Annotated in this window: 52 protein-coding genes, 2 pseudogenes and 3 riboswitches (1 of these 57 only partly in view); of the genes and pseudogenes, 11 read left to right on the top strand and 43 right to left on the bottom strand. The window is 61.6% G+C overall.

All coding sequences use genetic code 11. The features are described 5' to 3' along the window. A protein-coding gene (locus tag C7451_RS16400) for an alpha/beta fold hydrolase (RefSeq protein ID WP_110300007.1) crosses the window boundary here: on the top strand, positions 1 to 273 show its 3' portion. It extends 633 nt beyond the left edge of the window; 273 of the gene's 906 nt are visible here — the last part of the coding sequence; the start codon falls outside the window, past its left edge; the stop codon is at positions 271 to 273. Continuing rightward, entirely contained in the window at positions 270 to 764 is a 495-nt protein-coding gene (locus C7451_RS16395) for a hotdog fold thioesterase (protein WP_082745685.1), read from the top strand. Before C7451_RS16400 ends, C7451_RS16395 begins: the two co-directional genes overlap by 4 nt. Here the strand turns inward: C7451_RS16395 and C7451_RS16390 are convergent. The 3 genes from C7451_RS16390 to C7451_RS16380 are packed head-to-tail and all read right to left on the bottom strand — an operon-like array spanning position 694 to position 4860. Then, on the bottom strand, positions 694 to 2154 hold the full coding sequence (locus tag C7451_RS16390; RefSeq protein ID WP_082745686.1) for an efflux transporter outer membrane subunit: 1461 nt from the start codon (positions 2152 to 2154) through the stop codon (positions 694 to 696). The two genes, C7451_RS16395 and C7451_RS16390, sit on opposite strands and share 71 nt — an antisense overlap. Before the next feature lie 10 nt (positions 2155 to 2164). Continuing rightward, positions 2165 to 3736: an MDR family MFS transporter gene (locus C7451_RS16385; protein ID WP_066531950.1), complete on the bottom strand. Its 1572-nt coding sequence runs from the start codon at positions 3734 to 3736 to the stop codon at positions 2165 to 2167. Then, the gene (locus tag C7451_RS16380; RefSeq protein WP_061926347.1) at positions 3733 to 4860 is read right to left on the bottom strand and encodes an HlyD family secretion protein; all 1128 of its coding nucleotides are present in this window, start codon (positions 4858 to 4860) and stop codon (positions 3733 to 3735) included. Before C7451_RS16380 ends, C7451_RS16385 begins: the two co-directional genes overlap by 4 nt. Positions 4861 to 4985: 125 nt before the next feature. Between C7451_RS16380 and C7451_RS20505 the strand changes: the two genes are divergently transcribed. Both C7451_RS20505 and C7451_RS16370 read left to right on the top strand, forming a co-directional pair. Beyond that, positions 4986 to 5477 carry a MarR family winged helix-turn-helix transcriptional regulator gene (locus C7451_RS20505; protein WP_110300006.1) on the top strand — a complete coding sequence of 164 codons (492 nt, stop codon included), beginning with the start codon at positions 4986 to 4988 and terminating at the stop codon, positions 5475 to 5477. 4 nt (positions 5478 to 5481) lie between these two features. Then, positions 5482 to 7068 carry an ABC1 kinase family protein gene (locus C7451_RS16370; protein ID WP_110300005.1) on the top strand — a complete coding sequence of 529 codons (1587 nt, stop codon included), beginning with the start codon at positions 5482 to 5484 and terminating at the stop codon, positions 7066 to 7068. A gap of 371 nt (positions 7069 to 7439) precedes the next feature. Here the strand turns inward: C7451_RS16370 and C7451_RS16365 are convergent, their stop codons facing one another. The 9 genes from C7451_RS16365 to C7451_RS16325 all read right to left on the bottom strand — a co-directional run bounded on the left by C7451_RS16365 (position 7440) and on the right by C7451_RS16325 (position 18841). Further along, positions 7440 to 8072: a tyrosine-type recombinase/integrase gene (locus C7451_RS16365; RefSeq protein ID WP_066110513.1), complete on the bottom strand. Its 633-nt coding sequence runs from the start codon at positions 8070 to 8072 to the stop codon at positions 7440 to 7442. A gap of 162 nt (positions 8073 to 8234) precedes the next feature. Then, positions 8235 to 8537, bottom strand: a complete 303-nt coding sequence (locus C7451_RS16360; protein ID WP_066110516.1) for a HigA family addiction module antitoxin — start codon at positions 8535 to 8537, stop codon at positions 8235 to 8237. After that, positions 8537 to 8818: a type II toxin-antitoxin system RelE/ParE family toxin gene (locus C7451_RS16355; protein ID WP_066110518.1), complete on the bottom strand. Its 282-nt coding sequence runs from the start codon at positions 8816 to 8818 to the stop codon at positions 8537 to 8539. Before C7451_RS16355 ends, C7451_RS16360 begins: the two co-directional genes overlap by 1 nt. 99 nt (positions 8819 to 8917) lie before the next feature. After that, entirely contained in the window at positions 8918 to 13135 is a 4218-nt protein-coding gene (locus C7451_RS16350) for a strawberry notch family protein (protein ID WP_425266502.1), read from the bottom strand. A 113-nt stretch (positions 13136 to 13248) separates the two neighbouring features. Next, complete coding sequence (locus tag C7451_RS16345; protein WP_081095480.1) at positions 13249 to 13515, bottom strand: WGR domain-containing protein; 267 nt, start codon at positions 13513 to 13515, stop codon at positions 13249 to 13251. 639 nt (positions 13516 to 14154) lie between these two features. Then, entirely contained in the window at positions 14155 to 15384 is a 1230-nt protein-coding gene (locus C7451_RS16340; protein ID WP_066110815.1) for a replication initiator protein A, read from the bottom strand. Positions 15385 to 15472: 88 nt separating this feature from the next. Beyond that, complete coding sequence (locus C7451_RS16335; protein ID WP_066110817.1) at positions 15473 to 16528, bottom strand: ParB/RepB/Spo0J family partition protein; 1056 nt, start codon at positions 16526 to 16528, stop codon at positions 15473 to 15475. Positions 16529 to 16608: 80 nt separating this feature from the next. Then, positions 16609 to 17811, bottom strand: a complete 1203-nt coding sequence (locus tag C7451_RS16330) for an AAA family ATPase (RefSeq protein ID WP_066110819.1) — start codon at positions 17809 to 17811, stop codon at positions 16609 to 16611. Positions 17812 to 17881: 70 nt separating this feature from the next. Continuing rightward, positions 17882 to 18841, bottom strand: coding sequence for a hypothetical protein (locus tag C7451_RS16325; RefSeq protein ID WP_110300004.1), 960 nt, complete (start codon positions 18839 to 18841; stop codon positions 17882 to 17884). A gap of 193 nt (positions 18842 to 19034) precedes the next feature. On the opposite strand from C7451_RS16325, the gene C7451_RS16320 reads away from it, so the two are divergent. Continuing rightward, a complete protein-coding gene (locus tag C7451_RS16320; protein WP_230960947.1) occupies positions 19035 to 20045 on the top strand; it encodes a site-specific integrase in 1011 nt (336 codons plus the stop codon). A gap of 359 nt (positions 20046 to 20404) precedes the next feature. Here C7451_RS16320 and cobU read toward each other — a convergent pair whose 3' ends face one another. The 16 genes and pseudogenes from cobU to C7451_RS16240 form a co-directional block, all read right to left on the bottom strand. After that, positions 20405 to 20911 carry a bifunctional adenosylcobinamide kinase/adenosylcobinamide-phosphate guanylyltransferase gene (cobU, locus tag C7451_RS16315; protein WP_039330671.1) on the bottom strand — a complete coding sequence of 169 codons (507 nt, stop codon included), beginning with the start codon at positions 20909 to 20911 and terminating at the stop codon, positions 20405 to 20407. Beyond that, a complete protein-coding gene (locus tag C7451_RS16310; RefSeq protein WP_039330669.1) occupies positions 20904 to 22367 on the bottom strand; it encodes a cobyric acid synthase in 1464 nt (487 codons plus the stop codon). Before C7451_RS16310 ends, cobU begins: the two co-directional genes overlap by 8 nt. After that, entirely contained in the window at positions 22355 to 23308 is a 954-nt protein-coding gene (cbiB, locus tag C7451_RS16305) for an adenosylcobinamide-phosphate synthase CbiB (RefSeq protein WP_039330667.1), read from the bottom strand. The genes C7451_RS16310 and cbiB overlap by 13 nt, the downstream gene beginning before the upstream one ends. Beyond that, on the bottom strand, positions 23301 to 24290 hold the full coding sequence (locus tag C7451_RS16300; protein WP_039330665.1) for a threonine-phosphate decarboxylase: 990 nt from the start codon (positions 24288 to 24290) through the stop codon (positions 23301 to 23303). Before C7451_RS16300 ends, cbiB begins: the two co-directional genes overlap by 8 nt. Next, positions 24287 to 25003: an adenosylcobinamide-GDP ribazoletransferase gene (gene cobS, locus C7451_RS16295; RefSeq protein WP_039330663.1), complete on the bottom strand. Its 717-nt coding sequence runs from the start codon at positions 25001 to 25003 to the stop codon at positions 24287 to 24289. Before cobS ends, C7451_RS16300 begins: the two co-directional genes overlap by 4 nt. A gap of 13 nt (positions 25004 to 25016) precedes the next feature. Then, positions 25017 to 25586 (bottom strand): histidine phosphatase family protein, encoded by a 570-nt coding sequence (locus tag C7451_RS16290; RefSeq protein WP_039330661.1) that lies wholly within the window; start codon positions 25584 to 25586, stop codon positions 25017 to 25019. Further along, a complete protein-coding gene (gene cobT / locus C7451_RS16285) occupies positions 25583 to 26599 on the bottom strand; it encodes a nicotinate-nucleotide--dimethylbenzimidazole phosphoribosyltransferase (RefSeq protein ID WP_110300003.1) in 1017 nt (338 codons plus the stop codon). Before cobT ends, C7451_RS16290 begins: the two co-directional genes overlap by 4 nt. Beyond that, entirely contained in the window at positions 26596 to 27003 is a 408-nt protein-coding gene (locus C7451_RS16280) for a DUF1636 domain-containing protein (protein WP_039330657.1), read from the bottom strand. The genes cobT and C7451_RS16280 overlap by 4 nt, the downstream gene beginning before the upstream one ends. Positions 27004 to 27028: 25 nt before the next feature. After that, a pseudogene (gene bluB / locus C7451_RS16275) lies at positions 27029 to 27675 on the bottom strand (5,6-dimethylbenzimidazole synthase). Further along, entirely contained in the window at positions 27672 to 28298 is a 627-nt protein-coding gene (gene cobO / locus C7451_RS16270; RefSeq protein WP_039330652.1) for a cob(I)yrinic acid a,c-diamide adenosyltransferase, read from the bottom strand. Before cobO ends, bluB begins: the two are co-directional and overlap by 4 nt. Then, complete coding sequence (cobF, locus tag C7451_RS16265) at positions 28288 to 29052, bottom strand: precorrin-6A synthase (deacetylating) (RefSeq protein WP_039330650.1); 765 nt, start codon at positions 29050 to 29052, stop codon at positions 28288 to 28290. Before cobF ends, cobO begins: the two co-directional genes overlap by 11 nt. After that, positions 29049 to 29771 carry a uroporphyrinogen-III C-methyltransferase gene (gene cobA / locus C7451_RS16260; RefSeq protein ID WP_039330647.1) on the bottom strand — a complete coding sequence of 241 codons (723 nt, stop codon included), beginning with the start codon at positions 29769 to 29771 and terminating at the stop codon, positions 29049 to 29051. Before cobA ends, cobF begins: the two co-directional genes overlap by 4 nt. Beyond that, positions 29768 to 31081, bottom strand: coding sequence for a cobyrinic acid a,c-diamide synthase CobB (locus C7451_RS16255; RefSeq protein WP_039330645.1), 1314 nt, complete (start codon positions 31079 to 31081; stop codon positions 29768 to 29770). The genes cobA and C7451_RS16255 overlap by 4 nt, the downstream gene beginning before the upstream one ends. Further along, entirely contained in the window at positions 31078 to 31863 is a 786-nt protein-coding gene (gene cobM / locus C7451_RS16250; RefSeq protein ID WP_039330643.1) for a precorrin-4 C(11)-methyltransferase, read from the bottom strand. The genes C7451_RS16255 and cobM overlap by 4 nt, the downstream gene beginning before the upstream one ends. Continuing rightward, positions 31860 to 32225, bottom strand: a complete 366-nt coding sequence (locus C7451_RS16245; protein ID WP_039330641.1) for a cobalamin biosynthesis protein — start codon at positions 32223 to 32225, stop codon at positions 31860 to 31862. The genes cobM and C7451_RS16245 overlap by 4 nt, the downstream gene beginning before the upstream one ends. Continuing rightward, on the bottom strand, positions 32222 to 33430 hold the full coding sequence (locus C7451_RS16240) for a bifunctional cobalt-precorrin-7 (C(5))-methyltransferase/cobalt-precorrin-6B (C(15))-methyltransferase (RefSeq protein WP_039330640.1): 1209 nt from the start codon (positions 33428 to 33430) through the stop codon (positions 32222 to 32224). The genes C7451_RS16245 and C7451_RS16240 overlap by 4 nt, the downstream gene beginning before the upstream one ends. Between C7451_RS16240 and C7451_RS16235 the strand changes: the two genes are divergently transcribed. Continuing rightward, the gene (locus C7451_RS16235; protein WP_110300002.1) at positions 33429 to 34190 is read left to right on the top strand and encodes a cobalt-precorrin-6A reductase; all 762 of its coding nucleotides are present in this window, start codon (positions 33429 to 33431) and stop codon (positions 34188 to 34190) included. The two genes, C7451_RS16240 and C7451_RS16235, sit on opposite strands and share 2 nt — an antisense overlap. Here the strand turns inward: C7451_RS16235 and cobJ are convergent. The 12 genes from cobJ to C7451_RS16175 all read right to left on the bottom strand — a co-directional run bounded on the left by cobJ (position 34154) and on the right by C7451_RS16175 (position 48804). Continuing rightward, positions 34154 to 34930, bottom strand: a complete 777-nt coding sequence (gene cobJ / locus C7451_RS16230) for a precorrin-3B C(17)-methyltransferase (protein ID WP_039330635.1) — start codon at positions 34928 to 34930, stop codon at positions 34154 to 34156. The genes C7451_RS16235 and cobJ overlap by 37 nt on opposite strands. Beyond that, complete coding sequence (gene cobI / locus C7451_RS16225) at positions 34927 to 35664, bottom strand: precorrin-2 C(20)-methyltransferase (RefSeq protein WP_039330633.1); 738 nt, start codon at positions 35662 to 35664, stop codon at positions 34927 to 34929. Before cobI ends, cobJ begins: the two co-directional genes overlap by 4 nt. Next, a complete protein-coding gene (locus tag C7451_RS16220; RefSeq protein ID WP_039330631.1) occupies positions 35661 to 36290 on the bottom strand; it encodes a precorrin-8X methylmutase in 630 nt (209 codons plus the stop codon). The genes cobI and C7451_RS16220 overlap by 4 nt, the downstream gene beginning before the upstream one ends. Next, positions 36290 to 37417 (bottom strand): cobalamin biosynthesis protein CobG, encoded by a 1128-nt coding sequence (locus tag C7451_RS16215; RefSeq protein WP_110300001.1) that lies wholly within the window; start codon positions 37415 to 37417, stop codon positions 36290 to 36292. Before C7451_RS16215 ends, C7451_RS16220 begins: the two co-directional genes overlap by 1 nt. Next, positions 37414 to 40692, bottom strand: coding sequence for a cobaltochelatase subunit CobN (gene cobN / locus C7451_RS16210; RefSeq protein WP_039330627.1), 3279 nt, complete (start codon positions 40690 to 40692; stop codon positions 37414 to 37416). The genes C7451_RS16215 and cobN overlap by 4 nt, the downstream gene beginning before the upstream one ends. 8 nt (positions 40693 to 40700) lie before the next feature. Further along, the gene (cobW, locus tag C7451_RS16205; protein WP_039330625.1) at positions 40701 to 41738 is read right to left on the bottom strand and encodes a cobalamin biosynthesis protein CobW; all 1038 of its coding nucleotides are present in this window, start codon (positions 41736 to 41738) and stop codon (positions 40701 to 40703) included. A gap of 181 nt (positions 41739 to 41919) precedes the next feature. Beyond that, positions 41920 to 42150: riboswitch (cobalamin riboswitch) on the bottom strand. An 89-nt stretch (positions 42151 to 42239) separates the two neighbouring features. After that, positions 42240 to 43220, bottom strand: coding sequence for a DUF6925 family protein (locus tag C7451_RS16200; RefSeq protein ID WP_052241778.1), 981 nt, complete (start codon positions 43218 to 43220; stop codon positions 42240 to 42242). Continuing rightward, positions 43217 to 43999 (bottom strand): ABC transporter ATP-binding protein, encoded by a 783-nt coding sequence (locus C7451_RS16195; RefSeq protein ID WP_052241777.1) that lies wholly within the window; start codon positions 43997 to 43999, stop codon positions 43217 to 43219. Before C7451_RS16195 ends, C7451_RS16200 begins: the two co-directional genes overlap by 4 nt. Further along, positions 43996 to 44982 carry a FecCD family ABC transporter permease gene (locus C7451_RS16190; protein ID WP_039330624.1) on the bottom strand — a complete coding sequence of 329 codons (987 nt, stop codon included), beginning with the start codon at positions 44980 to 44982 and terminating at the stop codon, positions 43996 to 43998. Before C7451_RS16190 ends, C7451_RS16195 begins: the two co-directional genes overlap by 4 nt. Beyond that, positions 44979 to 45770 carry an ABC transporter substrate-binding protein gene (locus C7451_RS16185; RefSeq protein WP_160328032.1) on the bottom strand — a complete coding sequence of 264 codons (792 nt, stop codon included), beginning with the start codon at positions 45768 to 45770 and terminating at the stop codon, positions 44979 to 44981. Before C7451_RS16185 ends, C7451_RS16190 begins: the two co-directional genes overlap by 4 nt. 113 nt (positions 45771 to 45883) lie before the next feature. Then, positions 45884 to 47827, bottom strand: coding sequence for a TonB-dependent receptor plug domain-containing protein (locus C7451_RS16180; protein WP_039330622.1), 1944 nt, complete (start codon positions 47825 to 47827; stop codon positions 45884 to 45886). Positions 47828 to 48042: 215 nt separating this feature from the next. Continuing rightward, a riboswitch (cobalamin riboswitch) is annotated at positions 48043 to 48285 on the bottom strand. Between the two features lie 57 nt (positions 48286 to 48342). Continuing rightward, on the bottom strand, positions 48343 to 48804 hold the full coding sequence (locus C7451_RS16175) for a hypothetical protein (RefSeq protein ID WP_137776011.1): 462 nt from the start codon (positions 48802 to 48804) through the stop codon (positions 48343 to 48345). Between the two features lie 217 nt (positions 48805 to 49021). Next, a riboswitch (cobalamin riboswitch) is annotated at positions 49022 to 49264 on the bottom strand. 112 nt (positions 49265 to 49376) lie between these two features. Here C7451_RS16175 and C7451_RS20030 point away from each other — a divergent pair. Further along, on the top strand, positions 49377 to 49778 hold the full coding sequence (locus C7451_RS20030) for a hypothetical protein (protein ID WP_152998733.1): 402 nt from the start codon (positions 49377 to 49379) through the stop codon (positions 49776 to 49778). On the opposite strand, the gene C7451_RS20500 is transcribed toward C7451_RS20030, so the two are convergent. Beyond that, positions 49689 to 50444 (bottom strand): DUF7146 domain-containing protein, encoded by a 756-nt coding sequence (locus C7451_RS20500; protein ID WP_419470515.1) that lies wholly within the window; start codon positions 50442 to 50444, stop codon positions 49689 to 49691. The two genes, C7451_RS20030 and C7451_RS20500, sit on opposite strands and share 90 nt — an antisense overlap. 268 nt (positions 50445 to 50712) lie before the next feature. Here C7451_RS20500 and C7451_RS16160 point away from each other — a divergent pair, with 268 nt between their 5' ends. Beyond that, entirely contained in the window at positions 50713 to 51594 is an 882-nt protein-coding gene (locus C7451_RS16160; protein ID WP_052241776.1) for a lytic transglycosylase domain-containing protein, read from the top strand. On the opposite strand, the gene C7451_RS16155 is transcribed toward C7451_RS16160, so the two are convergent. Together C7451_RS16155 and C7451_RS16150 are read right to left on the bottom strand one after the other, a co-directional pair. Continuing rightward, positions 51574 to 51849, bottom strand: a complete 276-nt coding sequence (locus C7451_RS16155; protein WP_039330618.1) for a hypothetical protein — start codon at positions 51847 to 51849, stop codon at positions 51574 to 51576. The two genes, C7451_RS16160 and C7451_RS16155, sit on opposite strands and share 21 nt — an antisense overlap. A gap of 9 nt (positions 51850 to 51858) precedes the next feature. Beyond that, positions 51859 to 52314, bottom strand: a complete 456-nt coding sequence (locus tag C7451_RS16150) for a hypothetical protein (protein WP_110300000.1) — start codon at positions 52312 to 52314, stop codon at positions 51859 to 51861. Positions 52315 to 52555: 241 nt separating this feature from the next. Here C7451_RS16150 and C7451_RS16145 point away from each other — a divergent pair. The 3 genes and pseudogenes from C7451_RS16145 to C7451_RS16135 all read left to right on the top strand — a co-directional run. After that, positions 52556 to 52717, top strand: a pseudogene (locus C7451_RS16145) (DsbC family protein); the annotation flags it as partial. Beyond that, on the top strand, positions 52714 to 53436 hold the full coding sequence (locus tag C7451_RS16140) for a hypothetical protein (protein WP_110299999.1): 723 nt from the start codon (positions 52714 to 52716) through the stop codon (positions 53434 to 53436). The pseudogene C7451_RS16145 and the gene C7451_RS16140, both read left to right, overlap by 4 nt. Positions 53437 to 53442: 6 nt before the next feature. Further along, complete coding sequence (locus C7451_RS16135) at positions 53443 to 56295, top strand: TraC family protein (protein ID WP_110299998.1); 2853 nt, start codon at positions 53443 to 53445, stop codon at positions 56293 to 56295. The last annotated feature ends 312 nt before the right edge of the window (positions 56296 to 56607 follow it).

The following is a 56607-nucleotide window of genomic DNA, read 5'->3' as shown; positions in this document are numbered from 1 at the left end:
CAAGAACGTCAATCGGCAATGCTGAGCCAAGCTGCGGCGAATCTCACGCTTCCGCTTCACCTCATCCGAGGCGGCTCTAGCGATCTTGTTTCCGAAGAGGCCGTTTTGCATCTGCGACAACTCGCCCCCCATGCAGAATACACCGATATTGCCGATGCCACGCACATGGTCGTGGGCGATGCGAACGATGCCTTCTCCGCCGCTATCGTCGATTTCCTACGAACCCATCACTCTTGCGATACGGCTCAACCACAGGGGACGAGGGAGCTATGATCGATCGAGAGCGCTTGCAGGAAATGCTGAATATCGCGCCGTTTCATCGATGGCTTGGGCTGGAGATTGCAACATGCTCCGACCAGGGAATCGCGATCACCATGCCATGGCGCGAAGAGATCGTGTCGAACCCTATGATTGGGTCGGCGCATGGAGGGATCCTGGCTTCACTGGTCGACCTCACCGGGCTTTATACTCTGCTTGCCGGGGGCGTCGCGGCGAGAGCGACGGCCGATCTGCATGTCGATTACCACCGTCCTGCAACCTCAGGACCTCTCACTGCTCACGGACAGATCGTGAAGATCGGGCGACAGATTTCGGTGGCGGAAACCCGGGTTCTCGAGCCCGACGACAAGTTGGTCGCCAGCGGCAGGGGCGCCTACTTCTCGTCAACCGGATCACTTGATCAGCGCGGCGGGACTATTGATCTCGAACAGGCTCTTGCCACCCAAGGCCCAGCGACTTCTGCAGCGCGATCCACGCCAGCGTAAGGGCACCCTTTGCCCGGACGAGGTCTGCTGAGGCCTGCTGCTGTTCTCGCAGGGCCCGGTTGAGGTCAGCCTTCGAGATCGCTCCTGCGGCAAAACGTTGGCGGTTCAGGTCCGCCGCGCCGTCAGCCTGCTTCTTGATTTGCATACTGGCAGCGAGCGCCACACGCTGCTGGCCGAAGCGAGCCAAGGCACGTTCGGCGTCTTGCAGTGCCAGAAGCACCGTCTGCTGGTAATTGGCGACTGCTTCGTTGCGCGCCGCCCCGGCTTGGTCGATCGCAGCGTCTACCCTGCCGAAATCCAGAAAATTCCACTGGAGGCGTGGGATCGCGAGTGCGGAGAAATCGCCGACATCGACAACGTCGTCCAACGAGGATCCGCCGAGGCCCAGGATCCCCGTGAAGGACAATTTCGGGAACCGCGCCGCCTCGGCCACCCCGATCCGCGCCGTCGACGCGGCAAGAGACCGTTCGGCCGCCCTTATGTCAGGCCGACGCGCCACCAGGCTTGCCGGATCGCCGATCGCGACCTGCTCTGGCGGCATGGGAATGGAATGCGCAGTCGTGAGCGCTGCATCAACTGATCCCGGCACCTGTCCGGTCAGTATAGCGAGTGCATCAGACAGGACTGCGATATCCGCTTCAGCTTCGGCAAGTTGTGACTTGAGCATCTCCAGTTCGGCATTCGCGGTGCCTACCGGGAAAAGCGGCAATGCACCGCGCTGATAGCGTTGGTATGTCAGCGCCAGGATCTCTTCCTGCAACGAAATCTGCGCCTCAAATTGCTCTGCGCGGAATTGGGCCTCCCGCAAATTGACGTAGGTGCTGGCCACTTGGGCAGTCAACTGGACCTTTGCGTCCTCTGCATTGGCCACCGTTGCAGCAGCTTGGGCATTGCTGGCTTCAATGCGCCTGCGCGAGCCACCGGCGAACTCCAGCTCCCAGTTGGCGTTAAGGCCCACATTGAAAAAGCTGAGCGAGTCATCGGTTTCTGCGTCGGAATTGGTTTGCTCTGACGGGGGGGGCGCCCCGCCTTGAATGTCGAGACCCCGAAGCCGGCCCTGCACGGTGGTGGCCTGTGCCCCAAGCGATGGCATTCGACCCGCACGGTCTTGCCTGATGGATGCCCGTGCCTGGGCAATGCGCGCCTGCGCTGCGGCGAGCGAAGGGTTGCCGGACAGCGCAGCCTCCACCAGCCGCGTCAACTCGGGATCGCCGAGCAGCAGCCACCATTGAGCGACAACCGGATCAGATGCGCTCACATCACTGCCAGCGCGCACAAAGCGAGTGCCCGTGTCTGCTGACACAACTTCCTGGGGGCCTGCATAATCGGGCCCAGCCGTGCATCCAGCTAGCAAGGCGATAGTGATAATCGGAGGTAGCAAGTGGCGCATAATCTCGGGCTCAGTGCATCGAAAGGGAGACATTTTCCGGAAGCGGCTTGAGGAACAGAACAAGCGGGACTGTCGCGAGTGTGAGAAGTCCCATCACCAGAAAGACATCATTGTAGGTCATGATGAACGCTTCGCGCTGGAGAGTGCCGCCGAGTGCCGCCATCGCTCGTTCCATATCGCCCAAGCTTCGCGCCAGTCCGTCGAGATAGGTCTGCAGCGAAACGCTGTTCGCATTCAGCGTTTCTTCCATGCGCCTCGTATGGTGCCAAATTCGCTGGTCCTGGAACGAAGCGAGGGCCGAGAGGGCGAATGATCCGCCAAGATTGCGGGCCGCGTTGAAAATGCCCGAGGCATCGCCCGCGTCTTCCTTGGCCACCGACGCAACCGTTGCCTGATTCAGGAACATCATCGCAAGTATCATTCCGGCCCCGCGGATAAGCTGACTTTCAGTGAAGACAGCGCCGCCGGATTCGGCGGTCAGACTCGTGCTGACAAAGCAGCTGATCGCCATCAGCAGCATTCCGGTGCCGACGGCAATGCGGATGTCCACCTTGCGGATCATCAGGGGCAGAACCGGCATCAGGAGAAAGGCCGGGACACCCATCCAGAAGATGACCAGTCCCGTCTGAAAAGCATTATAGTCAGAGATGATCGCCAGAAACTGCGGAATGACATAGGTCGAACCATACATCACCATGCCCAGGGCGAGCGCCATGATCGCGACGCTGGCGAACTGTCGATTCAACAGGAGCTGCAACTTCAAGACTGGCTTGCGTGCCTTCACCTGTCCGTAAATCAAACAGGCAAAGCCGATAATGGTCACCACCGTTAGCCAGCGAATGAGTGAGGACTCGAACCATTCCTCACGGTGCCCTTCCTCGAGTACAACAGTCAGACCGCCCAGTCCGAGGATCAGCCCGAGAATGCCAGCCCAATCGGCGTCCGTGAGATATTCCCACTTGGGCTTCTCGTGAGGCAGCCCGATAAACAGCAAGAGCAGCAGGATTGCGCAGACTGGCACATTGACGAAAAAGGCATAGTGCCAGCTCAGGTTCTCGGTCAGCCAGCCGCCGATCAATGGCCCCATCACGGGGCCAAGAACCACAGTCATGCCGAACAGGGCCATTCCGATTGGCTGTTGGTGCGGCGGTAATCGTTTAGCCACAATAGTCATTGCGGTCGGAATGAGGACTCCGCCCGTGAATCCCTGACCCGTTCGGCCGATGATCATGGTCGTAAGGTCGGTTGCAATCCCGCATAGCACCGAAAATGCGGTGAACGCGCTAACCGCGATGATGAGGAGGGTTCGCAGACCGAACAGCCGTTCGAGCCAAGCGCTCAGCGGAATGACGACGATTTCAGCAACGAGAAATGACGTAGCAATCCAGGTGCCTTCGGCGCCTGTGGCACCGATCTCGCCCTGAATGACGGGGAGTGCGGAATTGACGATTGATATGTCCAGCGTCGCGAGCATGGCGCCAAGCGCGCCCGCGGCCACAGCGACCCAGGCAGTCACGTCTGCGTTCTTTCGGCCCCCGGCCGGCCCGATCGAAGTGTCCTGCGCTGCCAGTATCTCGGTCATTGAGTCCGACTCGAGATCTCTTCCAATTCGCCGGCAGCATTCCGGGTGTCGACCGTAGCCACTACCGACATGCCGGGAACGAGCAGACGCCGCACTTCAGGGGGAGCATCGATACCGATGCGGACGGGTATCCGTTGAACGATCTTGGTAAAGTTGCCGGTGGCATTTTCGGGGGGGAGGATGGAAAATTCCGCGCCCGTTCCCGGCGATATGCTGACCACTCGTCCCGCGATCTCAAGGTCGGGTAGGGCGTCAACTTCGAGCCTGACGCTTTGGCCGGCCCGGATCAGGCCGACCTGCGTTTCCTTGAAGTTTGCCGTCACGTAGATCGCCCTCACCGGAACCACCGTCATCAAACGTTGACCCGGTTGCACGAACTGGCCCACCCTCACCGAGAGATCGCCGACGCGGCCGGCCTTGCTGGCGCGCAGCAAGGTCGATTCAACCGTAAGGTCGGCTGTTTCCAGCTGAGCGCGAGCAGCGTCCGCCTGCGCCTGGGTCTGGTTGATCTGCTCGAACAGGGTCCCTCGGCGCGCGGTCGCGGCAGCCACCGCCGCCTGCGCGGCGACGAGTTCGGCCCGCGCTTGCCGCGCCTGCGCCTCATACTGGTCTAGCTTTTCCCGCGGTTCGGCTCCTGTCGCGGCAAGGGGCCGATATCGCGCCACCTGGTCGTTCGCGAGGTCCAGTGCTGCGCGCGCGGCGGCGAGTTGGCCCCGCGCCTGGCGAATGGCTGCATCCTGTTCGGCTACCTGAGAACGGATTGTGTCGGCACCGGCCAGGGTCGCAGCGATCTGTGCGCGCGCCTGTTGCGCTTGCGCCTGATAATCCCGCAGATCCAGTTGTACGAGGGCTCCGCCGCGAGCAACCTGCTCGTTCTCCCCCACGAAGACCTCTTCGACGTATCCCGCTACCTTGGAAGAGATAACGACGCTGTCGGCAGCGACATAGGCGTTATCGGTCGTCTGCATGTACTGTCCGTAGGTTACGTGCCGGTAGTACCACCAGATCCCGCCAAGCAGCACGGCAAGACCAACGATGATTAGCACGATGCGCAAGCCACGCCGCGATTGCGGTTTCGTTGGGGTTGTGCCCTCCTGCTCCGGTTGGTTGGAGTTATCGGTCATCTGACTCTTTCGGCAGCCTCAGTAAAAGGTGAACGCGTCTCGCGCCCTATGAGCCGTGAGTCAGATAGTAAAGGCATTTAGCAGTTTGCATTTGGGCATCCGAGGCTATCCGACTACACAGCGCTATGGATGAAAAACCAGATACCATGTCACGGTCTCAGCGTCGGCAGAAGGTCATCACCGATGATGACCGCATTCTCTATCTTATGGACGAGATCAGTCGCGGCGCGCGCAGAGTGTACGATGCGAGGGTCGCCAGGATCGGTCTCAATCAGACACAGTGGAGGATCATCGGACAACTTCTTCGCGATCCTGCCCTTACGCAGGCTGAAATCGCCAAGAAACTGGAACTGGAATCGGCGACCATCGGCCTGGCGGTTGCAGGTCTTTGCGCACGCGGGCTGATGAAAAGGCTTCGAGCTGAGACGGATCGGCGAGCGTGGCAGCTCATCCTCACGGAGCAGCTTGACGATCTGCTGCCCGAACTGAGAGGCTCCGCGGATAGGCTTCATGGTCTGCTTTGGCGCGACATTGCCGCCGACGAGAAGCAAACGTTGCAGCAGATTCTTGCAAGGGTATCGGAAAATCTGGACCAACTCCGGGCCGAGGCTGAGTAAAATCATGGCATCGCCCCCGGAAAAGCCTATCAGCAGCATCGCTCGCGCCGCGGAGATCGGCCAAATCCTAATGAGGCACGGCGCGAAAAATCTCGCCGGAGCCCTCGGATTTATTCCCTCTTCGAGCAATGTCATCGATCCTCGCGAATTTCGTCCGGCTGCAGTTGTCGCGTTCCTCCGTGACATCGGGCCAGTTGGTATAAAGCTGGGGCAGCTCCTCGCCACCCGAAGCGATCTGTTTACCGAACACTGGATCACGGCATTCTCAACCCTGCACGATCAGGTGTCGCCAGTGCGCTTCGCAGATATCGAGCCCGTACTTGCTTCAAGCTGGGGTGAGGACTGGCGGAACGACTTTGCGCAGTTCGACGAACAGCCTTTGGCGTCCGCCTCGATTGCACAGACCTATTCCGCCAAGCTACAGGACGGTAGCGAGGTCATCGTGAAGGTTCGCCGCCCGGGCACCGCCGCGCGCATGGAAGCCGATGTGCGCCTGCTTGTGCGTCTTGCCGAGATCGCAGAAGCACGCTCGCCTGACATCGCGCGTTACCGGCCAGTCGAGTTTCTGCGGACCTTCGGCCGCAATCTAGCCTGGGAGATGGACCTCGCTGCGGAATCCCGAGCCTGCGAGCGGATCGGCGCATATCTCGATACCATCGGCGTCAGGACCCCGGCCATCCATTGGGAACTGACCGGGCTGCGGGTGAACGTTCAGGAACGCCTGTACGGCAGGCCCGCGTCTTCGCTGGGCAGCCCATCCGGCGACCCGCCGGTGGCGGCTTTCGCTAAAAGCTATGCCAACGCTGTCCTGCGCATGATCATCCTGAACGGCGAATTCCACGGCGACCCTCATCCCGGCAATGTTTTCCTGATCGGCGAGCAGGATGTCGGCTTCATCGACTTCGGATCAGTCGGGACGCTCACCAAGACGAGGCGCGACGAGATCGTTCGGCTCGTGCTTGCGATCGCTGGCGAGGAAACGAGCGAAGTCGCGGATGTCCTGCTCGCATGGACGGGGGCGCCGAAGGTGGATCGCGATGCGCTCGCGGTGGCTCTCGATCATTTGATCGGAGAGTTCAGGGGGACCGTGCTTTCTGGAATCGAGTTCTCGCAAATTTTTTCCCGCGTTTTCGATCTTTTGCGGGATTATCAACTGGTCCTGCCACCCGATCTGGCCATCCTTCTGCGTACCTTGCTTACGGCAGAGGGTGTCGTCCGATCACTGGCACCCGACTATAACATTGCCGAGGACACCCGGCCGATCATGACGGAGCTTTTCGCCGAGCGGTTCTCGCTCGCTAGCGCTCGGTCGGGTTTGAAGAAACTTCGCGGTCAGCTGCTGGGGTTGTCGGCGTCCTTGCCCGACATACTTGCCACTGCGAACTCGATCGCAAAGTCAGGATATGTGCCGGTTCAGCTCGATCCGCTCAGTATCGAGCAACTCGCAGGACTTCGCAATGAGCGTCAGTCCTTGAAAGGCCCTCTAGCTGCCGCATTGATCATAGCTAGCGCGTTGCTTGTCGATCAATCCTGGCTTCTGGCTGGCGGCGCGCTTGTGATTGCTGGGATGGTGCTCATCCGAAAATCATAATGAAGGAGCAACTTAATTCGTGCACGGTCACGTTAGGGCGAGGGCGAAACTAATGAGGATTTGATGCGCCTCACTTCAGCGACCAAGACGCGTCGCGAAGAAAATTTTTCGACCTATTGCGATTGAAGGCTTATTTTCCTCAATCAGACGAAACTTTGGAACGGCAGCTTTCAGGCTTGTCCTCGCCTGACTTTATGGCCGCTATTGGGGCGCGTTGCTGCCGTCCTGCGCTGATCGGCTCAGTGTCTGCTACCCCGGCCTGGCCGCCTGAGAGCAGACCGGAAGCTATCCACCCACTTGTTGCCGGTTCGATGATTGCCGTACTTTGACAAAAGCGGCCATCGGAGCTCGCCCGACGACCGCAAACTTTGTCAGATCTCGATGCGCTCCGCCAGTACAAGAGCATCTTCCACGTCGACCCCAAGATACCGAACGGTATTCTCGATCTTCGAATGGCCCAGCAGGATTTGCACTGCACGCAGATTTCCGGTTGTCCGGTAGATCATGGCCGCCTTGGTGCGCCGCATGGAATGGGTGCCGTAGTCTTCCCGCCGCAACCCGACCGCGGTGACCCACTCATCGACGAGGCGAGCATACTGCCGCGTGCTCATTGGTTGGCCGGAATGGATCCTGCTTGGGAACACGAAATCATCGAGGGTTCCTCCCCGCCGCAGCAGCCATGTCGCCAGGCTCGAGCGGGCGTCTGCGGTGATTTCAAATTGCACGGGTCGCCCGGTCTTCCGCTGGATGACCATTGCGCGGTCGCGAACTTCAGATCCGGCCACGAGATCGCCGACCTTAAGCTTCACCAAATCGCAGCCCCGCAGCTTGCTGTCGATCGCCAGGTCGAACAGGGCGCGGTCACGGAGCCGCTCCTCGCGATCAAGGAAGAACCGGATCGCCCAAATCTGCTTCTGAGTGAGTGGCCGTTTGGTGCCGACGGTTCTGCCGGCATTCCACGAGACCCGGTTTTGCATTGCCGGATCGAGGTGAGAGTAGGTCATTTTCTTTCTCCAAGGCCATAATTGGCCGGAAAGAAAGAACGAGCATCAATCGTGTTTTTACCTTTAAGCGCGCCGAAGCATTGGGGCCCTGAAGTTATGCGGGGTATCTGATTGAGCAAGTAACACCGGGACCTTGGTCATCGTGAGCGCGCTTGAGACAAGCTAGGCAGGTTCGCGCACACGCGCGATGCTGATGGTCTCCGATCCGCTTTTGGCTTGCGCAAGATCATAGGCAGACTGCATCCGCAGCATGGTGGCGGCAGAAATACCGAACGCTTTCTCAAAGCGGATAGCCATCTCCGGCGTTAGCGCGGCCCTGCAATTGAGCAGACGGCTTAAGGCTGGCCGGGTGACCTTGAGATGATCTGCCGTGCTCGACACGTTCATGTTGTAAGGCTTCACGATCTCTTCGAGCAGCCAAGGGCCCGGATGGATCGCGAAGCTGTCATGGAGCTTGATGGCCATCAGTGATAGTCCTCCAGATCGAGATCGGCGACGGTCAGTTCGTCGATCAGTGTGAATGTCAGCCGCCAGTTTCGGGTTACCGTCATGGCAAAATATCCCTCTCTGTCTCCGGTGAGTGGATGAAACCCGAAATTGGGCGGCACTGCCAATTCATCCACACTCCCCGCCGACGCAATGAAAGCCAGCATGCGCCGAAGCCGGTCAGCCTCCATCAGCCCTGCTGGCTTCCCGGTTTCAGCAAACCTGCGAAGCGCCTTATGGCGGATGGTGCCGATTTCCATTGGGGTGTAATCCCATAAGTTACACGAAGAGTCAAGAGAAGTGTAACCCTTAAGGTTACGCTTCCGCCATTCCCGATGCGGTCCGCCAGAATTCCTGCATTACGCCCGGAGCAGCGCGCCGATCACCGAAATCGCTGATCTTGAGGGAATAAACACCCGGGTACGAAACGCGATAATCTCCGTGAAGCAGCCGATGCTCTTGAGCCAGGGAAGCTGCTCCGCCGCAGCTCCGACGATTTCATAGCGCTTCTCGCCTGCCACACGGGAGCATTTGAAGGTCGCCTCGAACGGCTGCTTGATCGGGACTGTCCGGCCTTCGCCGAGCGCCTTGATGATCGTGTCCGGGCTAAGTTCAACGGTGGTGGCAATATCGAACTTCTCGAGTAGCTTCGCAACGTCGAGTTCGTGAACCATGCGGCCGAGCCAGCTTCTGCCCTCTTCGTCCACGATGCGGCGGACCTCCAGATAGTCGATGGGAAGGCTAGACCATATCGGCAGGAGAAGTCCGGTCGCGAGGTACACGGTCTCTGTGGTGAGCCGTTCGGCAAGTTCTGCCACTTCGCTTTGCCACAAGTTCTCGAAGGTCCCACGGGGGGCTTCCTCCCATGCGGATTCGGCGAGGTCATCGAAGTGGTGGTATTCGCGCCGCAGGGGACGGTGGAGGATAACCCGCCGGATCAACTCGCCTTGCTCGGTCATGAAGTGCCGCGAAGGTTCAGCCAGAGCTGCTTTCCCGCTCTTGGTATTGTGAAGCAGAATGCAGCCGTCGGCATAATCACGGCGCTCAAGGACACGCTCAAGCGATATCGGCCGCGCTCTCGTCTTGAGAGCCAACTGCAGCAAATGCGAGGTGGCGCCGGTTCGTTCATCAGTCCGTAGGACGATGTCTTCGACGACCTCGGCCTGTTCGACCCTCATGGTTTCGACGCCCACATCGAGCGATCCCGCCTCGCGCGCTGCTGACACCCGCGCCTCGACAAGCCCCAGAAATTCTTCGAAGATCGCATTTTGCATTCCGATCGGCAATGCAAGGATGCGATTGAGCCAACGCTGGATCGGCGGAAGGTCCTCTTCGAGAATGCCGTCTTCCGAGACAATCTTGAGCCCGCTACGGCGCTGGAAGTCTATCAGCGTTGCGCTCTTGAGCTTGCCGTGTGCCAGCAAGGCAAACCAGGTCGAGAGAGCCGCCTTGGCGTATTCGCTTTCGAGATTGTCGGCAGGGTCGAAGAGGTTCTGGCCGCCCGTCTGTCGTTGACCCCGCGTCAGCGCCCCCAAGCTGTCGAGCCTGCGCGCAATGGTGCTGGTGAACCGCAGTTCCCCCTTGCAGTTCGTGGTTACAGGCCGGAACAGCGGCGTGTTCGCCTGATGTGTCCGATGCGTTCGGCCCAGCCCCTGAATGGCGCGGTCGGCTCGCCATCCCGGCTCAAGCAGGAAGTGGATGCGACGCTTCTGGCAAGTTGCGTCAAGGCTGGCGTGATAAGACCGCCCGGTGCCGCCCGCGTCGCTGAAGACCAGGATGGGCTTCCTGCCATCCATGAACTGGTCTGTTTCGGACTGGTTCGTCCGCGGCGAGCGGGTCTCGAGCCGCTGCTGGCCGTCGCTCTGGGTTATGAGCCGCTTGCTGCGCCCGGTCACCTCAGCGACCCTGTCCGGCCCGTAGTGCTCGATTATCCCGTCCAGCGCTGGCTTTATCGGCGGCATGGCACACAGGTGCTCGATCATCTCGCCGCGGCGGGCAATCGCAGTCTGGTTGTGTACTGGACGTCCTTCCTCGTCGAACATCGGTGCCGAGCGCTGCGTGCCTGTATCGTCGACGAATACCTGCATCTGTTGGGTGGGGAAGGCCCGCTCGAGGTACTCGATCACGGCGTCGAGCGGGCTGAGATCGAGGTCGAGATCGGCTCGCTCTGCTGGGGAGAGGCTGTCGAGACGGCGATCGAGGATGCTTTCGGCGGTCGAAACCAGTTGAACGACAACCACCTCATCGCGATCCAGATGGAAATTGATGGCAGCAATCAGCGTGGGTAGCTTCATTGACAGCAGCAACTGGTTGAAGAACCGCTGCTTGGTGCTTTCAAACCGGCTTCGCGCTGCGACTTTCGCACCGCTGTTGAGCGTTGTGCCGTCGATTTCATCGACGACGCCGGTCAGCTCCAGCGCCTCCTCAAGGTTCTGATGAATGATCGCCCAGGCGTCCGCATAAGTGTCGTAGACGGCGATCTGTTCGGCGGTCAGATCATGTTTCAGGATCTCGTATTCGACGCCTGCAAAGCTGAGCGCGCGCGCCTGATAGAGGCCCAGTGCCTTGAGGTCCCGCGACACGAGTTCCATCGCAGCGATGCCCCCTGCCCTGATCTGGCTGATGAAATCTTCGCGGTTGGCAAACGCGGTGCCAGGTCCCCACAGACCAAGCCGCACGGCATAGGCAAGGTTGTTGACCTCCGAGGCCCCAGTCGCAGAGGCGTAGAGAACCCGGGCATCGGGCAGATTGTTTTGCAGCAGCACGCCGGCGATGCCCTGCAAGGATCCGCTTTTCGTGCCGCGGGCGCCCTCGCCTCCTGCCACACCGCCCATCTCGTGGCTCTCATCGAAGGCGATGACACCGTCGAAATCCTCGCCCGCCCAATCGAGCAGCTGCTTCAGGCGCGTAGCGTCCTGACGCTGGCTGCGAAGGGTCGGGTAAGTGACGAACAGGATCCCTTCACGAAACGGAACCGCCTGATCGATCTTCCAGCTGGAAAGCGGCTGAATGTCGGCCGCAAGGCCCCCGATAGCGCTCCAATCGCGGCGCGCGTCTTCGAGCAGGCTTTCGTTCTTCGAGACCCAGATGGCCTTGCGGCGTCCAGCAAGCCAGCCATCAAGGATGCAGGCGGCGATCTGCCTGCCCTTCCCTGCCCCCGTGCCATCGCCGAGGAAATAGCCCTTGCGGTAGGCGCGCCCATTCTCGTCGAGTTGCAGGCCAACGCCCTCTTCAGCCGGAACGAATAAGCCAGGCAGATACTGCTGCCACGCGTTTCCGGCATAGATGACAGTTTCGATCTGGGCCTCGGATAGCAGGCTTTCCTGCAAGACCCGATCCTGCAGCGCCGGGACATAATCCGGGATAGGTGCCGGGATCGAACCCATGGCCACGCTCTCGACGAGCGGCGTCGGATGTTCGCGTGCACCAACAATGTCGACCCGGCTTGGCCGGTACGGGATGTAGACCCCGCTTTGCTCACCGAGAACGCGCGGCTTCTCCAAGGTACTGAACGCCAGTGCTTCGATCTTGGGGGTTTGGGCTGCCCTCGCTTTGACGGGCTTTGTGATCGGCGTTGCCCGCATGGATTTGAAGAGCGCATCCGGCTTTGCTTTCGGCGGCACCGCGCGCGGTTCGCAGCCGGGCTGGACTGTCACGCGTTTGATGATTGGAACCGCAGTCGCGACGTCTGCAACTGTCTCCCGCGCCAAAACTGCAGGTTTGATCTGACCCGGGATCTTGTCGATCACGTACAAGCGCACGGCCACGCTGGTGCCCTGCTTGTGATAGCACTTATCAAGGCGGATGGATGTGCGGACCGTGCAAGAGGCAAAGGTGTCTTCGTAGATTTTCGCAAGCTTTGCGCTCGTCGTGAACCAGTCCGGCATGATCGCGACGATCCGCCCCCCCTGCCTGAGGCGCGTTATGGCAGCGCGCAGGTGACGCACCGCTGCGAACGCGTCTGCTCCTCGTCCCATTGACCGGGAGAACGGCGGGTTCATCAGGATCAGGCTTGGCTGCACAGCCGCGTCGAGATGGGAAGCCAGCATGGCTCCATCGATCCCTGTGATGGTTGCATCGGCAAACAGCAGAACCAGCTTTTCACGCCTGCGCGGATCGATTTCGTTGAGATGCAATGCGCTGACATCGGGCAAAGTTGCCACCAGAGCGCCATGTCCGGCGCTCGGTTCAAGAACGATATCGGTTGCGAGTGGCTGCGCCAAAATCACGCAAAGCGCTGCGAGGTCTGCGGGCGTCGAGAATTGCTGGTACCTGATCTGGTCTTCACTTCTGACCGTATGTGTCGGCAGTGCCTCGATAAGCGCACTGATCTCCGAAATCTGGTGCAGCATCTGAGGCTTGTTCAGCAGTCCGGCCATGTGGCGCGTCAATGCCGCCTCGAGCAGGTCAAAGGCGTCCCTCTGGCTCCATGCGCCGTTTGCGGAGCCCTCCCCGTAAAGCTGGCGCATCGTCTCAAACAGGCGTTGCTTGTTCGCCATTCCGGTGGCGATGGCGTGCTGGATTTCGGTGATTGCTGCGTCCAGCTTCTGGCTGGATTGTTCAAAAAGGTCGGTCACGGTCTGCTCCTGATGCTGAACCGCATCAGGCCTTCCCCCTCTCCCTTTGGCGAAACTGGGGAGTTTTTGGAGAAGTGTTCAGCTCTGAAGAGCCACCTAATTGTTGAGGGAAGTCACTCGACTGCCTGGTAGCGAACACCAATCCGCTTAAATGCGCTTTCGCGCCGGATCCGGATCTGCTGTGCGATTGTGTCTGCCTGTCTTCTATCTGGAAAGCTGGTGGTCACCCCCTGCCCTTTCGTACCGATTCGTCCCCAGCGCCGCTCAACGGTTGTCCAGCCAAACAGATCCGTCTCAATCCAGAGATGATAGTCGCGCGCGACGTTGCGGGACGGGTCTATTGCTTGCCAATGCCATGACTGGTTCTCTGGAGTTTCCATTCGGAAATAGTGCCAAGATCATTTGCGGTCGGTCCAATTGGAATTCTGAATCACAGAAGCCTCTGTGATTCAGGGACTCGATTTTGCTTATGAAAGCTGGGGTGCCGATCGAAGACTGTTCCCCGCTATGGCAATGCGTCGTCCGAAAAGGAATGTGGGCCCACGTAAGGTTCGCTCTTGCATTTCGCCATCAATATATTCTGGAAAAACTATAACTTCCAACGGGTTAGATGGGTTACAGTTAAGTTAGACTAGTTAAGAGGCCGATGTGATGCTGCGACTCGCTGTATTCTCTGATGATTTTCCACTGCGCGGTTCCCGATGTGTCGGCATTGTGTTCCTGAAAGTTCGAAGGCGTGTTCCCGAAAGTTCGCTTTTGCGTTCCCGATGTGTCGGTGACCGTTCGAAACCGTTCTCAATGTGTCGAGAAACAGGATCTGGAGGCCAGATGCCCAGAGAAATTGAATCATTATCGCGGTGACATGCTGGTAAGAGCTTCAAAGGACGCTTGCTGGGTGTGGCTTTCGCGGCTGATGCCGATTCGACACGACACATTTGGAACGCACCATCGATGGGAACCCCTAGTGGACGGCTTATGTCAGCGGCGCTTGGCGCAGATTTTTATTCAAATCGCGTTGGTTACCTGCGTAACTCGTGTTTGTGCTTTTCATGGTGGCGCTTCACCCATCCGATGAAGGCCTTCTGCCAGTTTGCAGGTGTCCTTGCCGGATCGGCATTCACCCAGCTTTCGAATTCGGCATGAAGAGCATAGAGGTCCCAGCCTGGGCATTTTTCCCGCAGATAAGCCATCGTTTCATCTGCAATAATACCTCGCGTAGCCTTGTCGGAGAGTCCCGCAACTGCGGAGCGGACAAGCGACCGAGCGTCAAAGAATTGAACCTCTACGGCTTCTGTCGCCTCGGATGCCGGCGGTTTGCGCTTTGTTACACTATGATCTTTCCCCGGGGAATAAACGGGAGAATGCGGTGCAGGCATGTCTTCCGAAGGTTGGCTATTCGTCTTTGCGGCAGCCTGATCGTCCAAGCGGATCATTCGGAGAAGCGGCTCGCTGCCCTTCCCTTGCTCGATCAGGAGTCGATAGCCTGGCAGATCATTTTTCTCCGCCAGTTTGATAACTTCGAATTTGAAGCGCCGATACTCGCCTTCTGCGCCGGATTTTTCAAATAGGACAGGCATGGAGATTGCAAAGCCGGTTTGACCAGCGCCGCCAGCATGCTTGCGAGCCACTCTGTATAACCAACGTTCACGACCCCCGGTAATATCGAAGTAGGCGCGGTCAATGCTAAGCACTCCGCCTTTCATCATCACGCCTTCCCAGAACCAGTTCGATAGCTCGAGCGTCATTCCGCGGCTGCGCTCTGTCTTTTCGTCGACGAGCTGAGTCCAGCCATCCAGCCAGCTGAACGTGGCTTCCCTGCGGTTCTCAGCGCGGATGTTGGTCTTGATAGTTGTTGAGACCAGGCGATCCAGAGCTTGGCCTAAAAGCTCATAGGCGCGGCCCGTGGTCGGTCGACCGATCGCACGCAACAAGTCGTAAGGCATGATGTGGAGCTTGCGTGGGACGTCATTGACCCCTCGCCGGGCCATGTCAGCAAGCTGGCTAGCACAATAGATGAGAATGTCGGCGTCCCAGATCGTAGCCATGCCGTAGTCGGGGTTGGAGCTGACATGTACCCATAGCTTGCCGTCTGGCGCGGTATATTCGATCGGCTTGACCCGTTTGCGCTTCGCAAGCGAGAAAAAGGGCCTTTCCATCATCTCGCGTTGATCGCGCAGTGGGAGGTCGGCCAGATAGGGCAGGAACAGATCGAACTGTTCCGAGACGCTCTTCTTGCTGGCGCGCGTCATTTGAGTGACGCCTGTTGTCCGCGATGATTATTCCCCGGGGAATAATCCTGATGGGGGGCGGTCCTGACCAGATGGGGGAGGGCGGTGCTCACCTTTGCAGGCCCCCGCCCTCAGCCGTGAGTGTTTCGAGCAGAATTCGGACTTTGGCCAGAAGGTCATCGTCTGAAAGGCCGTGCCCAGCGTGAAGCCGCAAGGTAACGCCTTGTCGATTGACGCGCTGAAGGCTTACTGCTGGCCGGTCATGCGCTCCTGGAATGACAATCTCTCTGGGTTCGGTCGGCGCTTCATCGGACGTCAGCAGGATTCTGATGACCTCTTGGGCGGAAAGCGTCGCCTTGCCCGCACTTCGAAGGCGCACTTGCTTGTCTGCAAGCCCTTTTGCAGCTTTATGAATATGTGGCGCCCGCTTTGGGTCACTCAAGGCTTGAGCCAACGGATAAGCGGGCTTTAGCTGAACGTCGGCAGGGGATGCGAATGCTGCGATCACGGCGTCGGGGATCGCAGCAACCTTGATCATTTTGGAAAGCCAACTCTGAGAAAGTTTGAGCCGTTGCGCCATGCGCGACTGGTGGTTGCCGTAATGTGTCTTCAGCGCTGCCGCATAATTGCGCGCTCGCTCAAGATCGGAGACGTCCTTGCGGGCCCGGTTCTCGATGTCCGCGAGGCGGAAGGCGGCTTCGTCATCGAGGTCGGCCACCTGCGCGAGAAATTTCATATCTGGGTAGGAGTTCTGCCGCAGCCATGAAATTGACCAGTGGCGCCGTGTGCCTGCGATGACTTCATACTCGAATGTCGGGTCGCCATCGATCCGCCGAACAATCGCAGGAACCTTCTGACCGCCTTCCGCAATGATCGCATCGATCAGGTCGCGGCAGTTCTCCTCACTCAAATGACCATATGAACGAGCGTTTCCGACCCAGGGTCGGACGCGTGCGGGATCCAGCGCAATTTGCGTAACTTGCCGGACTTCGCCGCTGGCAACGCGGGCGAGAGCACTTTCCCGACCGAGAAGTGAATTTCGCCGCGATCGTTCTTGGCGCGCGAACGACGCCACATCTTCCTCGCCGTCAAGCGGGGTTGCAGATCCGTCGCTACCGTCGTCTGCAAGCAACGATGTCAGGTAATCCTTCTGTTTCTTTGCCATCGGTGGTCTCTCAAATTCCCGCCCAGAAAGCGGCCGCGCGTTTCTGAAGGATTGTAGTCGGAGGGGCAGGGGCTGCTCGGTTATCCATTGACCAGCAGTGCCTCATCAATGGCCTGAGTTCGTCCCCAGCCTTGCCGTACGAGTTGCTCGACTTGGCCAAGTGCCTCATCGAGATTCGATCTGCAGCGTTTGTGCGTTCTTGATGTGCCGATGGGTTTTTCAAGCTCATAAACAGTCATCATGCGTAGCGCGGCGTGGCTAATTTCGGCGCTTTCGAGGATCGGTACCGGCAGGAGGGCGGGGCCGAAGCTCTGCTCCATGATCGCGCGCACCATTTCGTGGCTCGGATCACCGCTATCGAACTTCGAGCACAGCAAGCGAACAAAATTGTACTCAACTATGACGCCTGCTTCGATGAGTTGTTCGATTACCTGATCCATCATGGATAGGAATTGGACCGTCGAGCAGAAATCCGGCGTTGTTGCAGCCAAGGGCACGAGCAGTGAATTCGCGGCTTGCATGACCGCGAGCGAAATTGTCCCAAGGGCTGGGGGAGGATCGAGAATGACCACATCGTAATTCCGCCCAAGGTCGATAAGTCCCTGTTTGAGCTTACGGAAGCGTGCCGCGAGCACATTTTGGCCATCAGCCCCAGAAGCAGCAAGCTCATACTCGACGTCGAAGAGTTCCAGATTCGACGGGATCAGATCGACGTTGGGCCACGGGGTGTTCTTGACTGCGTAAAGAAGGTCCGCCTGCGTCGGGTCAATCGACAGATAAGGATAAAGCGTTTCTTCGCGCGTAATGTTGAAGTGCGGATTGAACCCGAACAGGGTGGTCGTGGTTGCCTGACTATCGCAGTCGACTACAAGAACGCGGTAGCCCTGAACGGCAAAGTAATGGGCTAGGTGGGTCGTTACGGTCGATTTTCCCACGCCCCCTTTGAAGTTTTGAACTGCGATGATGGCCGGGGTGTCTTTGGGGGCGCGCGCCGGGCTTGCATCAAGCACTTTGCGCATGTGCAAAACCTCCTCGATCGTGTATCCCAAGCGCCTTCCATTTTCGCCAGATGGCGGGGCGGGGAGGCGGCCGTCTTCCTCCGCCATCCGAATCCTGTTGGTAGAACAGCCAAGCAATTGCGCTGTATCAGCGATGCCAAACCTGATGTTGAGGCCTTTGCGACTGTCAGGCAGAAAAGCCTTGCGGCGGAGTCGCTCGATCATGCGCTCTCCTGCTTCAGCAAGATCACCGATCTGACCCGCTATTGAATCTGAATATGCCATTCAAAAGATCCTTGAAGGTTTTGCGACACCCAGATATCCGAAAACCTTCAATGCGGCAAGCTAGCCACACTCAAGCTTCAGGTTGATCAAATCGGGCATTGATTATGTTCTGCTGAGGCCGCAATGCGCCATCGAGCTGTCTCAATGAAACGAGTTTGGACATCACAAGAGCGCTTGCCGCTTGAGACGCCGTCCGTTTTGTAACTTGAAGCGCTCTGGCGAGTTCAGCTCTGTTTAATGGCCCAAGACCGATCAGTATTTTCCAAGCCTGCGGGGCAGTGGAGGACGCTTTAAGGTGCGACAACGCTCCTTGCCCCCGGTCAAGGCCTGCCCGCATCCTTTCAATATCTTCGGCCGCACTCGCGCTGGCTCCATCAAGCGCACCTCGCAGCGCCGCAGGGAAGGGCTCTTCCCGATGTTCCTTGAAGAGTCGCCGCGGCATTGTGCCTGCGAGCACAATCGGCGCGGAACCCAGACCGAACAGGTGAGGGCGTATCGCTGCCGACAAAGAAGCGGCCCAGGCCGCGCCGCGCGGTGATGCGCGCGTAATGACGATACCGCCAGCCTGGACCGTTTCGCTGCCGCCTTCAAGAAAGTCGATTTCTTCAGTTCGCAGCTCCGCCAACCATTCAAGCAGAGTCCCCATCGGATCACGGGTCGGCAGCAGCGCATCGAGCCGTTCGAGCGCGCGATCGGCGGGCAAGTAGGCCTCGCTGAACCCTTCGGAGTGACATTTGGCGTCCATGACCAGCTTGGCGGCATGGGCGAGGGTAGGGTGACCTCGCCGGCTGATCCACGACAAGAACTGACGGCGTTCTTCGGAATACCACGAGCGCACAAGCTCGTCGGCCTCAAGCCCCGGATTGTGTTCAATTCCAAGATTATCAAACGGATAATCGCGCACATGCATGCGCCAGAGGCGCCGGAGTGAGGCCAGCGCAAGGCATTCGGACAGCTCGGGTGAGATGAAGGGGAGGGCGCCTTCGATGCGGGCAAGCGTCAGTTGCCAGGGTGCTGGGGCGGATGCCATCGGCCAGATAGTATATAAATGGCCTAAAAAGTATACCCAGCTTGTACGGTGCCTTTGCTGTCCGATAAGAGCCCTTCACGGACAACACGACAATCTATATAGAGTGCCTCAAATCCGCTGCGACGCCGCCGCTCTCCCAAGGGCAGAACGCCGAAGAAACCAGCGGCGCGATCGAGCATGAAGGAGAGGCGCTTTGGCTGACGGCACCGGGCTGATCGTTGAGGTGCCGATCGATGAGGGCCTCGTCTCGCTCGGACAGGCAATCCCTCCGCAGCTCGCCGCCGAAATCGAGGCCGCCCGTTCCTACAGGGCGCGATCCAAGGCCGCGAACACCGTCCGCGCCTATGACAGCGACTGGCGGCAGTTCGAAGAATGGTGCTGGACGCGCGACCTTGAGCCCATGCCCGCGATGCCCGAGGTGGTTGCAACCTGGCTGGCGTCACTGGCTCAAGCGGGGAGGGCGGACAGTACGATCGGGCGGCACCTTGCTGCCATTGCCTGGCACCACAGGCAGGCGGGGCACGTGGCGCCGCAGCACCGTGATCCCCGCGATGTCATCGCCGATACGCTCGCCGGCATTCGGCGCGAGCAGCGCGCACGGCCGACACGCAAGAAGAGCGCCATTCTGGCGGCCGATCTGGCGCGGATGATTGCGGCTGCAGAAGGATCGAGCCCGAGGGCAATCCGTGACCGTGCGGTCATGGCGCTGGGCCTTGCAGCAGCACTTCGGCGCTCGGAGCTGGTCGCTCTGCAGCTCGCCGATCTCGAGCTCGTGCGCGAAGGGCTCAAGCTGACGATCCGGCACTCGAAGACCGACCAGGAGGGGGAGGGGCAGGTCATCGCAGTTCCGTCGGGCAAGGTGCTCAAGCCCGGTCCCCGCCTCAACGAATGGCTGAGCGTCAGGGGAGGGGAGGCGGGGCCCCTTTTCTATCGAACCGATGCTCAGGGCTTGATGACGAAGGAGCCCATGTCAGATCGCTCGGTTGCTCGCCTGATCCAGCGCTACGCCGAGAAGGTCGGTCTCGATCCGGCTGCGGTCGGGGCGCACTCGCTTCGATCGGGATTCCTGACCGAAGCTGCGAAGGCTGGTGCTTCACTGCCAAAAATGCAGGAGGTCTCGCGACAGAAAAAGGTGGAGGTGCTGCTTGGCTATGTCCGAGATGCGGCTTTGTTTGAGAACCACGCTGGCAAGAGCTTTCTCTAGCCTAGGTTCAGGCTGAAACGCGGTGCCCCAAGGACCAAGGGAGCCACCGCGACACTTACCGCGCGCACATACACCGTGACGGTGGTCTGAAATGTAACCGATTTTGAGCAGAGTCCGACGCCAAGTTGCACTGCTACCCAACTTTGAACCGCTTGGGTCTAGAGTTTTCCGCCACCAGATAGGCACTCTCGTCGCGGAAAAAGATGTCCCGACAAGCCGCATCAACGTTATGAACGCCTTCCAAACCGGGCAGCCAACCATCGCCATGGGCAGCGCCATGATCCAGCTTCTGGCGGTCTTTCTGGCCGGCTCTCGCGCAATTTGAATTCCAAATATGCCATTAATACAATGGGACATTTTCATTTGAACTGCAAATTCAAGCCAGCGCACAGCAACTGCACCTCGTTCGCGCAAGCCGCGACACGTTGATGAAGAAACCCGGCCTCATCCCGAAACCGGCGCGCCAACTGGTTTTCCGGGACGATGCCCAATCCGACCTCATTGCTGACGAGTATGAGGGTCCCTTGCGCAACCGTGATGGTCTCAATGAGTGTGCGGACTGCCGCCGGGATATCGTGATCGCCGATCAGGAGATTGGTCACCCATAGCGTGAGGCAGTCCACCAGCAAGACCCGGTCGGGTGAGGCATGCAACTCGATCGCTTCCGCAAGTTTAAGGGGGGCCTCGACCGTTTCCCATTCCACGCCGCGATCCGCCTGGTGCCGAACGATACGGTTGCGCATTTCCTCGTCGAAAGCTTGAGCCGTAGCGATGAAGACTGGCGACAGGCCGGTCGCCTCGGCTCTGGCCTGTGCATAGCGGCTCTTGCCCGAGCGCGCTCCGCCAATCACGAACAGGCTACGCATCGTCTTTCCCCATTGCGAGTTTCAACAAACCATCCACATCGAGATGATGTTCAAGCTCAGCCGCGATCGCATTGAGCGCGTCATCCACCTTCGCATCATGGTCGATCCCGTCCGACTGCGCGCCGAGCATGCCGAGCAGAGCTGAACGCAGCGCCGTGCTGGCAAATGCTCCGTGGACGTAAGTGCCCGTGACTTGCCTGTCTGCACTGGTTGCGCCGTCGGGCCGCCCTTCGCCGAGCAGCGCAAAGGGGTGACGGCAATCGGGACCGCTGGTCACGCCCATGTGCATTTCAAAGCCGGTGAAGGCTTGATCGAGCGCAGTGCCTGCAACCTGGCGCAGCGCCTTATCTCCGGTCAGGACCGTTTCGACATCCAGCAGACCCAGACCGGGGATATCTTCAGGTGGTCCCTCGATCCCTTCCGGATCGGCGATGCGGCGGCCGAGCATCTGATAGCCGCCGCAGATGCCCAGGACCTTTCCACCGCGCCGATGATGCGCAAGGATATCAATGTCCCAGCCTTGTTCGCGCATCGCCTTCATATCAGCGATCGTGGCTTTTGATCCGGGCAGGACGATCAGCGCACAATCACCGGGGATGGGCTGGCCTGGCGGTACCATGACCAGTTCGACCGAGCTTTCCGCTTTGATCGGATCGAGATCGTCAAAATTGGCGATCCGGGGGATGATCGGGCAGGCGATTTTCAGGCGACCGGCGGTTTCGCGTGCGGTTCGTTCAAGCACGACCGCATCTTCGCTTGGCAAATGGGCAGTGGCGCGCAGCCAGGGCACCACGCCATAGCCTCGCCAGCCCGAAAGCGCCTCGATCTGCCGATAACCGTCGGCAAAGAGCGCCGGATCGCCGCGAAACTTGTTGATGAGAAAACCCCGGATCATCGCCGCGTCGTCCGGGTCCAATACCGCCCTCGTGCCAACGAGCGCAGCAATGACGCCGCCGCGATCGATATCGCCGACCAGCACGACTGGCACACCGGCAGCACGGGCAAAGCCCATGTTGGCGATGTCGCCTGCCCGCAGGTTGATCTCCGCCGGCGAGCCGGCGCCTTCAACCACGACGACATCGCACTGCGCCTGCAGCCGGTGCCAGCTTTCCATGACCTCGGGCAGCAGTTCGCCACGCTTGTGCCGGAAATTGCCACCGCCCAGCGTGCCGCGGACCTTGCCGTGAACGACCAATTGCGATGTGTGGTCGGCCTGAGGCTTGAGCAGTACCGGGTTCATGTCGGTGTGCGGTTCGACCCGGCATGCTAGAGCCTGCAAAGCCTGGGCGCGGCCGATCTCGCCGCCATCGACGGTAACCGCAGCATTGTTCGACATGTTCTGGGGCTTGAACGGGCGAACGCTCAGCCCGCGATTGGCAAGGGCGCGGCACAGCCCGGCAACCAGCACCGATTTCCCGACATCGGAACCCGTGCCCTGCAACATCAGAGCGCCCATACGATATCCTTCCAGGTGAGAGCGGCCACGATGGCCCAGAGCAACAGGCAGGCGCGGACATAAATGCGCAAAGCGCGCCTGACGTCAGCAGCGCCAGCATCGCGCCGCCCGCTGCCGATCCAGTCCTTGGCATGGGTCACACCATCGTAGGACACTGGTCCCGCGAGCGCGAGATCTAGCGCGCCCGCCATGGCCGCCTCGGTCCAGCCTGCATTGGGTGAGGCGTGGCGGCGGTGATCGCGCCACAGCGTGGCCCACCCTCCGCCGCCGGCAAGACATACCACGACGCCGCCAAGCCGAGCCGGCAGCAGGTTCATCACATCGTCCGTGCGCGCCGCAGCCCACCCAAAGGCGCGCCAGCGCGCTTCCTTATGGCCGATCAGGCTGTCTGCCGTATTGATCGCCTTGTAGGCCCAGACGCCGGGCAGGCCGCCGATAACCAGCCAGAACAGCGGCGCGGCGATGCCGTCGCAAAAGCTTTCGGCCAGACTTTCGATTGCAGCTCGTGCCACACCCGCGCGATCAAGGGTGTCGGTATCACGCCCGACGATCATGGAGACGGCATGGCGCGCACTTTCGAGATCATTCTGCTCCAGTGCGACTGCGATGGGAAGAACATGATCGTAGAGGCTGCGTTGGGCCAGAGCGGGCCAGGCCAGTGCTGCGGCACCAAGCCACCAGCATGAGCCCAGCAGGTGCCGGGCGAGCGCGGTAAGGCCAAGTCCAGCCCCGATTGTCAGCACCAGCAGTATCAGAACGGTCATGACGCCGAGCGTCTTGCGTATGCCGTCTGAGTGAGTTGGCCGGTTCCATGCGCCTTCGCAGGCATTGATGATCCGGGCAAACAGGCCGACCGGATGTCCGACACGGCGATACAGCGCGCCAGGCCAGCCAATGGCAGCATCCAGCACCAGGGCCATGAGCGCGAACGGTTCAGCCATGGTCTTCGAGCACGGCACAGAGACGCTCCATCGCCTCGTCGTTGGCGGGCAGGCCAAAGCGTAACCAATCCGGTTTATCGGCGAAGGGGCGGCTGAGGATCGCAGCCCGGGCAAGACGTTCAAACAGGTGTGACGCGTCCGGCGTCGTTATCAGCCGGAAGAGTGGGCATGCGCCGCTTGCCAACAAACCGAACGAGGCCAAGCGCTGATCGAAGCTGGTGGCCTCGGCGATGAGGCGCTCCCGCATCGCGTCCTGCCAGGCGATATCCTGATAGGCGCGGGTGCCGATGGCGATCGCAGCCGCCGAGACCGGCCAGGCACCTAGCTGCTTACGCAGACTCGCCAGGATCGGACGAGGGCCCAGCACAAAACCGAGCCGCAATCCGGCGAGGCCAAAGAATTTCCCGAAGGACCGAAAGATCAGGAGTCTGTGCCGATCATCAACTTGGTCGGCGAAACTGTGGTCGGGGTGGCAGTCTGCAAAGGCTTCGTCGATTACCAGCCACCCTTTCCGACCACGCCGCACCAGAAGATCGCTCAAGGCTTCCCGAGAAAGCAGGACGCCATCCGGGTTGTTGGGGTTGGCAAGGATCAGGCTTGATCCATCGGCCAGCGCCAGATTGCCAAGCGTTACGGGATGGCTGGAGGCCGCCATCTCGCCGTGGGTGCGATAGGATGGAACGGCGTGGCAGACGTCATCGCCCAGCACCCTGCCGGCGAGGCGAAGGCCAACTTCGGTGCCTGGCACCGCGCAGACATGATCGGCATGACACCCGAAGCTGGCGGCGGCCGCTTGCTCCAGCGCGCGCAGGGCCATTTCGTCTGGCAGGGCACGCCAATCGATCTCCACCGCCCCTGCACCGTGCCAGACATGCGGATTGATCCCGGTGGAAAAATCGATCCAACCACGCGCATCGTCGCCGAAATGCGCGCGGGCCGCAGAGAGGCCGCCGCCGTGCCATGTCCAGCGATCGCGGGTCATGCGGCCGCCATCACGACAAGCGCCAGCAGCAGCGCCGCCTCGATCAGTTCAATTCCGGCGCCGTGTCCATCGCCCGAGATGCCGCCAATAGCGCGCTTGATCCACAGGCCCCATAGTGCCGCAGCAGGAACCGCAATGAGCAATGCAGGAAACGCCACCGTGGTGGCGAGAAGTACTGCGGCCCACAGCGCCAGATCGATCGGCCTGATCGCGCCCCGAAAGCGCGCACCAAGGCCATCGTGCAACGGCGATAGCAACAAGGTCCATGCCAGCGGCGCGATGCGCGCGGCGACCGGCACCCAGATCAGTGCCAGAAACTGGCTGTGCTCGATCATGCCATGCAGCAGCACGAGCTTGGTCAGCAGTTGCATGGTGATGGCCGTTACGCCGAAGCTGCCGACATGCGGATCTGCCAGGACGGCCAGGAGCCGCTCGCGGTCCTTGTGGGCCGCGCCGCTGGCATCGGCCATATCTCCCAGACCGTCCAGGTGAAGGGCTCCGGTGACGAGAACCCAGGCGATCAAGGCGGCAAGGGCTCCGGTCCAGGGATCGGTCCTTGCTCCAACCCAGGCGGCCCCGGCAACGATAAGGCCAATCACCAGCCCAGCAGCTGGAAACCAGCGCATGGACTGGGCGAATTCCTCGGCAGAAACCGTGAGCCGGGGTGTCGGCAAACGGGTGAGGAACTGGAGTGCGATGAGGAAGCCTTTCATGCGATCGGGCGCTTCATGTCCAAAGGCCCGCGATCTGGGCTGAGCGCGGCGTTCCCGGCCAGACCCGCAGGCTGATCAGCGCGGCATAGGGAAGGTCAAACGCCCAGACCTGCCGCTGTCCGAAGCCGAACAGGCTGGCCAGCGCAGCCCGGATTGCTCCGCCATGCGTTACGACCAGCGTGTCTTGCGGCGGGATTGCGGCCAAGGCCGCTTCCACGCGCGAAACCAGAGCAGACCAGCGCTCACCACCGGGTGGCGGATTGGCGTCCGGGTCGTCCCAGAACGCGCTGATCGCGGCACTGTCGACCTTAGCGGGTGCCAGACCGTCCCAGTCGCCGAAGTCCAGTTCGCGCCACCGTGAGTCGAGGATCGGGTGCAGCCCTCTTGGATCGGCGATAGCTCTTGCTGCCTCTGCCGAGCGCTGGAGATCGGAACATACAATCGACTGGAACGACAGTTCCTCGACCTGTGCCACGCATGATGCGACGCCCTCGGGCGTCGTAGGCGCATCGGTCCTTCCGAGAAGCAGACCGGGGTGGATGGGCTCGCCATGCCGCATGAGGTGCAGGAAAAACTCGCTCATACGCCAGCAGCCACGCCAGCTTCGGCAAAAGTGGCCATCTGGTTGTGTGCGGCGAGAGCTGAACGCACGATCTGGGCCGCGACCGCAGCGCCGCTCCCTTCGCCCAGGCGCATGCCCAGAGTGAGGAGCGGTGCGAGACCGAACCGCTCGAGCAACCGTTTGTGACCAGGTTCGGCCCAACAATGCCCTGCCAGGCAATGGTCGACAATTGCAGGTTCGGCGGCAAAGATCGGCGCGATGGCAGCGCAGCAGATGAAGCCATCCAGGAGCACCGGCACCCGAAGTTGCCTTGCACGGACAATTGCACCTGCCATTGCGGCTATTTCCCTCCCGCCCAGACGCCGCAGGGTTTCGAAAGGCGTTGACGGTGCAACCTGATGGAAGACGAGTGCCGCTTCGATTACACCGATCTTGCGCGCCACGCCCGCCGGATCGAGCCCCGTTCCCGGGCCGACCCATTCGCCTGCACCGCCTCCCAGCGCCTTTGCACAGAGGGCTGCAGCGGCCGTGGTGTTGCCGATGCCCATCTCGCCAGGGACAAGGAGATCAAGGCCGGCTTCGACCATGGCGGCCCCGGAAGACAGCGCGGCAAGGCATTCGCTTTCGGTCATGGCCGGGGCTGAGGTGAAATCGGCGGTTGGCCGGTCAAGCTCCAGCGCCAGCACCTGAAGATCGAGCCCGGCAGCGGCACACAGCGCGTTGATGGCAGCGCCACCTGCTTCAAAATTGGCCACCATCTGGTGGGTGACTTCGGGAGGAAAGGCGCTCACGCCCCGTGCCGTGACGCCATGATTGCCCGCAAACACGACTGCACGCCCCCGTTCCAGCCGGGGTCTTTCGTGGCCTTGCCAACCGGCCATGAAGATCGCGATCTCTTCCAGCCGTCCCAGGGATCCTGGCGGCTTGGTCAGTTGCGACTGCCGGTTGCGCGCGCTGGCCATTGCTGTTTCATCTGGCGCAGGCATATCGGCAATGGCAGCATCAAAGGCATCGACGGAAGAAAACGTGCTCATTGCGCGACAAAGCCCGGCGGCGGTGTGCGGGTGATGAAGTGGCCTTTGACGCCCTGCGGCCAGTCCTTGAACGGAACCCGGCCATGTTCGCTTTGCGCATAATGGACGGCATAATCGAGGATGGCAGCGGCGGCATCTTCATCGGGAGTGAAGCGGCCCAGAACATACCCGACTTTGCCTGGCGCACGAAGATGGACCGTGCAGAATTCGCTGCAGGCGAACAAGCAGGGCATTTCCTGCACCGCGATACCGGAATAGCGTTCATCGCGTGCCTGCACGGCGCGCAGGGCCTCGACCATACGCGCGCCACCACGCACACCGGCGTCATCCTCCTTTGCGGTGCTGCTGTGTCGGCAGGTGTTGCATGCTACTACGGCAGGGCCGTCCTCGACGGGGATCAACATAATTTCTTGCTCCATAGATTGGGGGTCATCGGTCGAACACTCGGTTGGTCACAGGTTCCCGGGCTTGCCAGCCCCGCCGCTCCAATTCGGGTGTCTGGGACGGGTCCTGGGGGTATCCGAAGCACAGCAGTGCAATCAGCGACCAGTCGGCGGGTACGTCCAGCAAGGCGCGGATGACACCGGGCTCGAGGATCGATACCCATCCGACGCCAATGCCGCGGAGCCTTGCCGCCAGCCAGAGTGTGTGGATCGCCAGCACGCATGAATAGCGCAACATCTCCGGCATACTGACAATGCCAAGTCCATGGCCTGCTTTGGGCTGCTCATCACAGAACACCACGATCAGTTCCGGGGCTTCGCGAAGGCCATGCAGCTTGAGCGAACGATACAGTTCCTGCCGGGCTTGGCAGCATATTGCTGCGCTGCTTGTGCGTTCTGTGCATCGACATGGTCGGCCAGCGCCTGACGAAGGGTGGATGAACGCACGCGCACGAACCGCCAGGGCTGCGCATTCCCGACCGAAGGCGCGAGGGAGGCACACTCCAGCAGCGCACACATCTCCTCTTCCGCGACAGCACGGGCTTCGAAGTGCCGCACATCGCGTCGCCAGCGCAGCAGCTGCGCAAATCGAGCCGCGAACTCGGCATCGAACTGGGGCGGCAGATCGCTCAGAACTCGATCCCTGCCTGCGCCTTCACGCCCGAGCGGAAAGGGTGCTTGATCATGGTCATCTCGGTGACGAGATCGGCCGCCTCGATCAGTGCATCGGGCGCATTGCGTCCGGTGACGATGACATGTTTCATCTCGGGTTTCGCGGCAAACGCCTTAAGAACCTCATCCAAGGGCAGGTAGTCATACCGAAGGACGATGTTGAGTTCGTCGGCTACCACCATCTGGTAAGCCGGATCGGCGATCATGCGGCAGACTTCATCCCAGGCAGTACGTGCCGAAGCGATATCGCGTGTCCGGTCTTGCGTATCCCAGGTGAAACCTTCACCCATCGGCTTGAACTCGACATTTTCCGGGAAAGCGTCGAACACCGTCTTTTCGCCTGTCGCCATCGCGCCCTTGACGAACTGGACGACCCCGACCTTCATGCCATGTCCTATTGCGCGCACGACCATACCGAGTGCAGCGCTTGTCTTGCCCTTGCCCGTGCCAGTGTGAACGATCAGCAGCCCCTGCTCGCGGGTTTTGGTGGCCATCATGGTGCTACGCGCAGCCTGGATCTTGCGCATTTTCTCGGCATGGCGCGCATCTGCGCTTGCAGCTTCTTCTTCGCGGTCAGCAGGCATCGGCTCGTTCCTTTCGCATCAGGTAGACATCCATGATCCAGCCGTGGCGAGCGCGCAGTTCCGCGCGGCGCGCGGCAATCTGCGGCGCAGAATCGGCAAGTGGCCCATGCACCAGTGCTTCTTGCGACATGCCCAGATAGGCACCCCACCAGATCGTGATGCCAGCAGGATCGAGGACTTCGAAGGCGCAGCCGGAATCGAGCATGACGACGATCGTGTGCACTCCCAGCGGCCAGCCTTCCCGGCGCAACCTGCGGCCGGTGGTGATCGTGACAGGTTCGGCCAAGGCGTTCAGCGGGATGGCGTGAGCAGCCGTAAGAGCCTGAATGCTGGTGATACCGGGTTCGACGCGAACAGTTAGGTCGACCCCAGCCGTCCGGAGCCGATCGGCAATACGCAGTGTGCTGTCGTAAAGCGACGGATCGCCCCACACGAGCAGCGCGACCCGCCCACCATCAGGAAGGTGAACTGCTATCTGCTCTGCCCAAATCGCTGCAATCGCATCGTGCCAATCGTCGACGGCCTGCGTGTAGTCGCCATCCTGTCGGCGAACGGGCATGTCGAACTCGGCCATGCGGACCGGTGAGGCCAATGCGGCGCCACAGATGGAGTGGCGCAGGTCCAGGAGATCTGATTTGGCATCGCCTTTGCGGGGCAGCAGAATGAGATCGACCGCGTTGATTGTGCGTATTGCAGCACGCGTCAGGTGGTCGGGATTCCCGGTGCCTATGCCGATCAGATGGAGGTGGATCATGCCTCCTCCATCATGGGGCCGTAGATCACCAGTGCGGTTGCATCCGATCCGCCGTCGGCAAGTGACCGAGCAAGTCCGGCAATAGTGCTTCTGGTAAGTCTTTGGTCCGGTCGGCTAATGTTTTCTGCCAACAAGGCTGCAGTATCGTCCGCAAGTCCTGCCGCGACAAGCTGCGCAGCAAGCGCCGGAAATGTGCGCTTTGGCATGAAGACGACCGTTGTGGCACAAGGGTCGGCAAGCGCTGATAGATTGAGGTCTTCGGGTAAAGTGCCAGTCTTGCCATGTCCGGTTACGAACTGGACGCGTCTAGCGTGCTCGCGTCGTGTCAGTGGTATCGCGGCAGCTGCCGCTGCGGCGGTCGCCGAGCTGACGCCAGGAATGATCTCGAACGAGATTCCCGCATGGCGAAGCGCCTCAATTTCTTCTTCGAGTCGGCCGAACAAGCCAGCATCTCCCGATTTGAGCCGGATGACATGCTTCCCGGCCAGGGCATGGTCCACCAGAAGACGGCTGACTTCGGCCTGACTTGGAGATGGCCGACCGGCGCGCTTGCCTACCGCTACCAGTTCAGCGTCATCGCGCGCGCGGGCCAGGATCGGTCCCGCAGCCAGATCATCAAACAGGACCACCTGCGCTGTCTCAAGACGAGAAACGGCTTTAAGGGTCAGCAGCTCGGGATCGCCAGGGCCCGCACCCACAAATGATACGAACCCTTTCACGATGCGTTCGCGATCATGTGGAAGAAGGTTCCGGTCACGCGGCCGCGATACGAGCCTGTTTCGGCAACCGCGACGCCATCTGCATCGGTTACACATGCCAGCGCTGCGTCTGTCTGCTCGAGGATCGTCGAGTAGTGGAACTCGTGGCCGCGCAGTCTTTTGCCTTTGGCCAGTCCGGCTATCGGTGCCAGCAGTTCGGCCTGGCGATAGCCGAGATGCATCTTGCGCTGTGCATAGCTGGTAACAAGCCCCAGCAGGCCGGCCATACGATGCCGTTCTCCCGACTTGTCCACCAAGGCCTCGCCCAGAACCATGTAGCCGCCGCATTCGCCGTGGACCGGGCGGGTCTTGGCGTGATGGCGCAGGCCGGTCAGGAAGTTCGTCGCTGCAGCGATGGTCCCTGCGTGCAATTCCGGATAGCCGCCCGGCAGCCAGACAAGATCGGCATCGCGGGCAGGGGCCTCGTTTGCCAATGGCGAGAAGGGCATGATCTCCGCGCCAGCCCGCCGCCAACCTTCGAGCACATGGGGATAGACGAAGGAAAAGGCGGGATCGCGGGCGATGGCAATCCGCTGGGCAGGGGGAAGCGGCAGTTGGCCGGGGGCCGGAGGCGGGGCGCTGTTGCTGCTGGCGGCATGGCGGATGGCATTCAGATCGACATTTGCACGCAGAAATGCGGCATAGTCCGATATCGCCCGCTCGAGATCGGGATGCTCGACAGCCTGGACCAGACCGAGATGGCGTTCTGGCAGGGTGAGATCGCCGCGCCGGGGCAGGGCACCCAGCACAGGCATGCCTATCGCTTCCATCCCCCGGCGCACCAGCCGTTCATGGCGGGGACTGGCCACCCGGTTCAGGATCACGCCTGCAAACGGCAGCGTGTCATCCAGATGCTTGAAACCGAGCGCCGTTGCAGCGGCGGATTGGGCTTGTCCGGACACGTCCAGCACCAGCACAACCGGCCAGCCCATTGTCCGTGCAATGTCCGCACTGGCGCCATTGCCAACGGCACCCCGGCTCGCGACACCATCGAAAAGGCCCATCGAAGCCTCGGCAAGCACCATGTCCGCGCCAACAGCCTCTCCCGCGATTGCAGCGATCAGCTCGCCATTCATGGCCCAAGTATCGAGGTTGAACGACGCACGGCCGCAGGCGGCGCGGTGAAAGGCGGGATCGATATAGTCGGGACCGCTCTTGAAGGGCTGGACCACCGCGCCGTCTTCAACCAGCGCTCGCAGCAGGCCCAGCATGACCGTAGTCTTGCCCGTTCCCGATGCCGGAGCGGCGATCATCAGGCCTGAAACGCTCATTCCCCGGCTCCTGCAAAGCGCGAGCTCGCATCCTGTGGGCGGAAGCGCCGGTCGTAGCCGTGGGCGTAGAGGCTGCTTTGTGCGAAGTCCTCCGCCCCCAGCACCCGTCCGACAAGGATCAGCGCGGTTCGTTCCATGCTGCCGGCGATGGCTGTTTCGACGGTGTCGAGGGTGGCCCGGACGATCCGCTGGTCGGGCCAGCTGGCGCGCCAGACGACCGCAACGGGGCAATCCGCGCCATAGGCGGGAGCAAGATCGGCCACGACCCGCGCGAGGTTGTGGATCGATAGATGGATAGCCAGAGTCGCGCCCGTCACAGCGAAATTGGCGAGGCTCTCGCTCTGCGGCATCGCGCTGGCCCGCCCTGGCGTGCGCGTGAGTACCAGCGACTGGCCGAGCTCGGGCAAGGTCAGTTCGGCTTCCAGAGCCGCCGCTGCCGCCGAGAAGGCGGGAACACCCGGCGTGACCGTAAACGGAATGTCCAGTGCGCGCAGGCGGCGCAATTGTTCGCCCATTGCCGACCAGACGGACAGGTCGCCCGAATGGAGGCGGGCAACATCGCACCCTGCGGCGTCAGCCTCCGCTATCTCGGCGATGATCTCGTCCAGCGTCATGGGCGCGGTGTTGACGATGCGGGCACCGGGCGGACAGTGATCGAGTACAGCCACGGGAACCAGCGAACCGGCATAGAGGCAGACCGGGCTGGCGGCGATCAGGTCGCGCCCTCGCAGGGTCAAAAGATCGGGTGCGCCGGGGCCGGCGCCGATGAAGTGGACGGTCATGGCTGTGATCCTTCGGCAATGGCGCAGCTGGCCATGCGATCGGGCGAGATGTGGCGCGTGCGCAAAAGGCGGGCGCCCGGACCAGCGGCGACCAGCGCGCAGGCTTCTGCGACACTGCCGGTCGCGCGTGCCTTCAGGCTGGCGGCAGAGCTGGTGGGCGTAGGCGTGGTGGACAGGGACGCCGATGGGATGCCGGTCATCGGCAGTCCCAGTGCCTCTGCAAGCGGTACCAACGCAGACGTCTTGTCGATGGCGGTCGCCAAATGGGTTATAGGGGGCAGCCCGTCCTGCGCCAGTTCCAGCGCCGCCCGCAGCGAAGCGAGGCCTGCGCCGCGCCGAAAGCCGAAGCCAGCCACGATCATAGCGTGACGCTCCACTGTACCACGGGATAGCGCCCCTTCCAGCCATGCCGCTGGCCAAGGGGCACGGCATCGGCCAGTTCGATCCGCAGCAGACTGCCGCCCTTTGCGCCATGCCAACGGGTAAGAGCGGCTTCAGATTCAAGGCTCACGGCGTTCGCCACCAGCCGCGTTCCATCAGGCAGCCGGGCCCAGAGGGCATCGAGCAGCGGGTCGGACAAGCCGCCACCGATGAACACAGCATGCGGATGGGGGCCTTCCGGCAGGCCTTCGGGCATCCGGGCATTGATCACATCCAACCGGTCTACACCCAGAGCCTTGGCGTTTGCGCGGGCGCGGCCGGCCCGTAGCGGATCGGCTTCGAACGCGGTCGCCCGGTTGGCGGGATGAGCCAGCAGCCATTCGATCGCGATTGACCCAGAACCCGTGCCGATATCCCAGAGCCATTCACCGGCACGCGGGGCGAGGGCCGAGAGGGTCAGGGCGCGCACCGGGGCCTTGGTGATCTGTCCGTCGTGATCGAACCACGCATCCGGTCTGCCGGATGTGACGGGCAGGACATTGCCTGAACCGGCGAACGCGATGCCCACGGCAACGGGATGGGCAATGTCTGCGAACGGCAGGGCTTGCGCGGTCGTCACGCGGAGGCGTTCATGGGGGCCGCCCAGCGCTTCCATCACATGAAGCGTCGATGGGCCGAAGCCCTTGCTGGTCAGATATTGCGCCGCCGTGGCAACGGCATCGCCATCGCGCAGCAGGACAATGGCGCGCTGGGCGGGTGCGATATGGGGGCACAAGCGGTCCAGCGGCGCTGCGTGCAGGCCGAGGCAGGCCGTTTCCTCGATCGGCCAGCCCAGCCGGGCGGCAGCAAGGCTGAAGGTCGATGGCGCGGGGTGCGCAACCCATTCCGCCGGACCGAGATGGCGCGCAAGGCTTGCGCCTGCGCCGAACCAGAACGGATCGCCCGATGACAGCATGACCACCCGCCGCCCGCGATGCGCCAGCAGTTCGGCTATGCCGTCGGCAAAGGGAACTGGCCATTTGAAGACCGCGCAGGTAAGCGCGGGAAGCAGCGCTAGATGGCGCGCCGATCCCATGACCAGTTCGGCCCTGGCCAGCGCGGCCCGGCCCGCTGAGCACAGGCCGTCCACGCCGTCTTCACCGATGCCGATGATCGTCAACCATGCGCGAGGGTCCATGTCAGCCATGCCGAATGTTCTCCTGCTTGGCGGAACAACCGAAGCGAGCGCACTGGCGCGCCTGCTTGCGGCAGCGCAGGTTGCGACGACACTCAGCTACGCGGGCAGGACCGACAACCCGCGGCCACAGCCGGTGCCGATCCGCGTCGGCGGCTTTGGTGGGGTGGCGGGGCTTGTGGCCTATCTCCAAGACCATCGCATCACGCATCTGGTCGATGCGACGCATCCCTTTGCCGCGACTATGAGCACACATGCCATAAAGGCCGCGCGGATTGCCGGGATTGCCCATATCGCCTTGACCAGACCCGCATGGGAGGCCGGGTCGGGCGATCGCTGGACATGCGTGAGAGACACTGCCGCTGCGGTGGCCAAACTTGCGGGCACGCCGCGCCGCATCCTGCTCGCGCTGGGCCGAATGCATGTGGAAGCCTTTGCCGCACAGCCGCAGCATCACTACCTGCTGCGCTTTGTTGACCCTCCGGCTGCGCCCCCAGGCCTGCCCTCCCACGACCTTGTCATCGATCGCGGGCCGTTTACGGCTGAAGGTGATCGGCTGCTGATGCAGTCTCACATGATCGACCTTGTTGTGTGCAAGAACGCCGGTGGCACGGGCGCCGAGGCAAAGCTTGTCGCTGCGCGCCAGCTCAAGCTTCCGGTCGTGATGATCGACCGCCCGGTGATCGGTGACCGGATCGAGGTCTGTCGCGCAGAAGATGTGCTGGAATGGCTTGGTCATGAGGCCACTTCCGCAACGGACCGGGGCGTATAGAGGATAGGGCCTGCCGCACGTTCGATGATCCGCGTCCGGCTTGATCCCACGATCACCGTGGTGCGCATGTCGGCCATTTCATCGTGCGCCTTGCCCAGCGGCACGATGCGCAGATCTTCCTGCGGCGTTGTGACGGCGCGGGCAAACAGCATCGGGCGATCATCGCCGCACAGCTCCTTCAATAAGGCCAGCGCACGGGCGAAGCCTTCGGGACGTGCCTTCGAGCGGGGGTTGTAAAGCGCCAAGGCAAAGTCCGCCTCCACGGCCAGCCGCAGCCGCTTTTCGATCATGGCCCAGGGTTTCAGGTTGTCGGAAAGATTGATCGCGCAAAAATCGTGACCCAGCGGTGCCCCGGCCCGTGCACTGGCGGCCAGCATGGCGGTGATGCCCGGCAGCACCCTGATATCCAGCGTCCGCCAGCGGGAAGGACCTGCCTCAAGCGCTTCGAATACCGCCGAGGCCATCGCGAACACCCCCGGATCACCTGACGATACGACAACGACCCTGCGGCCCTGCGCCGCAAGATCGAGCGCCAGAGCGGCGCGGTCGAGCTCCACCCGGTTGTCCGAGGGGTGAAGCGTCAGGCCTTCGCGTGCAGCTATCCGGGCGACATAGGGAATGTACCCGATCACGTCCGTAGCCCCGGCCAGCGCGGCGGTGACTTCGGGTGTGACGAGTGCCTCGTCTCCTGGTCCCAGACCGGCGATTGCTAGCCAACCCTTGTCCTTTTCCCCGGTCATGGTCGCCTCCCCTGACCATGGATCAGCAGGATCGAGAAATAGGGGGTCACCGCCTCAGCCTCGGCCAGCATGGTGACGCGCTGTCCGGGCATCGCTGCGTGTTCGACCAGCCATGCCGCATCCATGCGCCCGGCGGCTGCCACGGCGCGGCGAAGCTTGGGCAGGTTCCGACCGATCTTCATCACCACCAGCGCGTCAGTCTCGCGGATCCGGCGGGCAAGCTCGGCTTCCGGCAGCGTGGCCATGACCACGGTCATCACATCATCGCCCCAGGTGATCGGCAGGTCCGTCGCGGTCCAGGCGCCAGACATGCCCGTGATGCCAGGGACGACTTCCACCGGTATGCGGCCTGAAAGGCGGGCATGGAGGTGCATGAAGGAGCCGTAGAAGAACGGGTCGCCCTCACACAGCACGACGACGTCCTCACCCTGCTGCGAAATCGCTGCAAGCCGCTCCGAACAGTGCGTGTAGAACGCCGACAGGCAGGCATTGTAGCGAGGATCGGATACCGGGATTTCGGTGGTTACCGGATATTCCATCGGAAACTCGATCACGTCAGCGCGGAGCATCCCTTCCACGATGCGCCTTGCCTGGCCGGGCCGCCCAGCCTTGCGGAAATAGGCGACGTGGTGCGCCGTGCGTACAAGCCGGTCGGCGCGCACGCTCAGCAGGTCTGCCGCACCCGGACCAAGCCCGACACCGTGAATGGTGCCGATGTTCGTGCCGGCGTTCATTCGGCCGTACTCGCCAGCGCGTTGATGGCCGCCACGGTGATGGCACTGCCGCCAAGGCGGCCCTCGACGACGCAGCAGGGTGCAGGAGGAGCGGCCCAGAGGGCAGCCTTGGATTCAGCTGCTCCCACGAAGCCCACCGGACAGCCGATGATCGCCGCAGGGCGTGGGCAGGCGGGGTCTTCCAGCATGTTCAGCAGATGAAACAGCGCGGTTGGTGCATTGCCGATCGCCACGACCGCACCCGCCAGAATGGGCCGCCACAGTTCCAGCGCGGCAGCGGATCGGGTGTTGCCGATCTTGCGTGCAAGGTCAGGCACCGCAGGATCTTGCAGCGTGCAGATGATTGCGTTGCTCCCGGGAAGCCGGGCGCGGGTGATCCCTTCAGACACCATCCGCGCATCGCACAGTATCGGCGCGCCGCCGGCCAGCGCAGCGCGTGCCGCATCGGCAAATCCCGACGAGAACCGGATATGCGCTGCAAGTCCGACCATCCCGGCCGCATGGATCATCCGCACTGCCACCTGCTCTTCGCCTGGCGCGAAAGGGGAGAGATCGGCTTCGGCGCGGATCGTGGCAAACGACTGGCGATAGATCGCTGCCCCGTCGGTTTCATAGACATGGGGCATCAGACGGCTCCAAAATGCGCGAGGATTTCGCTGGCGCTCAAGCCGGAGCGGGACGGAGGCGATCCGGCTTTGCCAGCAAGGACCAGATCGAACCTGCCGTTGCGTCCGGTCAGCGTGACATCGGCCACCTGCGAGCAGGCGCAGCCTTTGGCACAACCCGAAACGTGCAGCCGTCCCGAGACATAGGGCGCAAGTCGGCGCGCAAGCGCACGGGTTTCAACCGTCGCCTGTGCGCACAATGGTGCGCCCGGGCAGGCTTCCACATGGGGCAGCGGATCAGGTTTAGCGCCGGTGGACGGGTGGGTCCGGGCAGCCGCCGCCCCCTCGATCAACAGCCGCCGCCACGGTGTTGTTCGCAGTCCAGAAGCAGAACCGGATTCGAGCAGGATGGCGAGCTCCGAAGCCTCTATCAGCCCGAACGCCAGCGCGATCGATGGATGATGTCCGGTGCCAAGCACATGGCCCGGTTCAGCCATTGCAGGCGCGATCGCACCTTTTGCCCATGCGGGAAGTTCCGCATCCCAACGGGCCATGCGCCCGGCTGCGGCGGTGCCGCTCGCGGCGAACCAGTGAGCGAGAGCGATCAGGGCGTCCGCTTCCGTGCCTGGAGACAGGCTTGATCCGGTGAGGCAACCATCGGCGCGAAGGATGAGGCTGCCGTCCGTGCCGCGTTCGACACGGAAATCGCCGGATGCGCCGGTCAGCACAGCGGCAGGGCCGGCATCGATGACGAACCCGACCTTGCCGGGAAGATCGGGCCATTCGCCTATCCGGGCCAGCAGGGCGTTGGCGATGCGGTGGGTGTCGTCGTTCTCCTGCCAGTCGGGCGCGACAAGGACGTTGCGCCGCGCTTCGAGTGCAGGCTCGGGCTGCACTAATTCCAGCGCAATCAGCCTTTGGATCAGCAAGGGCCAGCGATCTTGGGCAACGCCGCGAATCTGCAGATTGGCGCGCCGCGTCAGGTCGATCAGCCCGCTGCCGCAGGTGGCGGCCGCATCGCAAAGGGCCAGCGCCTGCTCCCGTGTCAGCCGCCCGAGCCGGGGTTTGACCCGCACCAGTAGGCCGTCGCCGGATATCATCGGGTGCCATGCGTCCGGGCACCAGCCCTTGACGGCAAATCCGGTCATGGTGCCTCCCGCAGGCTGGCCAGGATGGAATTTCGCCGGGTGCGCCAGAGGCCCGCGGCATGCAGCGCGGCAAAGCGCGCTTCCATCGCCGCCAGTGCATCGGGATTTTCGCGTTCGAGGAAGGCGCGAACTTCGGACTGGCCGAGCGTTGCCTCGTGATAAAGGTCGATCAGCTGCGGCGGCACGCTGCCGGAAAGATGTGCGAAAGCGCCAAGATGGTCCAGCGTCGCGGCCAGTTCCGCGCCCCCACGAAAGCCGTGGCGCATCATTCCTGCGATCCAGCCTGGATTGGCGGCTCGGGCACGGACCACGCGGGCAATTTCTTCGGTCAGCGTGCGGGCCGCCGGGTTGTTCGGGTCCCGATTGTCGAGATGATAGAGTGCGGCCTTGCCTCCGACAATCGCCTGGGCTGCGGCAAAGCCTGCCTCGTGCCCGGCATAGTCCGCGGCCAGCAAGAGGTCGGTTTCAGGCAGGTCCTGCAGGTGGACGAAGGCGTCCGCGCTGGCCACTCGCAGACGGATGCCATCGGGGTCAGCCTCGCTTCCCGTGCTGGAATCGGAAACGCTATCCAGCGCGTGGTCGGAGGCTGCCAGCCATGCTTCGCCCGCCGCACGCCGGGCATCATCGGTATAGGTTTCGGCCGCGTCTCCGATCCCGAGTCCATACCGGCCCGGACGCGGACCATAGACGCGCGGCGCTGGGGCCAAGGCAACGAAAGGGTTCCAGTCGGCGGGTTCGTCCCTGGTGCACAGCGCCCGGACGGCCTGACCGAACAAGGCGGGCAGGGTGGGAAAGGCATCACGAAACAGGCCCGAAACGCGCAGCGTTACATCGAGGCGAGGGCGGTCGAGCATGGCGAGTGGGAGAATCTCAACCCCCGTCACGCGCTCTGAAGCCATGTCCCACATCGGCTTTGCCCCCAGAAGGTGCAGCGCCATCGCAAACTCTTCACCAGCCGTGCGCATGGTGGCCGAACCCCACAGATCCACCACAAGGCCACGCGGGTAGTCGCCGTGATCCTGCAGATGGCGGCGGAGCAGCTCCTCGGCGAGCACGACGCCCTGTGCATGCGCTGCGCGCGAAGGTACTGCGCGCGGATCGATCGTGTAGAGGTTGCGTCCCGTCGGCAGCACATCGGTTCGTCCGCGATGGGGCGAGCCAGATGGTCCGGGAGCGATCCATCGGCCGTCCAGCCCAGCCAGAAGCCCGTTCCGCTCTGCCGCGCCCTGTTCACCGCGGCCGAAAACGTGGAGACCGTCACCGAACTGGCTGGCTTTCACATCGCAGACGAAGCGATCGATCCGGGTGATCGCTTCGACCAGAGTGGTGGCGGTATCAAGGCCGAGCTCTGCCTCCAGCCCCAGCGCGGCAGCTTCCTCGCGGATGGATTTCTGCAGACGGTCCCGGCGGGCAGGGTCCAGCCCGTCGGCATTGGAGAATTCGTCCAGCAAAGCCTCGATCCGGCCCAGCCCGGCGCCGCTTCCGGTCGGGACGAGCGGCGGCGGCACATGGCCGATGGTGACAGCACCGATGCGGCGCTTGGCCTGCGCTGCCTCGCCCGGATCGTTGACGATGAAGGGATAGATGACCGGCATCGCTTGTGTCAGCGCTTCGGGCCAGCAAGCGTCAGACAGCGCTACAGCCTTCCCCGGCAGCCATTCCAGCGTACCATGCGCGCCAACATGGACCAGCGCATCCGTACCCTGCTGGCCCAGCCACAGGTAGAAGGCGACATAGGCGTGCCGCGGGCAGCGCGAGAGGTCGTGATAGTCTGCATCGCGACTGATAGGCTCGCCCCGCTCGGGCTGAAGCGCCACCAGCACCTGGCCGAGCGTGAGCGCCGGGAAGCGAAATGCCCCATCGACAGCCAGCGGATCGTCTTCCGGCTCTCCCCATGCCGAGGCAAGGTCCTGCCGCAGCGTCTCGGGCAGGGCGGACATGGCAGTGCGATAGGCATTCAAAGGCCAGACCAGATGCTCGGTCGCCAGCTGCCTGGCAAGATCGGTGGGGCGGCTGACCTTGTACCCGGCCTCTGCCAGATCGGCGACAATCGCATCGACTGAGGCCAGCGCGTCAAGACCCACGGCGTGCGCCATCTGGTAGGCCTTGCCGGGGTAGGTCGACAGGATCAGGGCGACGCGGCGTTCGCATGCCGGCTTGCGGGCCAGCCCGATCCAGCGCGCCACGCGGTCGGCGACCGCTGCGATCCGGTTGTCATCGCCGCGGTGCGAATAGGGAGCGAAGCCGAGTGCCGGATCGCGTTCGCCCGCTTCCTTGAAGCTCGACACGCCTGCAAAGATGCGCCCGTCAATCTCGGGGAGTACGACATGCATGGCAAGGTCAGCCGGCGAGAGGCCACGCGATGTGCGCGCCCATCCTGCGCGCGGTGCGGTGGCAAGCGCGATCTGGAAGACCGGAACGCCCCCCCCGTCGAGCGGCGTTCCGCCATCCTCGCCCCGCGCTGAAAAAGCCGTGGCATTGACGATGGCTGCAGGCGCCAGCGAACGCACCCAGCGATCCACCTGTGCCCTGACCTCAGGGGGCTTGAGCGAGGGGACGAAGATCGAGAGCGCGTCAAAGCCGCGTTGTTCAAGCGCGGAATGAAGCGCGGCGATCGGGTGCAGGTCGTGTGCGGCGAGGTACGCACGGTAGAAGACGATCAGGATCAGCGGCCGATCCGCATTGGGCCTGAAGCTGGCAGGATCGATGATCCCGCAGGAGGGGTGCCATCCGCCAGTTGCCGGCAAAGCCGTGCATTGCGTCACAGTGCTGACGCCAAGCCCTGCGGCGTGCGCGAGAGCGGCCAGGGCCGCGCGCGCCGCTGCCGCGCCGCCCTCGTCACACAACTGGCAAAGCTTGGCCAGCGTGGCGGCAGGAAGCGTGGAGACACTGTCGAGGTGCCAATCCGGCCGACCATCGGCAGGCAGGACAGCAAGCGCAATCCCGCGCGATCGGGCGAGGGTCTCGACCTGTTGAAGGCCGTAGCTCCAATAGGGCGTGCCGCCGATCAGCCGGATCAGCACGGCCTTTGCCCCGGCCAATGTCTTTTCGATATAGGTGTCGACCGACAAAGGGTGGATCAGCGCGGCAAGATTGGCGAGCCGCAACGAAGGAAATGCCGGATCCGCCGCTTGCGCCTGGCGCCAGCCTTCCGCGAACGCACCAAGATCGCTGTCCGAGAAGGACAGGACGACAAGATCCGCAGGCTCCTGCCCCAGATCCTGTGGGATGGCCGTTTCCTCCATCCCATGCGTTTCGCGAAAGATGACGTGCACGGCCTAGCTTAGCCTGCCAGCACCGCGCGAATGGCAGGCTCGTCGATATCGTCATGCTCGGCGATGGCGACCAGGGTGGTCTGGCGCCGCTCATCGGGGCGCCATGGGCGGTCGTACTGGTGACGAACCCTCGACCCGACGGCCTGCACCAAGAGGCGCAAGGGCTTGCCAGTCACGGCAGCGTAGCCTTTTACCCGCAGGATGCGATGGTCGCGGGCGAGCGTTTCGATACGCGCCACCAAATCGGCGGGATCGGCAATCTCGCCGAGCGCGATGACGGTGCTGTCGAAATCGTCGTGCTCGTGATCATCCTCATTGTCGTGATGCGAGGGCCGGGCAGCGATATCGTCTTCGGCGGCAGCTCCAAGTCCAAGGATCACGCGAGGGTCGACAATCCCTTCGGCTATCTCGATCACAGGCACGGGGCGGGGTGCTTCGGCCGCAATGGCTGCCCTTGCGGCAGCGACTCCGTCAGGTCCGGCCAGATCAACCTTGGTCAGCAAAACGAGATCGGCGCAGGCAAGCTGGTCCTCGAAGACTTCGGACAGCGGGGTTTCGTGGTCGATCCCCGGGTCTGCGGCGCGCTGGGCCTCCAGCGCTGCAAGATCGGGGGCAAACCGTCCGGCAGCAACCGCTTCGGCATCGGCCAGCGCAAGGACGCCATCCACCGTGATGCGACTGCGGATTGCCGGCCAGTCGAAGGCCTTGAGCAAGGGCTTGGGCAGGGCCAGCCCTGATGTCTCGATCAGGATATGGTCAGGGCGCGGATCAAGCGCGAGCAGGCGCTCTACGGTGGGAATGAAATCGTCCGCCACGGTGCAGCAGATGCAGCCGTTGGCCAGTTCGACGATGTTTTCCGCCGGGCAATCGGGAATGGCGCAGGATTGTAGGATGTCCCCATCCACCCCCAGAGTACCGAATTCATTGACGACCACAGCCAATCGGCGTCCGCCAGCGTTGCGGATCAGGTGGCTGATCAGCGTGGTCTTACCGGCACCCAGAAAGCCGGTGATGATCGTGACGGGTACCTTTGACAGGTCCGACATGGCAGTTCCTCCGCGCGCCAGAGCGACACCGGGCAGGGCTTGCCGGACAGGTCCGGTCGGCGCGCGACAACGGGCTGGCGCGACAGACGCCCGAAACCACGCGGCCGTGCAGCCCCAGCCGCACAGCTTCGTCGCTCAGACGGAAGAGTACCGTGCCTTGGCCATCCCCTGGACCCGGGCAAGAGCGACCAGAGCGCCGGCAGGTCTCCTGGCTCGCGGGTCACAGCTTGATGCACGCCTTCCCAGATGCGCGTTCATGCGCGGTCCAGTGGCTTTTCCTGCACGCGCAGGAAAAATGTGCATCGCGCTATCCGCTTACAGTTGCAGGGACAGCCGCGGATTTGGGAGCTACGCTCCCGCACCGCATTCCCGATTAAGCCCCGTTGGGGGCACCGGCGCGATCATCGATGGCACGGGCAAACCCGCATCATCATTGAATATCTCTAGACCCAAACTTCGATCATGCCAATCAAAGTTCGCGCTGAAATTGCAGGCGCAACCTCACTGTTCCGTTTCATCGGTTTCAACGGGAGCGCGGTCGAACCAGACGCGCCAGGGACCCACGTGCTCGTGACCGGCAGCGGCAAGACGGCGCAGGACGATGCGGGCTTTCGTTCGGCCCCGCCGTGTGTCGGGCCAATCAAAGAATTCAGGGTTTGCGCCTTCAGCCACAGCGGTGCGGATATGTGCGTCCACGGCACGATCCTGATCAAGGCCAAAGCGTTCAAGCATAGGTGAAAAGGCGGTGTCCGTATCGGGCACGAAATCGTGCCGTTCACCCAGTGCGTTCCGCCAAGGTGAGCGAGGGTGAATGTTCAGGATCGACTGATAGCCATCCGGAATGGGGACGTTGGCGCCATGTGGCCGACCCTTCCCGATAAGCTTGGCAAGCAGATGGGTGTGCGGGCCTTCCGGCGATTTCCCATCCGGAGGCGGAATCGGTTGGAAGACTTCGATCCGTCCGGCAGGCGAGAGCATGACCCGGTGGGGCTGCGCACGCAGAACCTCGGCCATGACTGTTGGCGAAGACAGCAGGTCCTGACCTTCAAGAGCCTCGAGAGCCCCGATCAGCGCTTCGTCGTCAGTGCGGGCGCACATCCTTATGGTGCCGTTACAAACGCCCATGTCGAACAGGCGGCTCGACTGGTCTTCCCTGCGAATGGCGTCGGTATCGGCGCCCAAAGATACGACAGCCCGATCGACCGAACCAGTCAGAGGCGCGCAGAGCGCCATTGCATGACCCCAGCTTTCGCCATCAGAGGACAGGCTATCCCAGGCAAGGCATTCAAAGCTATCCGAATGCCTGATCCGCAAGGCACCGCGAGCGGTCACGATTTCGATATTGTCGCGGTCGTTTTGAACCGTGGCCGGCTCATCCTCGTCGCGAATGAATTCGCCGATCGCACCGAATGTGCCGATGCTCCAGCCATGGCCAGGGTCGCACGCGAGACGTGCCAGTTCGTCAAAGGAAATCTGGTTCATGATGATACCCCGGACTTGAGAAAGCGGACGGAAATGCCGTCCCCGTCACGAGATAACCGGACCGGAACGTCATAGAGCGAGGTGAGTAGGCTTTCGGTGACGACTTCGTGCGTCGGACCGTGTGCAAGCAATCGCCCATCGCGGATTGCGAGGATCGAGTCCGCGAAGGCCAAGGCCAGATCAAGATCGTGGATCGCCATGACAACCGTGCACCCGGCCGTGGTCCGGGCCTTGAGACGCTGGACGGCATCGATGGCATGGCGTGGATCCAGACCCGCGGTTGGTTCATCAACGATCAGAAGCGCTGGATCGCCGACAATCGCGCGGGCCAGCATTGCCCGCGCCAGTTCGCCACCCGACAATTGCGTGGCTGGCCGATCCCGCAAACCCAGCAGATCGCAGGCGAGCAGTGCATCGTCGATGGCGGGAAGCAGAGCGGACGGTATGGTGCCGAATGCTGGCAGCGCCGGAGTCAGCCCGAGCGCAACCACGCGCTCTACGGTGATCGGCCAATCAACCCCCGCACGTTGCGGCAGATAGGCACGCAACTTGGCAAGTTCCCGGCGGCCAAGGCGGTGGAGGTCCTTGCCATCGAGTTCGACCGAACCTTGCACCGGGCGTTTGAGGCCCGATGTGATGTCCAGCAAGGTGCTCTTGCCGGCGCCATTGGGGCCGATCACAGCAGTCAGATGGCCCGATGGAACACGCGCCGATATCCCGTCAAGGACCAGACGCTGCCCCCGGCGCGCCGAAACACCATGAAAGTGCAGCGCGCTCATGCGGTGCGTCTCCGGACATGAAGGACCAGCCACAGGAAGAACGGTGCCCCGATCAGGCTGATGAACACCCCGAGATTTAGCGGCATGCCCCGGAATACCAATGTGCGCGACGCGATGTCGGCGAGGGTTACCAGAACGGCTCCAACCAGCATGGCCGGGATGAGCACCTTGCCTGGACGATGGGCGACCAGAGGCCGGACAAGGTGAGGCGCAATCAGGCCTACGAAACCGATCGTTCCGGATACGGCGGTTGCGCCTCCGACGCCAAGGGCCGTACCGATCAGCGCCAGCATGCGCGTTCGTGAAACCGCAATCCCCAGGCTTTCAGCCTGCGCTTCACCCAATGCAAGAGCATCCAGAGCTCGGCCCGTCAGCAGAAGCATCGTACCCCCGGCAAGGATAAAGGGTGTGGCAAGGCGGACATGATCCCAGCTTCGATCGGCAAGCGAACCCATCAGCCAGGTCATGATCTCGTAAGCGGCATAAGGATTGGGGGAGAGGTTGAGCGCCAGACTGACGCCTGCACTGGCTATGCTGCTGACTGCTGCCCCGGCCAGGATGAGCGATAGGGTACCGCCTCCCCGCGCAAGGATGAAGGCAATGCCTGTGGTGACGAATGCACCTGTCAGACCAAACAGCGGAGCGGCAAGGGTAAAACTGGCGGCAAAGCCGAAATAGATGGCGATGACCGCACCGAGCGAGGCACCTGCCGAAACGCCCAGCAGGCCGGGGTCAGCCAGCGGGTTTCGCAACAGCCCCTGCATGACGGCACCCGAGAGGCCAAGGATGCCACCGATGGCCATCGAAAGGACAACCCGTGGCAGGCGGATCTGGGTGACGATCTGGCCAGCCAGATCCGCATGATCGAAAGCCAGCGCCTGAAACGCTTCGCGTGGTGTCAACCAGACGGAGCCAGCCAGCACCGAAGCGAAAGCGCTGGCGAGCAGACAACTGACCAGCATGGGAACAAGCCACCGGGTCATAGCGATTTCCCACCGGCAAAGGGAAGGGGAGAGCGGGCATGGAGAGCCGCTGAACGAAGTTCGTTGCGCAACTGCATCGCGGCTTCCGTCACCATCGGCGTTCCGCAAACGTAGTACGCCTGTCGGATCGTCAGCGTACGGTCACCGTCCCAGTAGCGACGGATTAGAGGGTGTCGCTCGACGTTTTCGCGAAGCCCCGGGCGGCGACCTACCCCGGCGCCTTTCACCAGCAGGGACGGAGCAGAAAGGAGCAGGATTTCGATATCCGGTTTGCCGTAGCTGCTCTTCTGCAGTGTGTTGGCAACATTGGTCGCACCGGCTGTCTTGAGCACAGTGTCATAGAGAGACCCCGTGCTTGCATTGAAGCCAGCACCATCCCACGCAGCCACTCGTAGCGGCGGGCCCGGATCGCGCGCAAGGTCGGCCAGTTGGCGGTCCATTTTTGCGATCAATTCCTCGCCGCGAGCGGGCTCTCCTACTGCCTTGGCGACCTGTCGGGTTATCTTGCGGATATCTTCGTAGGTTTCCGCATGATCGACCTCGATCATTGGAAACCCTAATCGCTTAAGCAGTCCGCGTGTTGCCGGCGTCGTAAATGCCCCGGCAATAACCAGGTCCGGCTTCTGGCGCAGGACCTCCTCCGACATTCCATGGTTGATGTCGACACGCGCAGCCTCGCGGAACATGAGGGAGCCGTCGGGATCGCGCGACAGCCAAGTGACCGACGCGATCCGCTCAGGTGGCAGCAATGCCAGGACAAGCTGATCCGTGCACTGGTTCATCGACATGACATGGACTGGCTTTGCTGCCGCCTGGCTGCGACTACCAGACGGCTCCGTGCAACCGGCCAGAGCCGGAAGCACGGAGATCATCCAAAGGAGGCAGAGCGCCTTGCGGAACATCAGAAGCGGACGCGAACGCCACCATAGCCTGCGCGGCCCGGAGTGGCGAAACTGAACACCTCTTCGTATTGCTCGTTGATGAGGTTTTCTACGCGCGCAAACAACGAAATGTTGGGGCGCAACTTGTATTCGGCATTCAGGTTAACCAGTACATATTCCCTCAGGGACACGCGCACCGGAATGAAGCTTGGATTTGTAAACGCGACATCGGTCTGACGCCCGTTGTAGCGCACTGTCAACGTACCCGAAAAGCGCTCATCCTTGCTGAACACTGTCGCGTTGAAACTGCCGATATGCTTGGGGCGACGCACCTCGACTGTGCCGTTTTCTCGCGCATGAAGCCATGTGTAGGCGGCGTCCAGCCTGATCTGGGGAATTGGACGGGCGGCAAGGGCCACCTCAATGCCATGCTGTTTCGACAAAGTTGCACGGTTTGATGGCGTCGCTATGAAGGTCGGAGCGGGGAAGGTCGTGAAAATTTCGTCCTTCAGGCGGCTATCGAAATAGGTCGCGCTTATGGTGGCCTTGCCATCGCTGAAGCTTTGCTCGATGCCGGCTTCCCACCCTTCCGACTTCTCGGGCCTCAGGTTAGGGTTGCCAATATAGCGGCCATCGGAAAATCCATAGAGCTCGAAATAGCCCGGATTCTTGACCCCCGTTCCATAGGCACCGCGAACACGGGTACCAGTCGGGAGCGAATAACTGCCTTGAACCCGCCAAGTTGTGGGGTCATCAAAGCGATCATTTTCGTCATGGCGGATCGATGCACCAAAAGAGAATGCGTCGTTGATCAGCAGTTCATACTGCCCGACAATCCCGACATTGTCGGTCGATCTTTTTCCCTGAAACGCGAAGGATGACGGTGTGGTGTTCTGGAATTCTTCGCGCTCGACGTCGATTGCGGCGGTCAGGCGATGCCGGATGGCGTCGGTGCCCAGCCGCAGGCTCGATTCGAACGAGCCTTTGTAGCGGTTACCCTTGTTGCCGTAATCGAAGCCCGCAGCGTCGAAGCCCTTGCGCTCGCTCAACGCGACTTGCCCTGTCACTGCGTTCGTCCAGCGGCCGTCGAGCCCGATCAGTTCAGCTCTCACAAGACCATAGAAGGCCTTGTTTCTGAAGAACACGCCGGGGCTGTCGACGGTGAATCCGAATAGCGGGCTCGCCGGATTGTTCTCGCTGTTGTTGGTATCGGCTTCCGTGAAGCTGTAGCGGGCAACGCCGGTCAGTTTGAAGGTTTCGGACGGCGACCAGATGAGCTTGGCCGAAAGGCCTGCGATGTCGGAGCCGACATCCCTGCTGCCATTTCGTGCCGTGGGATAGCCGCCGGTGTGATAGTAAGCGCCAGACACAGCATAATCGAGATCGCCAGACACTCCGCCAGCACGCGCGCTTCCGGTGAAGGTGTTGAAGCTGCCGCCCTCTGCGCGCAAGCTGACCCCCGGAGCCTCCTTCCCGGTCAATGTCAGATACTGGATAACGCCGCCGATCGCGTCCGAACCGTAAAGCGAGGACTGCTGCCCTCGCAGGACTTCAACGCGGGCTTCGGGATCGGCAATGAGAGTGGCGAAATCGAACTCGCCAAAATACGGGTCCGAAGCTTCTATACCGTCAATCAGAACGAGGACGTGGTTGCCCTCGGAGCCGCGAAGCCGGAGCTGGGTGAGGCCGCCAGCAGCGCCGGTGCGGCTCACGGCAACGCCCGGCACATCGCGCAGAATGTCCGAAACAATCCGGGTCTGGCGCTGCTCCAACGCTTCGCTGTCCAGTACCGTCACCGACGCACCGAGCTTGTTTACGGCCACGGCCTCACCGGACCGTGACGCCGTCACGACAATGGTTTCTCCGCTGTCATTGGTTGTAGGCTGTCCCGGGTTCGACTGCGCGAAGGCCGGGCAGCTGGCTAGCGCCAGCGCAAACGTGGATACGAGAACAGGTTTCTTCATCGGGATACCCCCTTGGTGCCGAGCAACTGCGCGACGAAAAGGGGCAACCGGATCCATCAACTCCCAAGGCGAGTCGGGAGAGCGCACGAACGGTCGGCCAGGCCAACGCGAGTGGGCACAATTCACCCGCGCAGGACTAACCCTGCGGCCCCAGCCGCAATGGTTCGTCGCTCAGACGGAGGTTACCGTGCCATGGCCATCCCCTGGACCGCAGCAAGAGCGACCAAACGCCGGCAGGTCTCCTGGCTCGCGGGTCATAGCTTGATGCACGGCCTTCCCAGGCCGCGCTTGGACAAGCGTAAGGCCCAGTGGCTGCTTCCGCCCGAAGGTGGAAGCGATGTGCATCGCGCTCGCCGCTTACAGTTGCAGGGACAGCCTCGGATTCGGATCAGCCAAGGCCGCTCCTCACCGTGTTCCCGAATTAAGCCCTCTCGGGCACCGGCGCGATCTGTTGACAACGGTCTTAAACCGTTGACGTTGATCCACTAGTCGAAAGTCGCCCGAAAGCCAATCCCTTAACGACTGGCATCGGAACGACGCCAAGCCTCAACGATGGCAGGATTTTCAAGCAACCGTTCCACCGCATCCACATTATAGGTCGCGAGCGAAATGAGGTTGTCCCCTCGGCGTATTTTGGATGTCCCGGAAATTTGCAGTCGGCCATCTTTCGACCACCGGTTGCGTTCGGCGGGGGTGAGCGACAACAGCTTCTCAATCTGCTTGAGACTAAGGGGTTTCGAAGCGATCCGGCGGAGCCTGTCGCGAAGCTCATCGACAAGCATTTCAGCAGAGCCCAACTGATCGGGTTGAAATCTGCAAACTCTTCCGGGTTTGTCGATTGCGCTGCCACTCTTCGCCATGAGTAGCCGCATGGTAGCGTCGCGCTCGCCCTTATGGACCACAAGGCCAATCGGCATCGGCCCATCGAGGTCTACCTCTACGACCAAATGGTCATTGTCTTTCTTGAGGGTGACCAAGCGGCGGATTGCCATAACGTCAGGCACTATATGACATTTGCATTGCAGGTGTCTCCGGTCCGGACGCCACGAACCAAGACCAAGTCGCCACGTGAGGTGGTCAGCAGCTTTCTCCTGGCGCGCGCCCGCAGCGCCGGGGCCGCTGAAAGACCCAGTCACATCGATTCGTCGCTCAGACGGAGGTTTACCGTGCCATGGCCATCCCCTGGACCGCAGCAAGAGCGACCAAGCGCCGGCAGGTCTCCTGGCTCGCGGGTCACAGCTTGATGCACGGCCTTCCCAGGCCCCGCATGACTTAGCGTCCGGCCCAGTGGCTGCTCCCGCCCGAAGGTGGAAGCGATGTGCATCGCGCTCGCCGCTTACAGTTGCAGGGACAGCCTCGGACTCGGATCAGCAAAAGCCGCTCCTCACCGTGTTCCCGAATTAAACCCTCTCGGGCACCGGCGCGATCTGTTGACAACGGATTTTAACCGAAGTCAGCGGCAGTATAATTGACATACAGGATAAAACCAAGCTGTGTCTTGAAGTGATAGCGTTTTCCTTTGGCCCCATCACCGAAAATCCGAGATTTCATGGGCAAATGGTTCGCCATAAATCGAATTGACGCGATTGATAATCCCGCAAGCTTTGTAGTGGGAAAGATGCAAGTAATCGGTCTGCGTAGTTTCGCTGCACTGCTTGAAACGGGTTCCTCAATGGACCGATCCGTTTTCTATGATGGTGTGGCCTATGAACTTCGACGGCGGAAGTCGGAACTGCATATCGATGCTGAAATTCGACCGGCAAGTTTGCGGTATGTTTCCGAATGGCTCGTTCAACAGCTTACAGCGTTTGTCGGTGCCTCGCGCCCGATCTTCATCGCCGACACTCAGCCTGATGTTCATTTAACGGATATGGCTCTGAGCTTCTGCCCAATCGTGGAAAGGCCTTGGCGGCGGATCACGCAAGAGCTGCCTTTCTGGTATGTTATGTGATCCAACTGCCGCCATTGCAGCGTATCGGCCTGGACCATCGTTGTCCGCGGCGATGTAAAGGGTGCCAACTTGGTCCGGAACGTTGATTAGCGCGAGACGCTTATTCCCGAGTGCTGCCCAGCAAGGGACTCCTTTGATCTGAGTATAGCTCGCCGCATCCTCCATGCCCTCAGCAATGGCGAGCACGTCGCCCTCGAACTGCGGTGCCCACGCGCCCCGTTCAGGCTTTCCGAGCATGAATTTGCCATCATGCCATGTTCCGTCGTTGGTCAGCCTGATCCGCTGGATGGCCGTCATCCGGTGCCCGGTTCTGACACCGACCAGTATCGCGGGCCGGAAGGTGGTCTTAGGCTTGCGGCCGAATGGGCACCGCGGATGGAAGCGTAAGTCGGGGAGGTCGATTGGCAGCCGCCGCGACCGAAGGTAGACTTCACCGAGCGTTCCGCGGATCTCCGTGGCCTGATCCCATATCCTTCTGACGTTTGGCGCAGTTCGTTCTGGCTGATAGCTTGGGGCAGAGGAATTCAGGATCGGTTTGGTCCGACCGATTTCGCGCAGGACATCCTCGCTGCGGCATCCCGCAAAACAGTGGACCAGAATACCCCGCTCGCCCTGCCGGACTGAAAGTGACGGCGTTCGGTCTGCATGCGCAGGGCAGATGCACATCGCGTAGGAACCGTGCCAACGGCCCTTCAGCGCAGCAACGATGTCGATGGTCTCCTGGGTGGGTTTGAGCGCAACTAGCATAAACTCGCTCCTCTCAGCTCAGCCTCACCATCTTTCCCCTCTGGATCGACCCGACCTTCTCCGGCACGGCTCGCGATGGCCAACGCCGCTTTCGTCTGTGCGATGCCAGATTCTGGGCGATTGCCATGCGCCGCCTGTTCATTTAGAAAAGTGGGGCGATATCCGAACCACGCCGAAAGGTGTGGTCATGAAAAATCTTCTATTTTTGCTGGTCGCTTTGACGCCGACGCCATCATCGGCGCGCGAAGCCATGCTCGACGTGTTTGTGCCAGAGGCAAAACCGGATTTTGCTGTGCTCCGCCCACAGTTGCGCGGGGCGGTCGATCTCGAGCAATCAGTGGAAGTGCCTCCGGCTCCAGTGGATGCGTTTTCACCAGAGTTGCACGGCGACTTTGAGTTGGTCCCTCACAGCTTCACGATCAATCCCTATGCCGCGCGTCCCGCTGTTCCTTCGTGGATGCGGGCAGGTGCATCATTCATGAGCCCTGCTTCTTCACCATTCCGCCCTTCGCAGGATGACCCACTCTGCCAGTCCCGCAGCTTCTTCCCGCGATATGGTATCAGCGGCGATGCTCAGGCTCGCCGGACCGCCTATTTCAACCTGATCGTCGACGTCGCTTGCGATGCCGGCGTGCCCGTTGTTCTATTTGACGCGTTGCTGGCGCAGGAAAGCAGATATCGTCCCTTCGCCCGAAGCAGTGCCGGTGCGATGGGCATGGCTCAGCTTATGCCCGGTACGGCCCAATATCTGCGTGTCACCGACCCTTGGGATGTGCGGCAAAACCTTGTCGGCGGCGCGCGGTATCTGCGCGAGCAGTTGGATCGCTTCGGGACATGGGAGCTTGCACTGGCTGCCTATAATGCAGGCCCGGGACGCGTGGACCAATTTGGCGGTATCCCGCCGTTTCGTGAGACCCGCAACTATGTGCGTACGATCATGGGCTCAATTGGCATTCCGAATTCGACCGGCGGCGTGTCGCTGACTTCGGCAGCACTTCCCGCGCCCAATCCGTTTCGCAGGGTAATGCTTGCCTCATTCGATGGACGATCAGACGTCCCAGAACACTGAGAAACCGACGTGCCAAGCATAGTACACGCTGATTGCCAGGATGACTGGCGCGCCCTTGAGGTAGTTGAGCTGCCAGCGCAGCCAGAGCTTCGGGATGACCAGAGCTTTCTGGAGCCCCGTTTGGTGCGTGGGTCGCCACCTGCCACTCCGCCAGTCGTCAGCCGTGACGACAACTGAGAGCACTGCGCAGATCAGCGCCATCATTCCCACGCCGATGTAGAGCGATGTCCAAGCGATAAGGGCTTCCTGCTTCATGAGTCGGACCTAGTGCATCGATGATCGAACAGAGATACGCATATTCGAAGCCCTTGTATCCCCCTGGCCGAATACTGCCTTTCTGCGGCCGAGCAGCGTGTGGCCGAGATTGAGCTCACCGCTGCGGGCGCGCCGCACCAGTGCTTGCATGTATGCATCGGGGGTCTTGCGGATTTGTCCGTTGGCCAGGTGATGCCCGGTGATTAGCGCGCAGAGGAGTGCGATCTCTGTCCCTAGCATGGCGCTTGCCCGAGCGGCTGTAGCCTGACCTATCTGGCAGACGCGAGCGACCGCGTGAAGCTCGGTCAGGCCGGGCCGTCTCGCGATTTCGACCATACCGTCGATGAAAGGGAAGAGGGCAGAGGCTTCGGCCCAAACGAACCCCGATCGCTGGATGCCGTAGACATCATTCGTGTCGGCAGAGACCAGCGCGTTCTGACAAGCATCGGCTGTTTCTTGCTTCACCCTGTCGGCATCAGGCGTGGTTCGAACGTCATCAGGTTCCCGTCGGCAAGCGCCCTCCGCCAAGCCGGATACAGATTCAAGAGCTTCTTCAGGACTGTATTGATGGTGGCCATCCCGGCGCACCCTAGTGTCCCCGGAAGGTGTCAGCGACGCAATCTCGCCGAGCGATATGCGCTCTGACAACCGATCAAGCAAGCGCCGCGCGGTGAACGAAGCCTATGATGGTGGCGCGATCACGAGCGGTCGGCGCTGCGACACCTCGGGCCTTGATGCCAATGAGGCCTTTGCGAGGCAACATGGGTTCACCGGCACCCCGGTCATTGTGCGCGATGATGGCGCTGTCCTTCACGGCTTCCGCCCTCGCGAATTCCTCGAAACCTGGCTGAAGGAGAAGGTGTCATGAACACCAAAGGGGCATTGGCAATCGCGGCTGTGACGTGTGGGCTGTCGGCCTGTACGACGCTCGGTACCAACGTCAGTGGCAAGTTTCGCTGCGAGGCTGCAGACGGTATCTGCGCGCCTTCGCTGGTGATCGATGACAGCGCAATTGCGCGGATCGAGGAAACGACCTCGGCGGATCTTCTGAACCCTGCAGGTCCATTTCGGATGGACGACGGGATCTCCGCGCCTGTGCGGGGCCAGTCGCTCGGTTCCGAAGCACTCGTTGCGCGTTCGTCGCCGAGTTACGAGCTGTCTGTCGTGTTTCCGGGCTACACGGATGCCGCAGGCACAGCCCATGCCCGCATCGCGGTGCCAGTTAAGGCGATGCTCCCGGGCCGGGGCGATGCTCTCGAGACAATTGCGCTACGAGGTGCAAAGCCTGCGCGTGCTCAGGGGCTGTTGGCGGCCGCCGAGAGCGCACCGCAATTCATGGCGATTGCCCCTGGCATCTTGGATGACGGTCAGCCAGGTTCCGTGGGCGCTGAGACTGCCATGGCGTCCAATCTTCCAAAGACCCCAGCGCCGATCCAGCAGGCCCCAGCCCAGCAAGCGGCTTCTCAGCCTGCCAACCCGATCGCTGAGATCGAGGCGAAGGTCTCCGAGCGCCTCGCATCACAGCAGCGATTGCCGAGGCGCGAGGCCGCCTCATTCCCTGCAACGCCCCCTGCAACGCCGGAGTAACGCGCCATGCTGCAGGCCTTCACCAACATCATCGATCTGGTAACCGGCGACGCTCGCAAGCCTGAGCAGAACGCTCGGCCTGCCAGCGTGCCAATGCTCTCCCATTTCCTCGGGTATCGCTCGTTCGATGAGGAGAAGCGTATCTTTCATCAGGTCCGCTCGAAGGGTTTCATCATCGAGCTCGCGCCGCTTGTCGGTGCAAACGACCGGGTCAATGATGTGATCGGGTCGCTGTTCTCCGACATTCTTCTGCCCGGCACCAAGTTCTCGGTCACGAACTATTCGAGTCCGCGCGTTGCTGAGAAACTTCAGGCCTGGGCGTTGCCGCGCTACAAGGCTTCGGGGGTTTTCCAGACGCTCGCCCGTCACCGCGTCGACAAGTTGCGCAATGGAGCATGGTCCACTCTTGCGAGCGATGGCCCGTTCTTTGTGCGGAGCTTTCGCGTGCTGCTCGCGGTCGGGATAAGTGACGGTTCGGGCCTTTCGACCGATGACCTCCTTACCATGCGCGAGGGGATCATATCCGCGCTCGATTCCATCGATGTGCCGGTCAAGGAATTCGCGCCAACCGACCTGATCCGCTTCTTCGATGAGATCCTCGCCCCGTCCACTGGCGCTGGCGACGAAGTGCCGGGATACAACCGGTTCGATCCTATCAATGAGCAGTGCATCAGGCGCGATCTCGTCACCCATGTCGGTCGTGACCGCCTTGTGCTTGAGGCACAGTCGTTGCGGCCAACGGGCTCATCAGTCGATGGCGTGCCCGAGTTAAAGGACTTCGTGCCTGAGCGCTTCGATGTGCGAACCATGGCGGTGCGCAATTTTCCGGATCGTTGGGCACCCTGGGACAGCCAGAAGGTGATTGGGGACATCTTCAACCCCAAGCTCTCGCTGCCTTGTCCTGTCTTGCAGACGGCTTGTGGAGTGATCCCCAATCAGGAGTCTTCCGAAGCGAAGGCCGGCTACAAGTTCGTGCGCACCAGCTCGCTTGCGGAAGGCAAGGGCGTGAAGCTTGTGCCCAAGCTGCGTACCGAAGCGGCTGAGTGGCAGTTCGTTGCCGACCGGGTCAAGCAGGGCGAGAAGCTCGTGTCCTGCTACTATGCTGTTACGATCATCGCGCCGAAGGGCCGGGACGGCACCATCGATCACGTGATGCAGGCCCTCAAGGGCCACGAGCATCCCTTCGCTTATGATCTGGCGACCTCGCTGCTGCCGTTCGCGGCCAAGGGAACATACGGGAAGTTCTTCCTTGGCGATGCCAACCTTGATCTGTCGGCCGATCTTACCGTGTTCGAGCTCTCGGACCTTGCGACCCGGGTGGAGCTGCGCGGCGTCGTTCTGACCTCGATCATGTTCATTGCCTCGCAGGTCATGCGCCGGATGGACCGCGCGATCCCGAAACCGCTGATCATCGATGAGGCCTGGCAGATGCTGAAGGGCGGGGCGATGGCCGACTTCGTCGAGACCTATTCGCGCACCTGCCGCAAATATGGCGGCGCGCTGATCACTGCCACGCAGTCGATCCACGATTACTACAAATCCGAAGGCTCGCGGGCCGCCCTCGAAAACTCCGACTGGTTCCTCATCCTCCAGCAGAAGGGCGAATCGACGGTTTACGATACCTCACCTGCGATGAGCCGCCTCGCGTTTGCATCTTCTGTCAGCCAATTCGCGAATGCTGAGCGCCAGCAGACGCTGTCCGAATTGGAAACCGCACGCAATACGCTGAGCGAAGAGCGCTCCCGTGCGCTATCGTTGGCTGATCGAACGTCGAGCCGGCAAACAACCGGCACCCGCAATTCCAGCGGTTCCGAGAGTTCTGCAGGGTTCCGGTCGGGCGAGAACCTTCAGCGGTTTGACAACCAGTCGCTTGATGCACGCGACACGGTCTCGGAGAGCGATCGTGTGAGTTCCTCGCGGGGTGCCCAGCAAAGCAATACGGATCGCCTCGAAACAACCAAGGGTGGCTCGCTGAGCGTTGGTGGTTCAGCGGGACGCGGCGGTAATCGCGCTGCAAATGGCGAGGGCGGAAGTGGGGCGAATGGTGCCATTGGCGGCAACGTTCAAGCGGGGATTAGTGGTGGCCGTTCGCGGCTAGATTCGGTCACCCGAGGAACTGAAGCCAACCAGAGCCAAGGCTTCGACTCATCGACATCTGACAATCGTTCGAGTGGATCCAACGCAACGCAGGACAGCGGCAGCTATTCGCAGAGCGGCAGCTTCAGCCGCAGCGAAGGGTACTCGGAAAAGGCCTTTTCCCGTGAACAGGCTCTTGAGGACGTTCGGCGGATTGATAAGCGCATTGCGGCGATCGACGAGGTCTCGAAATCCCTCAGCAGCAACACCTCGAGTAGGGATGGCTATGGGTCCAATCTCTCCTTCGACCTCAGCCAGATTATCGCAAGCCGGTACCAGGAAAAGGCTGCTGAACTGGGTCTGACGGCACCGAGTCTGGCACGTACTGATCTTAGCCCCCAGGAGCAGGCGACTGCCGAAGTGGTCGCGCGGGCGATCATCGCCGACTATTATGATCAGCGAGTGGCGCCGTTCAGCGATCTGATACCAGAATCTGGTTCGCTTGTGGGCAATGTCTCAGGTCCGGGCTCATTTACCGAAGCAGACTTACGCGGACAGGGTCCCCGTCGTTCAGCCGGGTCACCGCGCAATCTTGTCGAGGGGGCGTCAGACAGCGCGATCGGCAATCGAATTGAGGAAGGCGGTCAGTCTCTCGGACAGCGTTATGAGACCAATGTCACGCGATCCGGCCAGCGCCGTCAGGATTTTCAGCAGGATCGCAAAGGCGAGGACGGTGCCGACGATCGCTTCAATGAGCGCTTCTATGATCGTGATCAGCGGTGACCTTTTAAACCCAACCGCTATTCCGGAAAGGCTACCAGCTAAGGACGGCCACGATGAGGAAGGCAATCGAAAGAGCCAGTGCAATCAGCGAACCACCCTTCGAAGGCTTCCCTCCGTAGGTGAGATACTCTTCCGGGCTCTTAGGGTTGCCGAAACGGCCAGGGAGATCAGTTGGGGATGCGCCGCGTGAGATATCGCCAGTGACGACAGCATAAGTTGTCCCCCGTCAGCACCAATGGCACAGATTTGAGGTTGTGATTTAAGGAGGGTTGGGGCTTCGTCGTAGTGACGAAGGAACGAAGATGAAGACCC

Origin of the sequence: Blastomonas natatoria (assembly GCF_003201955.1) — a bacterium.
Lineage (GTDB): Bacteria > Pseudomonadota > Alphaproteobacteria > Sphingomonadales > Sphingomonadaceae > Blastomonas > Blastomonas natatoria.
This window is presented reverse-complemented; position numbering and strand designations above follow the sequence as displayed.

Bases quoted from the DNA above. Each gene is read 5' to 3' on its own strand.
- C7451_RS16395 (WP_082745685.1), top strand. From the start codon at position 270: ATGATCGATCGAGAGCGCTTGCAGGAAATGCTGAATATCGCGCCGTTT.
- C7451_RS16390 (WP_082745686.1), bottom strand. From the start codon at position 2,154: ATGCGCCACTTGCTACCTCCGATTATCACTATCGCCTTGCTAGCTGGA.
- C7451_RS16385 (WP_066531950.1), bottom strand. From the start codon at position 3,736: ATGACCGAGATACTGGCAGCGCAGGACACTTCGATCGGGCCGGCCGGG.
- C7451_RS16380 (WP_061926347.1), bottom strand. From the start codon at position 4,860: ATGACCGATAACTCCAACCAACCGGAGCAGGAGGGCACAACCCCAACG.
- C7451_RS20505 (WP_110300006.1), top strand. From the start codon at position 4,986: ATGGATGAAAAACCAGATACCATGTCACGGTCTCAGCGTCGGCAGAAG.
- C7451_RS16370 (WP_110300005.1), top strand. From the start codon at position 5,482: ATGGCATCGCCCCCGGAAAAGCCTATCAGCAGCATCGCTCGCGCCGCG.
- C7451_RS16365 (WP_066110513.1), bottom strand. From the start codon at position 8,072: ATGACCTACTCTCACCTCGATCCGGCAATGCAAAACCGGGTCTCGTGG.
- C7451_RS16360 (WP_066110516.1), bottom strand. From the start codon at position 8,537: ATGGCCATCAAGCTCCATGACAGCTTCGCGATCCATCCGGGCCCTTGG.
- C7451_RS16355 (WP_066110518.1), bottom strand. From the start codon at position 8,818: ATGGAAATCGGCACCATCCGCCATAAGGCGCTTCGCAGGTTTGCTGAA.
- C7451_RS16345 (WP_081095480.1), bottom strand. From the start codon at position 13,515: ATGGAAACTCCAGAGAACCAGTCATGGCATTGGCAAGCAATAGACCCG.
- C7451_RS16340 (WP_066110815.1), bottom strand. From the start codon at position 15,384: ATGACGCGCGCCAGCAAGAAGAGCGTCTCGGAACAGTTCGATCTGTTC.
- C7451_RS16335 (WP_066110817.1), bottom strand. From the start codon at position 16,528: ATGGCAAAGAAACAGAAGGATTACCTGACATCGTTGCTTGCAGACGAC.
- C7451_RS16330 (WP_066110819.1), bottom strand. From the start codon at position 17,811: ATGGCATATTCAGATTCAATAGCGGGTCAGATCGGTGATCTTGCTGAA.
- C7451_RS16325 (WP_110300004.1), bottom strand. From the start codon at position 18,841: ATGGCATCCGCCCCAGCACCCTGGCAACTGACGCTTGCCCGCATCGAA.
- cobU (WP_039330671.1), bottom strand. From the start codon at position 20,911: ATGCGTAGCCTGTTCGTGATTGGCGGAGCGCGCTCGGGCAAGAGCCGC.
- C7451_RS16310 (WP_039330669.1), bottom strand. From the start codon at position 22,367: ATGGGCGCTCTGATGTTGCAGGGCACGGGTTCCGATGTCGGGAAATCG.
- cbiB (WP_039330667.1), bottom strand. From the start codon at position 23,308: ATGGCTGAACCGTTCGCGCTCATGGCCCTGGTGCTGGATGCTGCCATT.
- C7451_RS16300 (WP_039330665.1), bottom strand. From the start codon at position 24,290: ATGACCCGCGATCGCTGGACATGGCACGGCGGCGGCCTCTCTGCGGCC.
- cobS (WP_039330663.1), bottom strand. From the start codon at position 25,003: ATGAAAGGCTTCCTCATCGCACTCCAGTTCCTCACCCGTTTGCCGACA.
- C7451_RS16290 (WP_039330661.1), bottom strand. From the start codon at position 25,586: ATGAGCGAGTTTTTCCTGCACCTCATGCGGCATGGCGAGCCCATCCAC.
- cobT (WP_110300003.1), bottom strand. From the start codon at position 26,599: ATGAGCACGTTTTCTTCCGTCGATGCCTTTGATGCTGCCATTGCCGAT.
- C7451_RS16280 (WP_039330657.1), bottom strand. From the start codon at position 27,003: ATGTTGATCCCCGTCGAGGACGGCCCTGCCGTAGTAGCATGCAACACC.
- cobO (WP_039330652.1), bottom strand. From the start codon at position 28,298: ATGCCTGCTGACCGCGAAGAAGAAGCTGCAAGCGCAGATGCGCGCCAT.
- cobF (WP_039330650.1), bottom strand. From the start codon at position 29,052: ATGATCCACCTCCATCTGATCGGCATAGGCACCGGGAATCCCGACCAC.
- C7451_RS16255 (WP_039330645.1), bottom strand. From the start codon at position 31,081: ATGAGCGTTTCAGGCCTGATGATCGCCGCTCCGGCATCGGGAACGGGC.
- cobM (WP_039330643.1), bottom strand. From the start codon at position 31,863: ATGACCGTCCACTTCATCGGCGCCGGCCCCGGCGCACCCGATCTTTTG.
- C7451_RS16245 (WP_039330641.1), bottom strand. From the start codon at position 32,225: ATGATCGTGGCTGGCTTCGGCTTTCGGCGCGGCGCAGGCCTCGCTTCG.
- C7451_RS16235 (WP_110300002.1), top strand. From the start codon at position 33,429: ATGCCGAATGTTCTCCTGCTTGGCGGAACAACCGAAGCGAGCGCACTG.
- C7451_RS16240 (WP_039330640.1), bottom strand. From the start codon at position 33,430: ATGGCTGACATGGACCCTCGCGCATGGTTGACGATCATCGGCATCGGT.
- cobJ (WP_039330635.1), bottom strand. From the start codon at position 34,930: ATGACCGGGGAAAAGGACAAGGGTTGGCTAGCAATCGCCGGTCTGGGA.
- cobI (WP_039330633.1), bottom strand. From the start codon at position 35,664: ATGAACGCCGGCACGAACATCGGCACCATTCACGGTGTCGGGCTTGGT.
- C7451_RS16220 (WP_039330631.1), bottom strand. From the start codon at position 36,290: ATGCCCCATGTCTATGAAACCGACGGGGCAGCGATCTATCGCCAGTCG.
- C7451_RS16215 (WP_110300001.1), bottom strand. From the start codon at position 37,417: ATGACCGGATTTGCCGTCAAGGGCTGGTGCCCGGACGCATGGCACCCG.
- cobW (WP_039330625.1), bottom strand. From the start codon at position 41,738: ATGTCGGACCTGTCAAAGGTACCCGTCACGATCATCACCGGCTTTCTG.
- C7451_RS16200 (WP_052241778.1), bottom strand. From the start codon at position 43,220: ATGAACCAGATTTCCTTTGACGAACTGGCACGTCTCGCGTGCGACCCT.
- C7451_RS16195 (WP_052241777.1), bottom strand. From the start codon at position 43,999: ATGAGCGCGCTGCACTTTCATGGTGTTTCGGCGCGCCGGGGGCAGCGT.
- C7451_RS16190 (WP_039330624.1), bottom strand. From the start codon at position 44,982: ATGACCCGGTGGCTTGTTCCCATGCTGGTCAGTTGTCTGCTCGCCAGC.
- C7451_RS16185 (WP_160328032.1), bottom strand. From the start codon at position 45,770: ATGTCGATGAACCAGTGCACGGATCAGCTTGTCCTGGCATTGCTGCCA.
- C7451_RS16180 (WP_039330622.1), bottom strand. From the start codon at position 47,827: ATGAAGAAACCTGTTCTCGTATCCACGTTTGCGCTGGCGCTAGCCAGC.
- C7451_RS20030 (WP_152998733.1), top strand. From the start codon at position 49,377: ATGGGCAAATGGTTCGCCATAAATCGAATTGACGCGATTGATAATCCC.
- C7451_RS20500 (WP_419470515.1), bottom strand. From the start codon at position 50,444: ATGTGCATCTGCCCTGCGCATGCAGACCGAACGCCGTCACTTTCAGTC.
- C7451_RS16160 (WP_052241776.1), top strand. From the start codon at position 50,713: ATGAAAAATCTTCTATTTTTGCTGGTCGCTTTGACGCCGACGCCATCA.
- C7451_RS16155 (WP_039330618.1), bottom strand. From the start codon at position 51,849: ATGAAGCAGGAAGCCCTTATCGCTTGGACATCGCTCTACATCGGCGTG.
- C7451_RS16140 (WP_110299999.1), top strand. From the start codon at position 52,714: ATGAACACCAAAGGGGCATTGGCAATCGCGGCTGTGACGTGTGGGCTG.
- C7451_RS16135 (WP_110299998.1), top strand. From the start codon at position 53,443: ATGCTGCAGGCCTTCACCAACATCATCGATCTGGTAACCGGCGACGCT.